Source organism: uncultured Holdemanella sp., from assembly GCF_934772795.1.
Taxonomy (GTDB): Bacteria; Bacillota_I; Bacilli_A; order Erysipelotrichales; family Erysipelotrichaceae; genus Holdemanella.
This window is the reverse complement of record NZ_CAKVMR010000001.1, coordinates 55,338-113,008: the sequence shown is the minus strand read 5'-3', so window position 1 is coordinate 113,008 and position 57,671 is coordinate 55,338. Positions and strand designations below refer to the sequence as shown.

The 57,671-nt window shown below is 35.5% G+C and carries 64 protein-coding genes and 3 other annotated features (2 of these 67 cut by a window edge); of the genes, 11 read left to right on the top strand and 53 right to left on the bottom strand.

Annotated features, from left to right (window positions below):
- Together scpB and Q0F04_RS00690 are read right to left on the bottom strand one after the other, a co-directional pair.
- On the bottom strand, window positions 1–258 hold the 5' portion of the coding sequence (gene scpB, locus Q0F04_RS00695; protein ID WP_117571819.1) for an SMC-Scp complex subunit ScpB. The gene continues 288 nt to the left of window position 1, outside the view; only the first 258 of its 546 coding nucleotides appear in the window; it begins with the start codon at window positions 256–258; its stop codon lies beyond the left edge, outside the window.
- 1 nt (window position 259) lies between these two features.
- The gene (locus tag Q0F04_RS00690; protein ID WP_295749088.1) at window positions 260–991 is read right to left on the bottom strand and encodes a segregation/condensation protein A; all 732 of its coding nucleotides are present in this window, start codon (window positions 989–991) and stop codon (window positions 260–262) included.
- Window positions 992–1,081: 90 nt separating this feature from the next.
- Here Q0F04_RS00690 and Q0F04_RS00685 point away from each other — a divergent pair, with 90 nt between their 5' ends.
- From Q0F04_RS00685 to Q0F04_RS00665, 5 genes are read left to right on the top strand one after another with little or no spacing between them, the layout of a single operon-like run.
- Entirely contained in the window at window positions 1,082–1,786 is a 705-nt protein-coding gene (locus tag Q0F04_RS00685; RefSeq protein WP_295748973.1) for an N-acetylmuramoyl-L-alanine amidase, read from the top strand.
- Between the two features lie 53 nt (window positions 1,787–1,839).
- Window positions 1,840–2,352, top strand: coding sequence for an NUDIX hydrolase (locus tag Q0F04_RS00680; protein ID WP_295565172.1), 513 nt, complete (start codon window positions 1,840–1,842; stop codon window positions 2,350–2,352).
- Between the two features lie 4 nt (window positions 2,353–2,356).
- Window positions 2,357–3,553 (top strand): ATP-grasp domain-containing protein, encoded by a 1,197-nt coding sequence (locus Q0F04_RS00675; protein WP_295748970.1) that lies wholly within the window; start codon window positions 2,357–2,359, stop codon window positions 3,551–3,553.
- Window positions 3,550–4,305, top strand: coding sequence for an alpha/beta hydrolase-fold protein (locus tag Q0F04_RS00670; RefSeq protein ID WP_295748967.1), 756 nt, complete (start codon window positions 3,550–3,552; stop codon window positions 4,303–4,305). The genes Q0F04_RS00675 and Q0F04_RS00670 overlap by 4 nt, the downstream gene beginning before the upstream one ends.
- Window positions 4,302–5,375: a metallophosphoesterase gene (locus Q0F04_RS00665; protein ID WP_295748966.1), complete on the top strand. Its 1,074-nt coding sequence runs from the start codon at window positions 4,302–4,304 to the stop codon at window positions 5,373–5,375. Before Q0F04_RS00670 ends, Q0F04_RS00665 begins: the two co-directional genes overlap by 4 nt.
- A gap of 2 nt (window positions 5,376–5,377) precedes the next feature.
- Here the strand turns inward: Q0F04_RS00665 and Q0F04_RS00660 are convergent, their stop codons facing one another.
- The 7 genes from Q0F04_RS00660 to Q0F04_RS00630 all read right to left on the bottom strand — a co-directional run bounded on the left by Q0F04_RS00660 (window position 5,378) and on the right by Q0F04_RS00630 (window position 12,749).
- Window positions 5,378–6,412, bottom strand: coding sequence for a beta-eliminating lyase-related protein (locus Q0F04_RS00660; protein ID WP_295748963.1), 1,035 nt, complete (start codon window positions 6,410–6,412; stop codon window positions 5,378–5,380).
- A 61-nt stretch (window positions 6,413–6,473) separates the two neighbouring features.
- A complete protein-coding gene (locus tag Q0F04_RS00655; RefSeq protein ID WP_295748960.1) occupies window positions 6,474–8,024 on the bottom strand; it encodes an acyl CoA:acetate/3-ketoacid CoA transferase in 1,551 nt (516 codons plus the stop codon).
- Between the two features lie 22 nt (window positions 8,025–8,046).
- Window positions 8,047–8,826: an enoyl-CoA hydratase-related protein gene (locus Q0F04_RS00650; protein WP_295748957.1), complete on the bottom strand. Its 780-nt coding sequence runs from the start codon at window positions 8,824–8,826 to the stop codon at window positions 8,047–8,049.
- A gap of 64 nt (window positions 8,827–8,890) precedes the next feature.
- Window positions 8,891–9,727: a 3-hydroxyacyl-CoA dehydrogenase NAD-binding domain-containing protein gene (locus tag Q0F04_RS00645; RefSeq protein ID WP_003865005.1), complete on the bottom strand. Its 837-nt coding sequence runs from the start codon at window positions 9,725–9,727 to the stop codon at window positions 8,891–8,893.
- A 20-nt stretch (window positions 9,728–9,747) separates the two neighbouring features.
- Window positions 9,748–10,779 carry an electron transfer flavoprotein subunit alpha/FixB family protein gene (locus tag Q0F04_RS00640; RefSeq protein ID WP_295565163.1) on the bottom strand — a complete coding sequence of 344 codons (1,032 nt, stop codon included), beginning with the start codon at window positions 10,777–10,779 and terminating at the stop codon, window positions 9,748–9,750.
- A gap of 15 nt (window positions 10,780–10,794) precedes the next feature.
- Window positions 10,795–11,589 carry an electron transfer flavoprotein subunit beta/FixA family protein gene (locus Q0F04_RS00635; protein ID WP_117571807.1) on the bottom strand — a complete coding sequence of 265 codons (795 nt, stop codon included), beginning with the start codon at window positions 11,587–11,589 and terminating at the stop codon, window positions 10,795–10,797.
- Between the two features lie 20 nt (window positions 11,590–11,609).
- The gene (locus tag Q0F04_RS00630) at window positions 11,610–12,749 is read right to left on the bottom strand and encodes an acyl-CoA dehydrogenase (protein ID WP_117571806.1); all 1,140 of its coding nucleotides are present in this window, start codon (window positions 12,747–12,749) and stop codon (window positions 11,610–11,612) included.
- Between the two features lie 288 nt (window positions 12,750–13,037).
- Between Q0F04_RS00630 and Q0F04_RS00625 the strand changes: the two genes are divergently transcribed.
- Window positions 13,038–14,243: an acetyl-CoA C-acetyltransferase gene (locus Q0F04_RS00625; protein ID WP_003865001.1), complete on the top strand. Its 1,206-nt coding sequence runs from the start codon at window positions 13,038–13,040 to the stop codon at window positions 14,241–14,243.
- Between the two features lie 135 nt (window positions 14,244–14,378).
- Complete coding sequence (locus tag Q0F04_RS00620) at window positions 14,379–15,563, top strand: acetyl-CoA C-acetyltransferase (protein ID WP_295748952.1); 1,185 nt, start codon at window positions 14,379–14,381, stop codon at window positions 15,561–15,563.
- A gap of 244 nt (window positions 15,564–15,807) precedes the next feature.
- On the opposite strand, the gene rbfA is transcribed toward Q0F04_RS00620, so the two are convergent.
- The 7 genes from rbfA to gmk form a co-directional block, all read right to left on the bottom strand.
- Entirely contained in the window at window positions 15,808–16,146 is a 339-nt protein-coding gene (rbfA, locus tag Q0F04_RS00615) for a 30S ribosome-binding factor RbfA (protein ID WP_295748949.1), read from the bottom strand.
- A 1-nt stretch (window position 16,147) separates the two neighbouring features.
- Complete coding sequence (gene infB, locus Q0F04_RS00610; RefSeq protein WP_295748947.1) at window positions 16,148–18,001, bottom strand: translation initiation factor IF-2; 1,854 nt, start codon at window positions 17,999–18,001, stop codon at window positions 16,148–16,150.
- An 8-nt stretch (window positions 18,002–18,009) separates the two neighbouring features.
- Complete coding sequence (locus Q0F04_RS00605; RefSeq protein WP_154555220.1) at window positions 18,010–18,300, bottom strand: ribosomal L7Ae/L30e/S12e/Gadd45 family protein; 291 nt, start codon at window positions 18,298–18,300, stop codon at window positions 18,010–18,012.
- Window positions 18,293–18,553 carry a YlxR family protein gene (locus tag Q0F04_RS00600; RefSeq protein WP_117571801.1) on the bottom strand — a complete coding sequence of 87 codons (261 nt, stop codon included), beginning with the start codon at window positions 18,551–18,553 and terminating at the stop codon, window positions 18,293–18,295. Before Q0F04_RS00600 ends, Q0F04_RS00605 begins: the two co-directional genes overlap by 8 nt.
- A gap of 11 nt (window positions 18,554–18,564) precedes the next feature.
- A complete protein-coding gene (gene nusA, locus Q0F04_RS00595) occupies window positions 18,565–20,178 on the bottom strand; it encodes a transcription termination factor NusA (protein WP_242995613.1) in 1,614 nt (537 codons plus the stop codon).
- Between the two features lie 10 nt (window positions 20,179–20,188).
- The gene (rimP, locus tag Q0F04_RS00590; protein WP_117571800.1) at window positions 20,189–20,647 is read right to left on the bottom strand and encodes a ribosome maturation factor RimP; all 459 of its coding nucleotides are present in this window, start codon (window positions 20,645–20,647) and stop codon (window positions 20,189–20,191) included.
- A gap of 95 nt (window positions 20,648–20,742) precedes the next feature.
- Window positions 20,743–21,321, bottom strand: a complete 579-nt coding sequence (gene gmk, locus Q0F04_RS00585; protein ID WP_117571828.1) for a guanylate kinase — start codon at window positions 21,319–21,321, stop codon at window positions 20,743–20,745.
- 105 nt (window positions 21,322–21,426) lie between these two features.
- On the opposite strand from gmk, the gene Q0F04_RS00580 reads away from it, so the two are divergent.
- Window positions 21,427–23,061, top strand: coding sequence for an NFACT RNA binding domain-containing protein (locus Q0F04_RS00580; protein ID WP_295748941.1), 1,635 nt, complete (start codon window positions 21,427–21,429; stop codon window positions 23,059–23,061).
- Window positions 23,062–23,093: 32 nt separating this feature from the next.
- On the opposite strand, the gene Q0F04_RS00575 is transcribed toward Q0F04_RS00580, so the two are convergent.
- Genes Q0F04_RS00575 through Q0F04_RS00545 form a run of 7 tightly spaced genes read right to left on the bottom strand, consistent with a single transcriptional unit; the run spans window position 23,094 to window position 27,789 of the window.
- Complete coding sequence (locus Q0F04_RS00575; RefSeq protein WP_117571600.1) at window positions 23,094–23,402, bottom strand: (Fe-S)-binding protein; 309 nt, start codon at window positions 23,400–23,402, stop codon at window positions 23,094–23,096.
- Between the two features lie 2 nt (window positions 23,403–23,404).
- Complete coding sequence (locus Q0F04_RS00570; protein WP_117571601.1) at window positions 23,405–23,587, bottom strand: hypothetical protein; 183 nt, start codon at window positions 23,585–23,587, stop codon at window positions 23,405–23,407.
- A complete protein-coding gene (locus Q0F04_RS00565) occupies window positions 23,587–24,162 on the bottom strand; it encodes an RnfABCDGE type electron transport complex subunit A (protein WP_117571602.1) in 576 nt (191 codons plus the stop codon). Before Q0F04_RS00565 ends, Q0F04_RS00570 begins: the two co-directional genes overlap by 1 nt.
- 1 nt (window position 24,163) lies before the next feature.
- A complete protein-coding gene (locus Q0F04_RS00560; protein ID WP_117571603.1) occupies window positions 24,164–24,823 on the bottom strand; it encodes an electron transport complex subunit E in 660 nt (219 codons plus the stop codon).
- A 13-nt stretch (window positions 24,824–24,836) separates the two neighbouring features.
- Window positions 24,837–25,346 (bottom strand): FMN-binding protein, encoded by a 510-nt coding sequence (locus Q0F04_RS00555; RefSeq protein ID WP_117571604.1) that lies wholly within the window; start codon window positions 25,344–25,346, stop codon window positions 24,837–24,839.
- Window positions 25,343–26,485 (bottom strand): RnfABCDGE type electron transport complex subunit D, encoded by a 1,143-nt coding sequence (locus Q0F04_RS00550; protein ID WP_295748938.1) that lies wholly within the window; start codon window positions 26,483–26,485, stop codon window positions 25,343–25,345. Before Q0F04_RS00550 ends, Q0F04_RS00555 begins: the two co-directional genes overlap by 4 nt.
- A gap of 11 nt (window positions 26,486–26,496) precedes the next feature.
- Window positions 26,497–27,789, bottom strand: a complete 1,293-nt coding sequence (locus Q0F04_RS00545) for an RnfABCDGE type electron transport complex subunit C (protein WP_295748936.1) — start codon at window positions 27,787–27,789, stop codon at window positions 26,497–26,499.
- Between the two features lie 136 nt (window positions 27,790–27,925).
- Here Q0F04_RS00545 and Q0F04_RS00540 point away from each other — a divergent pair, with 136 nt between their 5' ends.
- Window positions 27,926–29,008 (top strand): FAD:protein FMN transferase, encoded by a 1,083-nt coding sequence (locus Q0F04_RS00540; RefSeq protein ID WP_295748933.1) that lies wholly within the window; start codon window positions 27,926–27,928, stop codon window positions 29,006–29,008.
- A 22-nt stretch (window positions 29,009–29,030) separates the two neighbouring features.
- Here the strand turns inward: Q0F04_RS00540 and ileS are convergent, their stop codons facing one another.
- The 4 genes from ileS to raiA all read right to left on the bottom strand — a co-directional run bounded on the left by ileS (window position 29,031) and on the right by raiA (window position 33,835).
- Window positions 29,031–31,757 (bottom strand): isoleucine--tRNA ligase, encoded by a 2,727-nt coding sequence (gene ileS / locus Q0F04_RS00535; protein ID WP_295748930.1) that lies wholly within the window; start codon window positions 31,755–31,757, stop codon window positions 29,031–29,033.
- A 37-nt stretch (window positions 31,758–31,794) separates the two neighbouring features.
- Window positions 31,795–32,007, bottom strand: a binding site (T-box leader).
- Window positions 32,001–32,699, bottom strand: coding sequence for a YlmH/Sll1252 family protein (locus tag Q0F04_RS00530; protein WP_295748926.1), 699 nt, complete (start codon window positions 32,697–32,699; stop codon window positions 32,001–32,003). It overlaps the preceding feature by 7 nt.
- A gap of 54 nt (window positions 32,700–32,753) precedes the next feature.
- Complete coding sequence (gene sepF / locus Q0F04_RS00525) at window positions 32,754–33,185, bottom strand: cell division protein SepF (RefSeq protein WP_117571610.1); 432 nt, start codon at window positions 33,183–33,185, stop codon at window positions 32,754–32,756.
- 116 nt (window positions 33,186–33,301) lie between these two features.
- On the bottom strand, window positions 33,302–33,835 hold the full coding sequence (raiA, locus tag Q0F04_RS00520; protein WP_117571611.1) for a ribosome-associated translation inhibitor RaiA: 534 nt from the start codon (window positions 33,833–33,835) through the stop codon (window positions 33,302–33,304).
- A gap of 348 nt (window positions 33,836–34,183) precedes the next feature.
- On the opposite strand from raiA, the gene aroF reads away from it, so the two are divergent.
- Together aroF and Q0F04_RS00510 are read left to right on the top strand one after the other, a co-directional pair.
- Entirely contained in the window at window positions 34,184–35,197 is a 1,014-nt protein-coding gene (aroF, locus tag Q0F04_RS00515; RefSeq protein ID WP_295748923.1) for a 3-deoxy-7-phosphoheptulonate synthase, read from the top strand.
- 50 nt (window positions 35,198–35,247) lie between these two features.
- Window positions 35,248–36,177, top strand: a complete 930-nt coding sequence (locus Q0F04_RS00510; protein ID WP_295748920.1) for a TIGR01212 family radical SAM protein — start codon at window positions 35,248–35,250, stop codon at window positions 36,175–36,177.
- A 14-nt stretch (window positions 36,178–36,191) separates the two neighbouring features.
- Here Q0F04_RS00510 and Q0F04_RS00505 read toward each other — a convergent pair whose 3' ends face one another.
- The 26 genes from Q0F04_RS00505 to Q0F04_RS00380 form a co-directional block, all read right to left on the bottom strand.
- On the bottom strand, window positions 36,192–37,460 hold the full coding sequence (locus Q0F04_RS00505) for a hypothetical protein (protein ID WP_295748917.1): 1,269 nt from the start codon (window positions 37,458–37,460) through the stop codon (window positions 36,192–36,194).
- 109 nt (window positions 37,461–37,569) lie between these two features.
- Window positions 37,570–38,802, bottom strand: coding sequence for a tyrosine--tRNA ligase (tyrS, locus tag Q0F04_RS00500; protein WP_295748914.1), 1,233 nt, complete (start codon window positions 38,800–38,802; stop codon window positions 37,570–37,572).
- A gap of 32 nt (window positions 38,803–38,834) precedes the next feature.
- Window positions 38,835–39,029: a binding site (T-box leader), on the bottom strand.
- Window positions 39,030–39,054: 25 nt separating this feature from the next.
- A complete protein-coding gene (locus Q0F04_RS00495) occupies window positions 39,055–40,308 on the bottom strand; it encodes a peptidoglycan bridge formation glycyltransferase FemA/FemB family protein (protein WP_295748912.1) in 1,254 nt (417 codons plus the stop codon).
- Window positions 40,309–40,319: 11 nt separating this feature from the next.
- Window positions 40,320–42,734: a leucine--tRNA ligase gene (gene leuS / locus Q0F04_RS00490; protein ID WP_295748909.1), complete on the bottom strand. Its 2,415-nt coding sequence runs from the start codon at window positions 42,732–42,734 to the stop codon at window positions 40,320–40,322.
- 38 nt (window positions 42,735–42,772) lie between these two features.
- Window positions 42,773–42,970: a binding site (T-box leader), on the bottom strand.
- 18 nt (window positions 42,971–42,988) lie between these two features.
- Entirely contained in the window at window positions 42,989–43,387 is a 399-nt protein-coding gene (locus Q0F04_RS00485; RefSeq protein ID WP_295748906.1) for a hypothetical protein, read from the bottom strand.
- A complete protein-coding gene (locus tag Q0F04_RS00480) occupies window positions 43,338–43,730 on the bottom strand; it encodes a competence type IV pilus minor pilin ComGF (RefSeq protein ID WP_295748903.1) in 393 nt (130 codons plus the stop codon). The genes Q0F04_RS00485 and Q0F04_RS00480 overlap by 50 nt, the downstream gene beginning before the upstream one ends.
- Window positions 43,693–43,854, bottom strand: a complete 162-nt coding sequence (locus Q0F04_RS00475; protein ID WP_288522132.1) for a hypothetical protein — start codon at window positions 43,852–43,854, stop codon at window positions 43,693–43,695. The genes Q0F04_RS00480 and Q0F04_RS00475 overlap by 38 nt, the downstream gene beginning before the upstream one ends.
- Entirely contained in the window at window positions 43,841–44,233 is a 393-nt protein-coding gene (gene comGD / locus Q0F04_RS00470) for a competence type IV pilus minor pilin ComGD (RefSeq protein ID WP_295748899.1), read from the bottom strand. The genes Q0F04_RS00475 and comGD overlap by 14 nt, the downstream gene beginning before the upstream one ends.
- Entirely contained in the window at window positions 44,211–44,378 is a 168-nt protein-coding gene (locus Q0F04_RS00465) for a hypothetical protein (protein WP_295748896.1), read from the bottom strand. The genes comGD and Q0F04_RS00465 overlap by 23 nt, the downstream gene beginning before the upstream one ends.
- Window positions 44,379–45,441: 1,063 nt before the next feature.
- Entirely contained in the window at window positions 45,442–47,226 is a 1,785-nt protein-coding gene (locus Q0F04_RS00460) for a GH25 family lysozyme (RefSeq protein WP_295748893.1), read from the bottom strand.
- Between the two features lie 12 nt (window positions 47,227–47,238).
- Complete coding sequence (locus Q0F04_RS00455; RefSeq protein WP_295748890.1) at window positions 47,239–47,637, bottom strand: hypothetical protein; 399 nt, start codon at window positions 47,635–47,637, stop codon at window positions 47,239–47,241.
- Window positions 47,638–47,639: 2 nt separating this feature from the next.
- On the bottom strand, window positions 47,640–48,020 hold the full coding sequence (locus tag Q0F04_RS00450; protein WP_278462235.1) for a hypothetical protein: 381 nt from the start codon (window positions 48,018–48,020) through the stop codon (window positions 47,640–47,642).
- Between the two features lie 97 nt (window positions 48,021–48,117).
- Window positions 48,118–48,246 carry a hypothetical protein gene (locus Q0F04_RS00445; RefSeq protein WP_295748886.1) on the bottom strand — a complete coding sequence of 43 codons (129 nt, stop codon included), beginning with the start codon at window positions 48,244–48,246 and terminating at the stop codon, window positions 48,118–48,120.
- The gene (locus Q0F04_RS00440; RefSeq protein WP_295748883.1) at window positions 48,239–48,382 is read right to left on the bottom strand and encodes a hypothetical protein; all 144 of its coding nucleotides are present in this window, start codon (window positions 48,380–48,382) and stop codon (window positions 48,239–48,241) included. Before Q0F04_RS00440 ends, Q0F04_RS00445 begins: the two co-directional genes overlap by 8 nt.
- Window positions 48,363–48,560 (bottom strand): hypothetical protein, encoded by a 198-nt coding sequence (locus tag Q0F04_RS00435; RefSeq protein WP_295748880.1) that lies wholly within the window; start codon window positions 48,558–48,560, stop codon window positions 48,363–48,365. Before Q0F04_RS00435 ends, Q0F04_RS00440 begins: the two co-directional genes overlap by 20 nt.
- Window positions 48,557–49,600 carry a reverse transcriptase domain-containing protein gene (locus Q0F04_RS00430; RefSeq protein WP_295748878.1) on the bottom strand — a complete coding sequence of 348 codons (1,044 nt, stop codon included), beginning with the start codon at window positions 49,598–49,600 and terminating at the stop codon, window positions 48,557–48,559. The genes Q0F04_RS00435 and Q0F04_RS00430 overlap by 4 nt, the downstream gene beginning before the upstream one ends.
- Before the next feature lie 354 nt (window positions 49,601–49,954).
- The gene (locus tag Q0F04_RS00425) at window positions 49,955–50,398 is read right to left on the bottom strand and encodes a hypothetical protein (protein ID WP_295748875.1); all 444 of its coding nucleotides are present in this window, start codon (window positions 50,396–50,398) and stop codon (window positions 49,955–49,957) included.
- Between the two features lie 54 nt (window positions 50,399–50,452).
- Window positions 50,453–51,637 (bottom strand): DUF6273 domain-containing protein, encoded by a 1,185-nt coding sequence (locus tag Q0F04_RS00420; RefSeq protein WP_295748873.1) that lies wholly within the window; start codon window positions 51,635–51,637, stop codon window positions 50,453–50,455.
- On the bottom strand, window positions 51,637–51,843 hold the full coding sequence (locus tag Q0F04_RS00415) for a hypothetical protein (RefSeq protein ID WP_295748870.1): 207 nt from the start codon (window positions 51,841–51,843) through the stop codon (window positions 51,637–51,639). The genes Q0F04_RS00420 and Q0F04_RS00415 overlap by 1 nt, the downstream gene beginning before the upstream one ends.
- A 13-nt stretch (window positions 51,844–51,856) precedes the next feature.
- A complete protein-coding gene (locus Q0F04_RS00410; protein ID WP_295748867.1) occupies window positions 51,857–53,347 on the bottom strand; it encodes a fibronectin type III domain-containing protein in 1,491 nt (496 codons plus the stop codon).
- A 3-nt stretch (window positions 53,348–53,350) separates the two neighbouring features.
- Window positions 53,351–54,013, bottom strand: a complete 663-nt coding sequence (locus Q0F04_RS00405; RefSeq protein ID WP_295748864.1) for a hypothetical protein — start codon at window positions 54,011–54,013, stop codon at window positions 53,351–53,353.
- A gap of 1 nt (window position 54,014) precedes the next feature.
- Window positions 54,015–54,482: a hypothetical protein gene (locus Q0F04_RS00400; RefSeq protein WP_295748861.1), complete on the bottom strand. Its 468-nt coding sequence runs from the start codon at window positions 54,480–54,482 to the stop codon at window positions 54,015–54,017.
- Window positions 54,483–54,662, bottom strand: a complete 180-nt coding sequence (locus tag Q0F04_RS00395) for a hypothetical protein (protein WP_278462256.1) — start codon at window positions 54,660–54,662, stop codon at window positions 54,483–54,485. It abuts the gene before it with no gap.
- Window positions 54,663–54,671: 9 nt separating this feature from the next.
- Window positions 54,672–55,166 (bottom strand): hypothetical protein, encoded by a 495-nt coding sequence (locus Q0F04_RS00390; protein WP_295748851.1) that lies wholly within the window; start codon window positions 55,164–55,166, stop codon window positions 54,672–54,674.
- Window positions 55,167–55,168: 2 nt separating this feature from the next.
- Window positions 55,169–57,460: a phage tail tip lysozyme gene (locus Q0F04_RS00385; RefSeq protein ID WP_295748848.1), complete on the bottom strand. Its 2,292-nt coding sequence runs from the start codon at window positions 57,458–57,460 to the stop codon at window positions 55,169–55,171.
- An 8-nt stretch (window positions 57,461–57,468) separates the two neighbouring features.
- A protein-coding gene (locus tag Q0F04_RS00380) for a hypothetical protein (protein ID WP_295748845.1) crosses the window boundary here: on the bottom strand, window positions 57,469–57,671 show its 3' portion. Its footprint extends 514 nt past the window's final position; the window shows 203 of its 717 coding nt (coding positions 515–717); the start codon falls outside the window, past its right edge; its stop codon occupies window positions 57,469–57,471.

Below are 57,671 nucleotides of genomic sequence, written 5' to 3'. Positions count from 1 at the left end.
TGGCTGTTTATATTCTTCAAATAATTGCTTGCCATAAGGATATACAAATTCTTTTGTGACAAACTTAAAACGATTCGCATATTCTACAAGCTCAATTCCTTTTGAAGAACTCGAGTACTCGTCTTTTAACGCATCCAGCAAGACACGTATATCATCCATTTCTAAATTTTGTAGACCATGCATCATCTGATCCATAGTCAAGCCTTCTTCTCCACTTAAGAATAAAAGACCTTCTAATATCGCTTTCGCATTATCCATTCTACAAATCCTCTCTTGCGACCCAGATCATCTGCGTCTCATCAATGGAATACGTCATCCATTTTTCATGTATTAAATCTAATATCGATAAGAAAGTCACAATCACCATATGTAAGCTTGTACAATCTGCACAAAGATGTGGAAATGAAATAGATCCTTTTAGATGTTTCATTCTTTCTTTGATTTGTACAGCTCTTTCTTCAATCGATAACTCTTTGATTGTGATCTTCGTTTCATACGGTTGTAAAAGCTCCATACGCACAATACAATGGCGCATAGCCTTCATTAAATCATAAGGTGATTGCGTTTCTAAAGTATCACTTTCAACAGGTACTTTCCATTCTTCCACTAAACTTGAAACAGGACGCGAAAAATGCAGTTGCCTTTGTTCGTAATCTTCCTTTAAGGCTAGACTTACTTCTTTATATCTTTGATACTCTAACAATCTTGCGACCAATTGATCACGCTGATCTTCTTCATATTCTTCTTCAACTTCAACGGTTTCTCTAGGCAGAAGTTTCTTTGACTTATATGCGATAAGACTTGCCAGCTCCGACAAATATTCACTAGCCACTTCAAGATGCATATTTTGCATGGCATGAATATAATCAATATATTGTGTGGCCAAAACATTCATGTCTAAGTCAAACAGATCCAATTTATTTTCTTTGATCAAATGCAGCATCAGATCCAAAGGACCTTCAAACTGATCTAACGTTATTAAAAAATCCATACTATCACCCATACTACCCATTATAACAAATTTTAAAAAGCTTTTCATCTCTAACGAGTAATGTTAGAATAATTAGACAGGAGGTATGTCATGCGTAGAGCCATTCTCTTTTTAGTTTTTGCGTTATTTTTGGCAATGGTCATTCAGCCAAATCTAAATAAACAAATTAAAGAAAAATCAAAAATCGATGTTCCCGAACAAACCGATTCAACCATTATTACCAATGATACGGTTGCTAATTCGCGCTGCAAATCGAAAGCTGTCATCTGTATTGATGCAAGTCATGGAGGCAGTGATGCCGGATATACAAGTGATGGGCATACGAGTGAAAAAGATCTAAACTTGATCATTGCCAAGAAAATCGGGGATACCCTTTCAAGTGTAGGATACAATGTTGTTTATACAAGAAGTGATGATTCTTCTTTATCGACGGAAGATCGCATTACTTCAATCAACTCGCAAAAGGCAAAATATTTAATTTCCATTCAAATGAATTCAAGCTCGGATTCTTTATCCAAAGGCTATTCTATTTTTACGCAGCCTAACGATAAAATGATTCAACTTGCCAAAAAACTTGCTCAAACTATGAATTCCATCAACCTATCCCAATTTGAAGGGATTGATTCGGATCATTATGAAAACTTCCCTATTTTGTATGATAGCCAAATTCCTTCCATTCTATTAGAACTTGGATATTTAAGTAATAGTGAAGACTACACCAAATTAACGGATGAAACGTTCCAACAAAAGATTGCGGATGCGATCACTGAAAGCTTTTTAGCTCAAATCAACTAACACTCTTAGGAGTGTTTTTTTGTGCTATAATAAGAAGAAAAAAGAGGTATATTATGGAAGAGAAATTAATATATAAAGGCATTATTTTTGATTTAGTCCAAAAAGATGTCGAAATCAAAAATAAAACCTATAAAAGAGATATCATCCGTCATCCCGGTGGTGTCGGTGTGATTTGTATCGTCGATGGCAAGATCTTACTTGTAAGACAAGAGCGCCCAGCTATCGGTAAAGAAACATTAGAAATTCCAGCAGGTAAACTCGAATATGGTGAAAATCCAATGGAATGTGGTCTTCGTGAATTAAATGAAGAAACAGGTATGGCTTGTGACAAATTAGAACTTCTATTAAGTTTTGTATCTACGCCTGGTTTTTGTGATGAAAGAATCTGGATTTATAAAGCTATCAATCCAAGGTCGGCAGATATAAAGCTTAGTTTAGATGAAGATGAAGAAATTGATACTTTATGGCTGGATTTAGAAACGGCCTTTGAGTATACAAGAAATGGAAAGATTGATGATGGTAAGACTGTGATTGCGATCAGTCAAATGATGGCAGAAAGGAATTAAGATTATGAATTTTGTGGTGATTTCACCAAACTATCCAGAAAGTTACTGGATGTTTTGTAGGGGGTTAAAAGAAAATGGAGCTAAAGTTTTAGCCATTGTAGATACGCCCTACAATCAATTGAAACAAGAATTAAAAGAGTATTGCGATGAGATCTATGTTGTGAAAAGCTTCCATGATTATGATGAAATGGTCAAAGCTTGTGGTTATTTTACATTTAAGTATGGAAAGATTGACTGGATCGAATCCAATAATGAGGCTTGGTTGGATTTGGATGCACATCTTCGTAATGATTTCAATGTGAAAACAGGTTTTTCTCTAGAAAGAATTGAAGAACTTCAATCAAAGTCTCAAATGAAAAAATATTATAAAGAAGCTAACGTACCAGTTGCGGATTATAGAGTACTACATACATTAAAGGATGGCTTGGATTTTGCCGAAGAAGTAGGTTATCCATTAGTCATGAAACCGGATCATGGTGTAGGCGCAAGTATGACTTATAAGATCATGAATGCTGAACAATTAGAATCGGTATATATGCAGACAAAGGATCATGTGATGATTCTAGAACAATATATCGATGGGGATGTCTTTACCTTAGATGGTATATGCGATGAAAATGGGGATATTCGCTATTTAAACAGCTTGGAATACGTTGGCAATTGTATGGATTCTGTGCTTTACCAACAAAGCATTGGGTGCTATACAACATTTGAGATCAGCGATGAATGTCGTGACATTGTACAAAGAACGATCCATGCTTTTAAAATCAAGAATCGCTTCTTCCATTGCGAATTCTTTAGATTAAATCATGATGTACAAGGCTTAGGTGAAAAGGGTCGTATCTTTGGCTTAGAAGTCAACTTCAGACCTCCAGGAGGATTCTGTCCCGATTTAATGAATTATGCCGGAGAATTGGATGTCTATCGTTTATGGGCTGAAGTCATTTTGAAACAAAGTGCTTCTTATTCAAAGTTAAGAAGATATTCGGCTGGTTTTGTCGGAAGAAGAAATTCCATTAAATATCGTTTTACAGTAAAAGAAGTTGAAGAGATGTTTAAAGAAGATATGATTGAAGTCTTATATCTTCCTGAAGCTTTTGCGGCTGCCATGGGTGATGTCGCCATCGTTGCCAAATTTACAAGTCCTGCAAGACGAGATGAATTCTTTAAAACCGCATTAAGAAGGAAGGATCGAGTATGATCGTTGAAAAAGAGCTTTTCATGACAAAGCTTAAAGAAACAAGAAAAATCTTTATTTATCTACCCGATGATTATGAAACAAGTAATAAACAATACCCTGTTTTATATGCCTTTGATGGGCACAATATCTTTTTAGATGCGTATGCCACATATGGTAAAGCGATTCATATTCAAGAGCATATAGAAAAACTAGGTGTCGATATGATCGTAGTCGGACAAGAATGTAGTCATGTTGGAAACAATCGTTTAAAAGAATACGCCCCCTACTCTTTCTATGATCCTGAATATGGTTCTTTTGAAGGTCAAGGTGAAGACACAATGGATTTTTTCGTACATGAATTAAAGCCATATATCGATGAACACTATAGAACTAAGAAGACAAGAAAGAATACATTTATTGGTGGAAGCAGCTGTGGTGGTTTAATGGCTTTATATGCAGCCTATGCCTATTCCAATGTATACTCTAAGGCTATAGTGATTTCTCCTTATGTATTAGAAAGTATGGATGCAATTTTAAGTGATATTGATCAAAGAAACATTCAAAGGAATACTTCCATTTATCTATCTTGGGGTTCAAATGAAACAAGTTTGATGCATGAATTTGTTTGGCAAACGAAGGCTTGTACAGAAATTGGCAATGCCCTATCTAAAAAAGGAGTCAAAGTCTTATACAATGTCATTCCTGAAGGAAGACATTGTGAGGAAGACTGGGAAAAAGAATGTGATACATTCCTTCCTTTCTTGGTACAATGAATCGAAGTGTAGTGATTCAAAAGCTTGAAACAAAAGCTAAACGTAAGATCATCATTAGTGATATTCATGGAAATTTAGATCTATATCAAGCTTTATTAAAAAAAATCAGCTATAAACCGAATGTTGATTGTCTGATTCTTTTAGGGGATTTAGTTGAAAAAGGAAAACGAAATCTAGATACACTGCATTACATTATGCATCAAGTACAAAATGAAGATGTACATTGTATCATGGGAAATTGTGATTTTATTGCGAAAAATGTTCTATACTCCTATCGCTTGGATTTTTTAAAACATGTTCTTGGCTTTCGTAAAGCGAGCTTGATTCATGAAATGGCTAAAAGTTTAAATATCGAAATCAACCAAAATAGTAATATGGCTGATGTTTGTCAAACATTGCGAAAACACTATTTAAAAGAACTCAGTTTCTTAAATGATCTGCCTCATGTTTTAGAGGATGAAGATCATATTTATGTGCATGCGGGTATTGAATCAAATGAAAATTATGGAACGGACTTTAAACAAGTCATGACACACGCCTTCTTTTTAGAAACAAATGAAGTATTTAAAAAGAATGTCGTAGTAGGTCATATGCCTGTAACCGAATATTGTACGCATATTGCCTCTTTTGATCCTATTTATGATGCGAAACATAATATATATAGTATTGATGGTGGTAATATGGTTAAATATGGCGGTCAATTAAATGCCCTTATATTTGAAGATAATACCGTAAAGATGGATCGATGTGATTTTCTTCAAGAAAGAAAAGTGATTCATGATGTTAATTATCATACACAAATTCCCTTCTTTATTACGTTCAATCATGGTAATGTACAAGTGCTAGAACAATCAAATCTTCAATCCAAAGTCTATTGTCCCTACAATCATCGTACATTCTGGGTTGAAAATGAGTTTGTGACCAAAGATATGAAGGCGTATGATTATACAAATTATGAGATTCCATTAAAAAAAGGCGATACCGTCAAAGAGGTATTCGCCTATCAAGACAAAGTTCAAATCAAAAAGAATGGTATACTAGGCTGGACCTATCGTTCAAACCTAGAATGATACTATTCTTTTTTTTCGATAGCTTGTTCTAAATATGTGATCAATGCATGGACTTCATCTTCAGTAGTATGCCAACTTGTCACAAATCGAATGACATAGTGATCATCGCATTTTTCCCAGATTTCAAAATCAATGTTTTCACTTAAGAATTGGTATTGCTCCTTTGATACATTCACAAAAATCTGGTTGGTATCACTCTTCATAAATAAAGCATAGCCAAGTTCTTGTAGTTTTGATTGAATGGTCTGTGCTAAAAGCACCGATTGTTTGGCATATCTAAAGAAAGCATCGTGCTCAAATAAGCCTAAAAATTGAATGCCTAAAAGCCATCCTTTGGCAAGCATTGCCCCATTTTGTTTCATCACAAAACGGAAATATGGTTTTAATTCAGGATTTGAGATAACAACGGCTTCTCCTATTAAAGCACCATTTTTTGTACCACCAATATAGAATACATCACAAATATTGGCTAGATCATTTAAAGTATAATCCACAGTGGATAAGGCTACACCAAGTCTTGCTCCATCCATCATTAAATAGAGTCCTAGTTCATCGCAAACACGGCGAATATTCATCAATTCATCATATGTATAGACGGTTCCATATTCTGTGGCATTTGAAATATAAACCATTTTAGGATAAACCATGTGTTCATACGAAAGCATATGTGTATCAAATACTTTTCGAATATCACTCGAATTGATCTTTCCTGCATAGTTGTTTACCGGAATTACTTTATGCCCTACAGCCTCAATCGCACCGGTTTCATGTGTTGCGATATGTCCTGTATCACAGGCAATAACGGCTTCAAAAGGCTTTAAACAAGATTTGATGATAGTTTGATTGGTAATTGTTCCTCCAACTAAAAAGTGAATATCGACATCATAGTCTGGGATATGTTTTTTAATGGTTTCTTTTGCGCTTTGACAAATTTCATCCAGACCATATCCTGTAAAAGAATGGCCATTTGTGGTGTTCATATAATCCATGATTTCAGGAATACATCCTTGGCCATAATCATTTCTAAAAAATAACATTTTAATCAACTCCCAGAACTATTGTAACACAAAAACAGGTCTAATGACCTGTTTTAGCTTTTTATTCTTCTTTTAATCCCATGATTTCGTCTGTAAATAGACGAGCATCCATAAGTTTTAAATCTTCAGCGATGTATGGTTTGAATTCCATTTGATCTAATACATCTTTTTGTAAATCTACACCTGGAGCGATTTCGATCAATGTTAATTTACCATCAATCAACTTAAATACGGCACGCTCAGTGATATATAAGACTTTTTGACCTGTTTCATTCGCATAATCGGCTGAGAAAGTAACCTGTTCAATGTGGTTTTTGAATTTTTTGATTTGTCCTTCTTGATCAATTGTCAATTTACCATTACCAATTGTTTCTTTTAAACCTTTAGCTGTGAATGTTCCACAATAAACGACAACTGGTGAAGTTTGTGTAATATTGATAAATCCACCACATCCGGCAATTTTTGGTCCGAAACGAGAAACGTTGATGTCACCTTTTGAATCACATTCAGCAAGTCCTAAGAAGGCTTGATCTAATCCACCACCATCATAGAAGTCAAACTGATATGTCTGGTCAATGATAGCGTCTGGGTTTGTACATGCACCAAAGGCAGTTCCATTCATTGGAACTCCACCGATTCCTCCGGCTTCTACAGTCATCTTAAGTCCTGGTAAACCTTCTTCGTTGGCAACATTTGCGATACCTTCTGGCATACCAATTCCTAAGTTAATAACAGCCGATGGATCTAGTTCCATGGCAGCACGACGACAAACAACTTTACGTGCATTTAATGGCATTGGTTCAATTGAATCCACTGGTACACGAATTTCACCACAGAATGATGGGTTGTATGGATCTGAATATGTTTGCCAGTGGTTTTCAGGTTGTGCAACTACAATCGCATCCACATAAATACCTGGAATCTTAACGTCCATTGGTTTTAATGAACCACGTTCTACAATTTTTTCTACCTGTAGAATAACTTTACCACCACTGTTTTTAACAGCTTGGGCAATACTGATTGAATCTAAAGTCGCTGCTTCTTTACACATTGAGCAGTTTCCATCTTCATCTGCATATGTACCACGAATTAAGGCAATATCCAATGGGAATGATTTATAACGTAACCATTCTTCTCCATCCATATTGATCAATTCAACTAAGTCTTCTTTCGTGCGTTCATTCATCTTTGCACCTTCTAGACGTGGGTCAATAAATGTTTTCAAACCAATTTTAGTGATAACGCCTGGACGGTGTCCTGCGATTTCACGGAACATCAAACTGATGGTTCCAAGTGGTAAGTTGTATCCTTCTACTTTATTTTCAAAAACTAATTTTTGGAAAGTAGGAATCAATCCCCAGTGACCACCAATGATTCTTTTTAACAATCCTTCGTGACCCATGTGGTTCAAGCCAAGATCTGGTGTACCATCCCCTACACCGGCAGAGAACATAACTGTTAAATCTCTTGGGTGTCCAGTTTCTAAGAAACTCTTTTCAATGGCAACACTAAGTTCTTGAGGGTGACCCATTCCAATAAATCCACCAACACCAATTTTATCGCCATCTTTGATCATACTGATGGCTTCTTGGGCTGACATTACTTTTGACATTTAAATCATCCTTTCAAATAAATTATTTGTTTTTAAATTCTTTTTCTTTCACTTTGTTTACGAAGCATTCCATACCATAAGTCTGGTCTTCTGTAGCGAAGCAATCTGAGAAATCTTTTACTTCGATAGCGATAGCTGAATCCATATCTGTTTGAAGTCCAGCGTTGATTGCTTTTTTAGCTTGAGCAACAGCAATTGGAGCATTCTTACAGATTCCATTAGCCATCTTTAATGCAGTTGCCATTAATTCTTCTTGAGGAACAACAGCATTTACTAATCCGATAGCCAATGCCTTATCTGCTTTGATGTTACGAGCTGTAAAAATCATTTCTTTAGCAATTCCAGCAGGTACTAAACGAGCTAAACGTTGAGTTCCACCAAATCCTGGAGTGATTCCTAATCCTACTTCTGGTTGTCCAAAAATAGCATTTTCAGCGGCGATACGAATATCACAAGCCATGCTTAATTCGCATCCTCCACCTAATGCGAAACCATTTACGGCAGCGATAACTGGGCAGTGTAAAGTTTCAATTTGACGGAAGATCTTGTTTCCGTAAGCTCCATATTCAGCAGCTTCTTCAACTGTTTTGTCTTTCATTTCAGCAATATCTGCACCAGCAACAAATGATTTACTTCCTGCACCAGTGATAACTACGCAATAAGTATCTTTATCAGCTTCAACTGTGTTTACAGCTTCTTCTAAGTCATTTAATACAGCTGTTGATAATGCGTTTAATGCTTTTTCACGATTAATTGTGATAATTGAAACGTGACCTTGTTTTTCTAATAATACGTTTTCCATGATTTTTCTCCTCTAATATTTAAATAAAAAGTGAAACAACGAGTGTTTCACTTTAGTTATTTCACTAGTTGTAGCTGTAGAATCCTTGTTTAGTTTTTTGACCTAATTTTCCAGCACGAACCATTTTCTTTAATAATGTACATGGACGATATTTTGGATCTCCTGTTTCAGTATATAATACTTCCATTACATCTAAAACGATATCCAATCCAATTAAGTCACCCAAAGCCAATGGTCCCATTGGGTGGTTAGCTCCAAGTTTCATAGCTGTATCGATATCTTCAACACTTGCCAATCCTTCTTGGTAAATGAAGCAAGCTTCATTGATCATTGGAATTAAGATACGGTTAACTACGAATCCAGGTCCTTCAGCAACTTCTACTGGAGTTTTTCCTAATGATTTAGAGCATTCGATGATAGCTTCTTTAGTTTCAACTGGAGTATTTTCACCAGAGATAACTTCGACTAATTTCATACGATCAGCTGGGTTGAAGAAGTGCATACCGATAACGTTGTGTTTGATTCCGTTAGCAATTTCAGTAACACTTAAACTTGAAGTGTTTGTTCCAAAAATGCAGTCTTCTTTACAGATTTCATCTAAAGTCTTGAACAAGTCTTTTTTGATTTCCATTTTTTCAAGAACAGCTTCAACGATTAAATCGCAGTCAGCTAAGTCTTTGTATTCACCAGCAGTTAAGTTAGCTTTGATACCTTCTGCTTTTTCAGCAGTTATTTTTTCACGAGATACTAATTTATCTAATTTAGCACCAATTTTGTTGATACCATTTTGTGCCCATTCGATTTTAATATCACATACAGTTACATTGTATCCAGCTGTAGCAAATGCATTGGCAATACCTTGCCCCATTGTTCCAGCACCAATAACACCTACATTTTTCATTTTAAATATGCTCCTTTTTATTATTCAGCTTTTGCAGCTTTAATTGATTCAACTAATAAAGGTAATACAGTTGCGCAATCTCCAACGAATCCCATGTTAGAAATATTGAAGATTTCTGCTTGAGGGTCACGGTTGATAGAGATGATCAAGTCTGATTTATCCATACCAGCACAGTGTTGTACAGCTCCAGAAATACCGCAAGCGATATATAATGAAGGACGTACAGTCTTACCTGTTTGACCTACCTGACGATCTTTGTCTAAGAATCCATCTTCAACAACAGCACGTGTACAGCAAACTACACCACCTAATTCGTCAGCTACTTTTTGAAGTACATCTAAGCAGTTTTCAGCACCACGACCAGCACCTACTAAGATGTCAGCTTTTGTGATATCTACATCTGCTTTAACTTTTTCGATGACTTTTTCTACGAATACTTGAGGATCTGTTGTTCTCCAAGTTGGTGTAAATTCTTCAACTTCACCAGTACGGCTAGTATCTGTTGGAGCCAATTCGAATACTTTTGGTCTAATTGTAGCCATCTGTGGACGAGTGTCTTTACATACAATTGTACCGAATAAGTTACCACCGAATGTAGGACGAGTTACGTCTAATAATGATTCACCATTTTCTTTAGCATATTCTAAGTCAACTTCGATCTTAGTTGCATCAGCAGTTAGACCTACATTTAAACGAGCAGCTACACGTGGTGCTAAGTCACGTCCTAGAGGAGTGGCACCAGTTAACATTGAATCTGGTTTGTGAGCTAAAACAACTTGTGTTAAAGCATCAGCATAGAATTGAGTTGAATAGTCTTTTAATAAAGCATCATCAACAACGATTACTTTGTCAGCTCCATGACTAATAACTTCTTGAGCTTTTTCTTTTACATTTTCTCCAAGCAATACACCAACTACTTTGTATCCAAATTCAGGGATAGAAGCAACTAGTTTTCTTGCTTCTGAAATAAGTTCATAACTTACTTCTGCAATGTTTCCGTTTTCTTGTTCAACGAAAACGAAGATATCTTTATATTCTTCAAATCGAGCCATTCTACTTCATCCTCCCTACTTTGTAATGATTTGCTTTTCTTTCAAAGTCTTAGCAATCATATCTGCAGTTTCCTGCTCAGACAATGTGAATACTTCTGTTTTATCAGTAACGTCTTTTGTGAAAGTAGTCTTAACGGATGTAGGAGAACCCTTGAATCCAACTGTTTCAGGATCAATTCCTAATTCAGCATTTGTTAAAACTTCGATCTTGTCTTCTTTGCACAAGTCAACGATATTGTCACATTGCATGTAACGAGGTTTGTTCATTCCTGATAATGTTGTGATAACACATGGCAACTTAGCAGTCACGATTTGTTCAACATCTTCTAATGAACGTTTTACTGTGATTGAATCTTCTTTTACTTCTAAGATTTCATCTACGTAAGTAATTTGAGGAATATCCAAACGTTCAGCAGTTTGAGGTCCTACCTGAGCAGTATCACCATCGATAGCTTGACGACCAGCGATAACTAAGTCGAATCCTACTTTTTTCAAAGCAGCAGCTAAAGCGATACTTGTAGCACATGTATCAGATCCACCTAATACACGGTCTGTTAATAAAACACCTTTGTCAGCACCCATAGCAACGCCTTCTTTTAACATTTCAGCAGCTTTAGGTAATCCCATTGTCATTACAACAACTTCAGTGTCAGGGTTTTTGTCTTTTAATTCCAATGCAGCTTCCAAACCAGCTAAATCATCAGGGTTTGTGATTGCAGGAACACCGTCACGAATTAACGCACCAGTTTTTTTATCAACTGTGATTTCAGTTGAATCCGGAACTTGTTTTTCTAAAACAACGATTTTCATTTTCAACACCAATTCCTTTCTTACTTCAACATTGCGCCAGAGATGACCATACGTTGTACTTCTGAAGTACCTTCGTAGATTTCAGTGATCTTAGCATCTCTAAACATTCTTTCTACTGGTAAATCACGAGTATATCCGTATCCACCTAATAATTGGATAGCCTTAGTTGTAACTTCCATAGCAGTTTCAGCAGCAAATAATTTTGCTTCAGCAGCTAATTGAGTATAAGGACGACCTTCTTGTTTAGCAGTAGCTGCAGAGTATACTAACCAACGAGCTGCATCTGTTTTTGTTTGCATATCAGCTAATTGGAATTGAGTGTTTTGGAATTTAGCGATTGGACGACCAAATTGTTTACGTTGTTTTACATAAGCAACGGCTTCGTCGATAGCACCTTGAGCAATTCCTAATGCTTGAGCAGCGATACCAATACGTCCACCATCAAGTGTCTGCATGGCAATCTTGAATCCCATACCTTCTTTTCCTAATAAGTTTTCTTTTGGAATACGTACATTATTGAAAATTAATTCACATGTAGCAGATCCACGAATACCTAATTTCTTTTCGTGAAGACCGAATGTGAATCCTGGAGTTCCTTTTTCAAGAATGAAAGCAGAAATTCCACGAGTTCCCTTTGTTTTGTCTGTCATGGCAAAAATTACATATACATCAGCTTCTCCAGCATTTGTAATGAAGATTTTTGTACCATTGATAACATATTCGTCACCATCTAATACAGCTGTTGTTTGTTGTCCAGCAGCATCTGTACCGGCATTTGGTTCTGTTAAACCAAAGGCAGCTAATTTCTTACCTGTACATAGATCTGTTAAGAATCTTTGTTTTTGTTCTTCAGTACCAAATTGAGCAATTGGCCAAGTACCTAATGAAGTGTGAGCTGATAAAACTACACCACTTGTTGCACATGTTTTAGACAATTCTTCGATTGCTAAAATGTAGCATAAATAATCTGCGCCAGCTCCTCCATATTCGCGAGAATAAGGAATGCCAAGCATCTTAGCTTGACGCATCACTTCTACAGATTCCTTAGGGAATCTTTCGTTTTCGTCAACATCCGCTGCGTTTTCTTTTACTTCGTTTTGCGCAACTTCTCTGAACAACTTTTGCATCATTAATTGTTGTTCTGTTAAATTGAAATCCATAAATGAAGTTCTCCTTTCCAGTTTTCTTGAACTATTCGAATTAGGACATCGATAGCATGAGAAAGTATGTTAAACTTTTCACACAGTCATATTCTACATACTTTTTTGAGCGTCGTCAATGATTTTGTTAATATTTTAACAAATTGTTTCAAATACCCTATCTTATTAATATATATTAAGTATTTTTAACATGTGAAATTATAAACAAGTGGTTGACATCCCCTATTTTAAGGACTAGACTAAGCATGTAAAGTGAATCTCGATTCAGAGTAGAAAGTAGGTATACAAATGAGAAAAGCTTATATTGTTGCTGCGAAACGTAGTGCAATTGGTACTTTTTTGGGAAGTCTAACAGATGTGGATTTAGCAACTGTTGGAGCTACAGTTTTAAAGGAAACTATTAAACAAGCAAACATTGATCCAGCAAACTTGGACGAAGTTATTATCGGTAACGTAATCGCTGCCGGTTTAGGACAAAACATTGCTCGTCACGTTGCATTCGATGCAGGTATTCCTGTTGAAGTATGTGCACAATCAATCAATATGTTATGTGGTTCAGGTTTAAAAGCCGTTATGGAAGCTACACTTCGTATTCAAGCTAACTTTGGTGACTTATATGTTGCTGGTGGTGTTGAATCTATGACTCGTGCTCCATTCATGTTGAGCTACAAAAACCGTACAGGAACTAAGATGGGAGACCAAAAATTAGTCGATGCTATGTTACACGATGGTTTAACAGATGCAATGTATGGAATTCACATGGGATGTACTGCTGACAACATCGCTAAAAAATACAACATTTCTCGTGAAGCACAAGATGAATTCGCATTTGCTTCTCAAGAAAAAGCTTTAGCTGCTATTGCTGCAGGTAAATTCAAAGATGAAATCGTTCCTATTACTTATAAAACTCGTAAAGGTGAAGTTGTATTTGATACAGATGAACACCCTCGTAAGACAAGCTTAGAAAAATTAGCTAAATTACGTCCAGCATTCAATGCTGACGGAACTGTTACTGCAGGTAATGCTTCTGGTATCAATGATGGTGCATCATTTACTATCGTTGCCAGCGAAGATGCTGTTAAAAAATATAACTTAACACCAATCGCTGAAGTTATCGGATTTGGACAAGGTGGAGTTGATCCACGAGTTATGGGACTTGGTCCAACACCAGCTATTTTAAACGCATTAAAATATGCAGATCTAAAAATCGAAGATCTTGACTTAGTTGAATTGAACGAAGCATTTGCTGCTCAATCATTAGGTGTTATCCACGAATTAGAAGAAGCTACAGGTATGGATCGTGAAGCCTTCTTAGCTAAGACAAACGTAAATGGTGGAGCTATTGCTTTAGGTCACCCAGTTGGTGCGAGTGGAAACCGTATCTTAGTTTCATTGTTATATGAAATGCAAAAACGTAAATCAAAAATTGGTCTTGCTTCCCTATGTATTGGTGGAGGACAAGGTGCCGCTGTTATCGTAAAAATGTGCGATTAATCAATAAGGAGACGTGTTCTCCTTATTTCTTTAGATTCACTTGTGAATTTTTTAATTTGTGATTGATTTTCATCATTCACTATGTTAAAGTTTAAAAGGTAAATGACTTATAGTCTTACATGGAGGAATATTAATATGACAAAAAAAGTAGTTTTAGCAGGTGCATGTCGTACTGCTATTGGTAAAATGGGTGGAGCTTTAAGTAACACTCCAGCTGCTGATTTAGGTGCTATCGTTATTAAAGAAGCATTGAACCGTGCAGGTGTAAAACCTGAACAAGTTGACGAAGTATTAATGGGATGCGTTATCCAAGCTGCTCAAGGACAAAACGTGGCTCGTCAAGCTAGTATCAAAGCTGGTCTACCAATTGAAGTTCCTGCCGTAACATTAAATGTTGTTTGTGGATCTGGTTTAAACTGTGTTAACCAAGCTGCTGCAATGATTAAAGCTGGTCAAGCTGACATCGTTGTTGCGGGTGGTATGGAAAACATGTCAATGGCACCATATGCTATGACAAAAGCTCGTTTCGGTTACCGTATGAACAATGCTACTATCATCGATACAATGGTAAATGATGCATTAACAGATGCATTCAACCACTACCACATGATGATCACTGCAGAAAACATCTGTGATCGTTGGCACTTAACTCGTGAAGAATTAGATGAATTCTCAGCTAACTCTCAACAAAAAGCAGAAAAAGCTATGGCTGAACACAAATTCGATGATGAAATCGTACCAGTTCCAGTTAAAGTTAAAAAAGAAATCGTTGAATTCAAAGTAGATGAAGGACCTCGTCCAGGAACAACTGTTGAAACATTGGCAAAATTACGTTGCTGCTCTGGTAAAGAAGGCGGAATGGTAACTGCTGGTAATGCTTCAGGAATCAATGATGGTGCTGCTGCAATCGTTGTTATGAGCGAAGAAAAAGCTAAAGAATTAGGTGTTACACCAATGGCTACTTGGGTACAAGGTGCATTAGCTGGTGTTGAACCAGAAGTTATGGGTATCGGACCAGTTGCTGCTACTCGTAAAGTAATGGAAAGAACAGGATTAACAGTCGACGATATGGACTTAATCGAAGCTAACGAAGCATTCGCTGCACAATCTGTAGCTGTTGCTAAAGAATTAGGATTCGATATGAGCAAAGTTAACGTTAACGGTGGAGCCGTTGCATTAGGTCACCCAGTTGGAGCTAGTGGATGCCGTATTTTAGTTACATTACTACACGAAATGCAAAAACGTGATGCTAAGAAAGGTTTAGCTACACTTTGCATCGGTGGTGGTATGGGTTGTGCTACTATCGTAGAACGTGACTAATTTAAATCAATAATAACTAACTACTTCTAAAAAGAGATTCAGCTAATATACTGATTCTCTTTTTTGTAATAATCTATAAAAGGAGTACCATGAAACAGAATCTACATCAAATATTATATGTGATTGCCGGGATATTATTTATCATTACCTACCTGTTGTCAAAGAACATTACCTACATACTCTTAGGCGTTTGTTGCTTTATTCTATCTATACAAAACAAAAGAGAAGACCGTTAAAGTCTTCTCTATTTTTCAATTTCCTTTAAGATGTTTTCGATCTTATTTCCCTGTTCAAGACTTGTATCTTGAATAAATATCAATTCTGGCATCTTACGAATCTTAATTTTTTTTGCAACTTGAGAACGAATGAAACCCTTTGATTGATTTAAAACACGCATACCCGCATCATTACGACCTTGTTTTCCAAGGAATGTAACATAGACTTTGGCTTGTGATAAATCATTTGTACATTGTACATCCGTTACCGTGCAAAAACCTAAGTTCGGATTTTTCAATTCAAATTGAAGAATACGTGAAATCTCTCTTTGAATTGTCATTTCCATACGTTCTGTTTTTAATGACATACTATTCTTCCACTTCCTGATCTTCGAAGCCTTCTATAATATCTCCTACTTTAATATCGTTAAAGTTTTCGATTGTCATACCACATTCGTAACCATTTATAACTTCCTTAACATCATTTTCAAAACGACGTAATGATCCAAGTTTACCGGTATAAACAACAATACCTTCACGGATCAAACGAACTTTACAATCACGCTTCATCTTACCATCCGTAACCATACATCCGGCAATTGTACCAATCTTACTTACCTTATAGATTTGACGAACATCCGCCTGACCAATCACAACTTCTTCATATACTGGTGCAAGCATACCCTTCATAGCTGCTTGTAATTCTTCTAAAGCCTTATAGATGATGTTGTGTAAACGGATTTCCACTCCTTCTTCTTCGGCTTTTTTACGAATGGCTGCACTAGGACGAATGTTGAAACCATAAATGATCGCATTCGATGCACTTGCTAGTAAGATATCAGATTCTGTAATTGTACCTACTGTTGAACGAATGACATTGATACGAACATTTCCATCGACTTCTAGTTTTTCCATACTTGCCTTTAAAGCTTCGGCAGAACCCTGAACATCGGCTTTGATCAAGACATTGATTTCTTGAACATCACCCTCATCAATTTTCTTAGCCAAATCTTCCAAAGACATTGCACTTGTTGAATTACGTTCTTTTTCAATTTGTTTATCCAAACGATGACCAGCAATTTCAGCTGCTTTCTTATAGCTATCATAAGACATGAAGACATCACCAGCTCTAGGCACTTCATTTAAACCAATGATTTCAACTGGACAACTTGGTTCTGCATGTTTGATTTCCATACCACGATCGTTTGTCATCTTACGAACACGACCATAAGAAGTACCAACCACAAGACTATCTCCCGTATGTAATGTACCACGTTGTACTAACACTGTCGCAACTGGTCCACGACCCTTATCTAACTTCGCTTCAATAACAGTACCAGAAGCATTTGTATCTGGATTTGCCTTTAATTCTTGCATATCTGCAACTAATAACATCGTTTCCAACAATTCTGGAACACCTGTTCCCTTTTTCGCAGATACTTGAGTAAAGATTGTATCTCCACCCCATTCTTCAGGCATAATTCCTAGTTCACTCATTTCGGACATGATACGATCTGGATTTGCGCCTGGCTTATCAATTTTATTAACGGCAACTACAATTGGAACACCTGCAGCTTTGGCATGGTCTACCGCTTCTTTTGTCTGAGGCATTACACCATCATCGGCCGCAACAACGATAATTACGATATCCGTTACTTCCGCACCACGAGCACGCATTGCAGTAAAGGCTTCGTGACCTGGTGTATCTAAGAATGTTACTTTTCTTCCCTTTAAGGATACCTGGTACGCACCAATGTGCTGTGTAATACCACCAAATTCACCTTCTGTAACATTCGCTTTACGAATTGTATCCAACAATGTTGTTTTACCATGGTCAACGTGACCCATGATTGTGACAACTGGAGGACGAGGTACTAATTTAGATTCGTCTTCTTCTACATTTTGAAGTTGTTCTTCAATATCATCTTCGTCAACAACAACTTCTTTATGTACTTCTACATTGAAGTTCATACAGATCAATTCAATATCCTCATCTGATAATACAGTATTGATTGTTGACATATTTCCCATCATAAATAAGAATTTAATGATTTCAGAACTATTTTTGTGAAGCAATTGTGCTAACTGACCTACAGTAATCGCATCACTATATGTGATTTCCTTTACAGCTTCTTCCTTTTTAGGTGCATTAGACTGATACGAACTCTTATGCCCTTTTCGATTTGGTTTCTTTTTGTTTTTATTGTTGTTGTTATAAGCCATCGAATCACCTAACCTTTCATCTTTTCGATAATCGCTTTGGCAAAGCCACTATCTACAATCGCAATAGCACTCATCTTTTTATAAGAAACATCATCTAATACAGATGGTTCTACCACTATATACGGCACATTGTAATATGTGCATTTATCCTGAATCTTCTTCATACGGTTTTGTCCGCATAAAGAAGATACAAGTACAAGTTTTGCTTGAGATTTTTGAATACTAACAAGTAAAGAATCACCCTTTGCTACTTTACCAGCACGATATGCTAGCTGTATCAAATTCGTAACTTTATTCATTGGTAATGATTGCTTCTAATTCCTGATATACTTCATCGGGAATTTCAGTTTCTAAAGCCCTTTGTAAAGCCTTATTCTTTTTGGCAAGAGCTAACGTTTCTAAGCTTTTAGAAATATAAGCCCCATGCCCATTCTTTTTACCTGTTAAATCGATCTCAATTGTTTGTTCAGGTGTACGTACCACACGAATCAAATCCTTTTTAGGGAAACGCTCTTGCGTTACGACACATTTTCGCATTGGAATCTTACGCATGAAACCAACTCCTAGTCATCATAATATTCATCATATTCTTCGTAGTCAACATCATCGTCCCAGGCATTTTCATCTTCATATTCCTGTTCTTCGATTTCAGCCAACTCTTCATCCGAATAGATTGGTTTCATATCTTCATAGTTAAATTTCTTAACTTCAACTGGTTTCTTTTCTTCTTCAACCTTTTCTTTTTTAGGTTTAGAAACTTGAGGCTCTTCTTGTTTATTGGAAGCATCCGCCATAGATTCAAACTTAGAAGTATATTCCTTTACATCAGCAGCTGTCTTTTCTTTACGATTTTGTTTCGCAATACGAGCCAATTCTTCCATTTCATCGACTTCTTTTTCTTCAACCACATTCTCTTTTTCAAATAAAGTATCTTGGGCATGTTCTTCAACTGCATCCACTTCTTCATCTTCATATGTGAAATCAGCTACATCGATGTTTTCAATATCGGCTTCATTTGATTTTAATTCATCAATCTTCTGTTGTTGTTTATAAGCACGTTCTTTAGCTTTCTTTTCTTCATATTCTTCTTGCATTTTTGCACTTATAGCCATGTAATCAATACCCAATTCCTGCATTTCGCTTTCCGATTTGATATCAATCTTGTGGTTTGTTAATTTAACAGCCAAACGCGCATTTTTACCACGCTTACCAATTGCTAGTGATAATTGGTTATCTGGAACAACAACGATCAATCCATCTTTTACATTTTCATTTGGAATCACCGCAACACCAACACTTGGACTTAATGCGTTCGCGATCAATTCACTGATATTGTCAGACCATTCGAAGATATCGATTTTTTCACCATTCAATTCTTCAATGATTGTTTGTACACGACTTCCACGAGGACCAATACATGCTCCAATTGGGTCGATGTTTTCATTGTGTGAATAAACCGCAATCTTACATCTTTCACCTGGATCTCTGGCAATCGCTTTGATTTCAATGATTCCATTGTAGATTTCTGGAACTTCACGTTCAAATAAACGACGAACAAATACTGGAGTTGCACGAGATACTAAAACTTGAGCACCCTTTGTTTCTTTGTTGACTTCAGTAATCACAACTAAGATGTTGTCGCCTTCTTTATAATGTTCTGTTGGAATCTGAGCTGATTTTTTCATCATCGCAAATGTTTTACCAATATTTACGATCACAAATTTTTCTTCAACTGTTTCAATTGTTCCTAGAACCATTTCATCAACTTTATCGCAATATTCTTCGTAAACCAAGGCTTTTTCAGCTTCACGAATCTTTTGTTTCATCACGTTTTTGGCAAGTACAACAGCCGCACGATCAAAATCTGTGAAATCCACTTCTTCACCAACCATATCACCTAATTGAATGTTTGGATTTTCTTTTTGAGCTTCTTCCAATTCGATTTCTAATTCATCATCTTCAACTTCTTCAACAACCATACGCTCATGGTAAATGTGAATTGTTCCATCTACAATGTCTACACGAACATACGCATCTGGAATTTCGATGTGTTTGCGGTAAGCCTTTGTCAAAGCTTCTTTTAAAGCATCTTCAACAATTTCCTTTGTTAATTGACGATCTGTTTCAATGCCCTGTAGAGCTTTTGCTAAATCTGCAACTTTAATTTTTGGTTTCATCTTTTTTCTCCTATACCTTTACAGCCGTCATAATCAGCTGAATGTTACTCTTTTCAATAGTGATCTTCTTTGTTCTTGTCTTATCACGATATGAAATCGTTACATCATTTTCTGTCGCTTCAACAAGATCACCAATGACTTGATCTAAACCTTGTTTTGGATCCTTCATTTTGACAAATACATATTTGCCAACGGCTCTTTGAATTTCTTCATCCGTACGAAGCTCTCTTTCCGCTCCTGGCGAACAAACTTCAAGCATGTATTCTTTGGCATACCAGTCTTTTTCATCGAGCATTGTACCAATCGCATCTGAGCATGATGCACAAGTATCCAAATCCATTGTACCGTCTTCTTTTTCAACCGAAACTCTTAATAATGGTGTACCCTGATTTGTAATCCATTCTAATTCATACAAATGGCATCCATTGTCCTTAAGAACTTCTTCAATCCATTCTTTAAGATTGTCCATACATTTCTCCTTAGTGCAAAATATAAGGAGTGGTACGACCCACTCCTTGAATTTCTATACAATGTATTTATAGCACAAAAAAGCTTTATTTGCAACTATTTGTTTTCTTCAAGCTCAACATGACGAAGAATAATCGTCTTAATTAGCTCAGCTGCAAGCTTTGGATCATCATTACAAACAATATATTTATATTGAGATACCATCTTCATTTCGTTGCTAGCCTTGGCAAGTCGTTGCTGAATGATTTCTTCAGGCTCTGTGCTACGACCACGAATACGTCTTTCCAATTCCTCCATTGAAGGTGGAATAATAAAGATCGAAATCGCATCCGGACACTTTTCCTGTACTTGAATAGCTCCCTGCACTTCAATTTCCAATAAGACATTCTTTCCTTCATCGCGTAAACGATTGACTTCCTTTAAAGGTGTTCCATAATAGTTTCCGACAAACTCGGCCCACTCTAAAAGCTCACCTTCCTGAATGGCTTTTTCAAAATCTTCACGTGTTGAGAAGAAATAATCTCTTCCATCCACTTCTCCAGCACGTGGCTTACGTGTTGTCATCGATGTAGAATACGCTAAATTTAGGCGTTCATCTGTTTCAAAATATTTTCGAATTGTCCCTTTTCCAACACCACTAGGACCGCTCAAAATGATTAATAGACCTCTTTGCATGACAATCTTGCTCTCCCTCTTTTCATCCATTTTACAAGTCCAAACCATGTGTGTCAAATTTAATTTAACTATGTTATAATCTTTATCAGACTAAGGAGGTCCACTATGGCTATTGACGGATTATTTTTATACAATATTCAAGAAAAATTAAACGCATATACCCCATGTAAAATTGGTAAAATACAAAATATCAGCGATGAAGAAATATTGATTCATCTACACACACGTAATGAAGGAAACCAAAAGCTTGTCATCAATGTACACTCCAACACAAACCGTGTATATATCGCAAACTTTATTCCCGGCATTCAACCCGAACCTTCCAACTTTGTGATGGTCTTAAGAAAACTATGCTCGCAAGCCATTGTTGAATCCTTTGAACAAGTTGGCTATGACCGCATTTTATGTTTACACCTATCTTGTCGCAACGAATTTCAAGATCTTGTAAAATACGATCTAAACATCGAACTCATGGGAAAATACGCCAATATGATCTTAGTTAAAGATGGCGTCATTGTAGATGCATTAAAACGTATTCCAGTATATGAAAATGCCAAAAGATTCATTCATCCAGGCGCAAAATATGTAGCTCCTGCTCAACCAGAGAAGAAAAATCCATTTGAGATCAAAGATATCGATTTAGATCAAAGTCTTGTCAAACAGATCTATGGCTTTTCACCATTACTTTCAAATGAATTTTTATATCGTATAAACAATAACGAAAAATATATTGATATTTTGAATGAGCTTATTTCTTCAAATACTTTATATATTTATAAAAAGGATTTTCATTGTATTGAACTCAAACATTTAAATGAACAGCCAAAAACCTACACGATCATGGAAGGTTTAAATCATTTATATGAAGAAGACGAACAAAAGAAACGTATCAAAGAACAATATGGCGATATCATTCGTACTGTCGAAAAGGAAAAACAGAAACAAACAAAAAAGCTTCCAAAGCTAGAACAAGCCTTAGAAGATGGTAAAGACTATCATAAATATCAAGAATATGGAGATTTGATCTTTGCGTATATGTACCAGATTCAAAAAGAAAAGACAATCGTATTGCCTTCTTTTGAAACAAACGAAGATGTAATGATTCCAATCGATATGCGCTTTGATTTAAAAACCAATGCCAATAAGTACTATCAAAAATATCACAAGATGAAACGTAGTTTAGTGATCTTAGAAGAACAAATTGAACAATGCAAAGAAGATATTGAATACTATACACAGCTCGAAGAACAGCTTCAACACTGCAGCGTCTTTGATGCTGGAGAAATACGTGAAGAACTTGTTAAGCAACGTGTATTGATGCCTAAAAAGGACAATAAGCGCAAAAAGAAGAATAATAAGCCAAATGTTCTTCATTTAGTATTTGATGATTGTGAAATCTATGTAGGTAAAAATAACATTCAAAATAACTATGTGACACACCAAGTCTCACGCAAGAATGACTTATGGTTCCATGTGAAAGACTATCATGGATCTCATGTTCTATTAAAAAGTAATGACTTTACAGAAACACAAATTAGACTTTGTGCTCAACTAGCGGCCTATTATTCTAAAGGTAAAGATTCAAGTTCAGTACCTGTAGATTATTGTTTAATTTCCCAAATTAAAAAGGTCCCAGGATCTAAGATTGGTTTTGTGACCATGAAATCCAATAAAACAATCTATATTGATCCAGATGAAAACTATTTATTAGATATCATTAAAGAACATCAAGTAAAGTAAAAGACGGAATTTCAATTTCCGTCTTTTTCATTTTATCCTTTTACTTCGATAGTAGAACCATCAGGTCCTGGTGTATTTTTCAAGTAATCAATGATTTCTTGACGCTTATCAGCTTTACAAGGTTTACATGCGATATGATCCATATCTTTTGAAACCAAAGCTTCAGCCATACCACTACATCCAGGGAATCCACAACCACCACAGTTATATCCAGGTAGTAATGATGTTACTTTCTCTACACGTACATCTGCTTCTACTTTTAAATATTTATCGGCAACACCTAGACCTAAGCCAAGTACTGCACCAAGTACAAGCATCATAATTACGGCTACGATTACCATATTTATTCTCCCTTCACTTGATTGTGAGCCGGATTGTTTGTGCAGGCATAATCCTTACATCCGTCACAATCCGCTTTTAAATCTTCACACCCTTCTGGTTTGGGTGTTTTTTTATTCATTAAATACAAAACAATATAGATAGCGACTAAAGCGCCAAAAAACAATATTGCGTATAAATACTTCATTATACAATTCCTGTAAAACAAGAGAAGGCCATGGCCATGATGGCAGCTACGATCAAAGCGATTGGATTACCAACGAACGCATTTGGAACTTCACTTTGTTCAAGTCTTTCACGAATTGTAGAGAAAATGAATAATACAAGGGCAAATCCTAATGGAGTACCGATTGAGTATACTAACATTTGTGCAAAGTTATAACTATTAGAGATATTTACTAAACATACATTCAATACAACACAGTTTGTAGTGATCAAAGGTAAGTAAACACCTAATGATTTATAAAGTGCTGGACTTGTCTTTTTAATGAACATTTCAGTTAACTGAACTAAAGAAGCGATTACCAAGATAAATGTAATCAAATCCATAAATTCAAGTTGTAAAGGTACAAGTACTAAATAATAAAGTGCATATGTAACTAATGCGGCTACAACGATAACGAAGACAACGGCAACACCCATACCGATTGCTGAGCTTTTCTTTTTAGAAACACCCATGAATGGGCACATACCTAAGAATTGAGTTAAGATAACGTTGTTAACTAAAACACTCGTTACTAAAAGTGCCATTAATTCACCCATCTTACTTTTCCTCCTTTGCTGCAGCTTCTTCTTTCGCTGTTACATGTTGTTTATAAGCACCAACAGCAGCAGCTAAAACCGCAAATGTAATGAAGGCTCCAACACTTGATCCAAAGATACTTACTGTGAAGTCTTCTGGAATGATGTGTAAGTTTAACCAAACTTGAGCTTCGTTAAATGGGTTTACCACTTTAATTCCACCTGTTGAAATCAATTCACGAATAAATGACATCGCTAGTACTGCTAGAGTATATCCTAGACCCATTCCTAAACCATCTAGAGCTGAATCTAAAACACCATTTTTACTAGCGAAAGCTTCCGCACGACCCAAGATGATACAGTTAACTACGATCAATGGAATAAATACACCTAAGCTTGTATTTAAACTTGGCGCATAAGCTTGGATCAACATTTGAATGATCTTAACCAATGTGGCAATAATAACGATATATACGGGAATACGAATTTCATCTGGCGTAATTTTACGAACACATGAAATGATCACGTTTGACATGATCAATACGATAATAACACTAACACCCATACCAATCGCATTGTTTACCGTTGTAGTAATGGCTAGTGTTGAACAAATTCCTAAGAATAATGAGAATACTGGGTTATCTTTAATTAAACCCGCTTTAAAGTTTTCAAAACGATTCATCTAGATAACCTCCTTACTTTAATTTATCGACAAGTTTTGCCGCTTCATGAATACCATTGACAACAGGTCCAGAAGAAACAGTGGCACCAGAAATTGTATCCAATTCCCCAGTCGCATCTTTTCCTTCCAAAGATTTCTTAAATGGAGCTTCTGTTACTTTAGAACCTAAGCCCTTTGTATCACCATTGCTGATGGCATTGTATTTATCGATTTTCTTTGAGTCTTTGTCAATAGAAACTAAGAATACAGTTCCTTCTTTATATCCACTTACACTCATGTTGAAGATATACACATTTTTGTATTCATAAACCTTTTGTACAGTTTTAGAATCCAATGTTGCATCCACCAATTTAAAATCATCAGCACTAGCATCTGGATACATAGCCATCAAAGATTCTTTTTCTTGTCTTTCGTTATTTTCTGCAATAACGGGAGCCGTCATTTGGTTCGCAAATGCCAAAGCACCACCGGCAACAGCACTAACGATGGCCAAGAATAAACCTAAATGTACGATCTTGTTCATAGCGTTACCTCCACTGTTTCAACAACAGCTGCAGTTTCAGGAACAGTATCTACCTTTTGAATGGAGCTAGCTGCATAGAAGCTGATAGCCAAACCAATCAAGGCTAAACATGCACATACGATTCTTGATTTTTTAACCAATTCCAATTGTTTTCCATCGAAACAAGATTCAATCCAAGGAGTAAACATATTCATCAATAAGATAGAATATAAACATCCTTCTGGAAGGTTCGCTTTTAAACGAACTAATGTCGTTAAAATTGCAGCTCCCATCGCAAATACAACACGACCACTTGCACTTGTTGGACTTGTGACTGGGTCTGTCAACATAAATACAGCACCAAAAATAACACCACCTGTTAACAAGTGTAATAATGGATACCAAATAACAGCTGGAATTCCGTGGTATGAATCAATGCCTGTAATCGCAGCTACAACCGCAGTTAATACAAAGATTGTTCCTAAATATACAACTGGTACTCTCCAGTCAATAATTTGACGAATGGCAAGTACAACACCAATGATCAAAATCAAGATTGAGAATGTTTCACCAATAGATCCAGGATATGTTCCTAGTGCAAGGCCTGCAAATCCTCCATATTGAGATAAGAATGAATCCAATACAGCTGCATTGCTAGGTAACCAATGGTAAGTGCTCGCAATCACTGTAGTTGGTGTTGCTTGTGTGATTAGACCAACACTAACGCCTGTAAAAGCTTGTAAAATCACAGCACGACCTACAGCTGCAGGGTTGAAGATATTTTGTCCAAAACCACCAAATAATAATTTTGCAAGTACGATTGCGAATACTGTCGCAATAATAATTGCATAACAAGACATATTAACAGGTACCATCAAAGTTAAAATGATAGCTGTTACCCATCCAAATGAGCTCTTTAAGAAAGTTTTAACATCTTTCTTCATAATCTTTGCGAAGATGGATTCGCAAACGAATGTAGTAATTAAAGAACAAGCTAATAAAAGAACACAATGTAAAGCAGCACTAGCACCCCATGCAGATGCATAGTAAATTACGGCTGCTACAAACACAACAAGTAAACTTAAAGATAATTCTTTCATGATACGTTGTGTTGACAAGTTATTCTTAATGCTTGGACTTACATGAAAAGTAAATTTCATTTGAATCCTCCCTACTTTTTCTTAAGCATAACAATACGTTTTGCCTTACGAACATTTTCAGTTACATCGATATGAGATGGACAAATATAAGTACACATTCCACATTCGATACAACTCATAACGCCACGTTTTGACATTTCATCAACGTCATTGGCTTTCAATGCAGCTGTAATTCTTACTGGCTGTAAACCACTTGGACAATGATCACTACATTTACCACAACGTAAACATGCGATCGCATCATCGTTTGCAGCTGGTAATACAGTTAATGCATTCATAGCACGATCAACGACAAACATATCATTGACAATAGTTTTACCCATCATAGGTCCACCAGAAATCAAGCGGACAGTATCTTGTGTATATCCTCCACAAGCTTCGATGATTTCACTAACAGGCATACCGACAGGTACACATACGTTGTGAGGATCTTTTACACATTCACCACTCACTGTTAGATTTTTTTGTGTGATGGCTTCACCTTTTTCAAAAGCTTTCGCAATAGCGATGGCACTTGAAGCATTTCCAATGATAGCTCCAGCTTCAGCAGGAAGTCCTCCATATTCTTTATGTAATACTTCACGTACTAAAACACGTTCCCATCCCATTGGGTACACATCAGGGACTGGACGAACCTCAACACCTGCTGCATCATTTAATGCAGACTTCACTTTTTCAATTAAATCTGGGTGAGATTCTTTAATACAAATGTAAACCGTTTTGGCTTCAGCCATCTTTTTCATGATTTTTGCACCTGTAACTAAATCTTGCGCATCATCCATGACAGATCGGTAATCGGCTGTGATGTATGGTTCACACTCTACGGCGTTGATCAAAACATAATCAACTCCATCTGGTTTCATATATTTTACATAGGTTGGGAAACCAGCTCCACCTAAACCAACAATACCTGCATTCTTTACAAAATCAACACACTCTTGGCGAGTAGCACTTTGCCAGTCTAATGGTGTAAAAGATTGAACTTTCGTTTGTTTAAAATCGCATTCAATCACCATGTGATTTTGTGGACGCAAAGAATTGTGCATACGCTTAACAATTCCTTTGTAAGTTCCAGAAACACTTGAATAAATTGGCACATAAAAACCTGACTTTGTTTCAGCCAGTTTTGTTCCAACTGATACAGTATCTCCCTCTTCAACAAGAATATCAAAGTCCAAAGTACGTCCTGCAACTAAAGGAATATAGACTTCCTTTTTTGGCATAAGATGTAATAATTCAGACTTTTCTGTCAATTCTTTTTTACCAGGGATATGCTGTCTCATTGGTCCTAAAAATAGTGACATATAAATCCTACCTCCCATTTATACTTTTTAATCATAGGCCTTTTTTTTCACAAGTTCAAGAATTTTTTGACAATTTCCCACAATTTAGGTAAGTACTTACATTTACATTAAATTAAAATCATCATATAATACTTTTATGCAAAAAAATAAATCCATTTTATCATGGCTGGTTATATCCATATGCTTTCTAATCTTTATAAGTTCCGTTGTATTCTTTGTTCAAAATAAAGACAATGAAACAACAGAAAACCTAAATGTTACCCTTACCGATGTCGGGTTTGATACACCAATCACCCTGAATTGTTCGTGTTCTCAAACGGATTTTGCCAAGTATACAAAGATTGTAAGAAAGACATTTAAAGAAAACAATAAAAGATTCGACCAATACCATGCCTATAAAAATATGAATAACCTATATACACTCAATCATGAAGCCTATGACCATCCGATTCAAATGGATGCAACTTTTATTGATTGTTTAAAGCTAGCTATGCAGATGCAGTCTGAAAACTCACAATTTGACATCAGTCAAGGTGCCCTATTAAATCTATGGCATGATGCTAGAGAAAATACGCAGGTACCACCAAGTGATGACAAGATTCAAGAAGCTTTAAAACATATTGATCTAGACAATATTCAAATATCTGGTAATGAAGTATCCTATTTAGACCCAGAATTATCTATTGATCTAGGTGCCATTGCGAAAGGATACACAGCGCAAATTGCCAAAGAGAAACTAAATAAAGCCGGATTAAAAAACGGCTATATCAATGCCGGAGGTAATGTTGTCTTACTGGGTGAAAAAGAAGATGGCTCAAACTGGAAGATTGGTATTCAATCGCCAGATTCAAGTGATGCCCTAGTTCAATATGAAACAAGAAAAGCCACTTGTTTAGTCACAAGTGGAGATTACCAAAGATATTTTACATATAAAAATAAAAAATATTCCCATATTATTGATCCACAAACGGGTTATCCGGCAAACTACGTTCGAAGCGTGACCGTCATCACAAAAGATTCAGGCAAGGCCGATGCCTTAAGTACAACACTATTCTGTATGAGTGTAGAAGATGGAAAGAAATATCTATCCACCCTTGATTATGATGTACAAGCGATATGGATCGTAGATAAAGATACAGATATTAAATCCGATCTTGAAACAAAAGATTATAAAATAATCACAACAGACAAAATAAAAAGAGTAACTCTTGTGGATTAGAGTTACTCTTTTTATTTACTTATTAGTCATGTAATACGTGGTTACAACGATCACACAATCCATCTTCGTTTTCAGATTCTGTGTAGTTCCAGCAACGAGGACATACGTGGCCTGTAGCCTTTTCTACTTTGACCTGACAAACTTCGAATTGTTCTAATTCATCAGTTGTGAATGTTACTTTAGATACGATGAACCATTGTGCAGCGTTACTTAATACACGATCCATGATTTCTTTTTGTGCATCACTTACATGTAATACAACATGTGCTTCTAATGATTTACCAATCAAACCTTGAGCACGAGCATTTTCTAGTGCTTTGAAGACATCCTTACGAACTTTGAATAATTCTTCCATGTCCGCTTTGATTTTTTCTGCATCAAAATCTAATTCTAAATCTTTGAATGTAGTTAAGTGGATACTTTCTGCATCAAAGTGCATGTAGTCATTGACTTCTTCACAAGTGTGAGCCAAGATTGGAGCCCATAATTTAGTCATCACTTCTACGGCATTATAAAGAACAGTTTGAACTTGACGACGAACTGGTGCATCTTCTTTTTCAATATAAAGAATATCTTTTGTGTAATCTAAGTAGTAAGCGGATAATTCGTTTGTCATTAAGTTAGTCAAATATGTAACAACATCTGAGAAACGATATTCATTATAAGCTTTTCTACAGAAATCTACGGCATCTTTTAATTCGGTTAAGATATATTGATCCAATTCACTCAATTCATTGAAGCTTACACAATCTTTAGCAGTGAATTTTTGATCATCTAAGTTAGCCATTAAGAAACGCAATGTGTTACGTACCTTACGATAGTTTTCACTGACTTGTTTCAAGATCTTTTGACCCATTGAAACATCGGCCTGATAGTCTACACTACATGCCCATAAACGTAAGATATCAGCACCATACTTCTTAGTGATTTCACTAGGAGCTACGGCATTCCATTGGGATTTAGACATCTTAACGCCCTTTTCATCCATTACGAAACCATGTGATAATACTTGTTTGTATGGAGCTTTACCATGAACAGCTGTACCAACAATTAAACTTGAGTTGAACCATCCACGATATTGGTCACTACCTTCAAAATATAAGTCAGCAGGATAACCTAAGCCACGATCCATCATTGCACCAGTATGACTTGATCCAGAGTCAAACCAAACATCCATAGTATCTGTTTCTTTACGGAAGATACCATTTGGTGAATGTTCATTTGTGTATCCTTCTGGTAATAAATCTTTCACATCTCTTTCAAACCAAACGTTTGATCCATATTCACCAACCAATTCGGCTACATGATCAAAGATAGCTTGATCCATAATTGGCGTATCGTCTTCACCATAAATAATAGGAATTGGAACACCCCAAGCACGCTGACGAGAAATACACCAGTCATTACGATCGGCAATCATATTGTGCATACGTTGTTCACCCCAAGCAGGTACCCAAGATACAGAGTGAATTTGTTCTAGTAATTCGTCACGAATTTGATCAATGGATGCGAACCATTGTGTTGTTGCACGGAAAATAATAGGTTTTTTCGTACGCCAGTCATGTGGGTATGAGTGAGTAATAAATTGAAGTTTTAATAATACACCCAATTCATCTAACTTTTGAGTGACTGTCTTGTTGGCATCTTCTACATATTGACCGGCAAGCCATTCACCAACATCATCCATCATGCATCCTTGTGCATCTACGTTACAATACACTGGTAAACCATATTTCATACCAATGTTAAAGTCATCCACACCAAATCCAGGCGCTGTATGAACACATCCAGTACCAGCATCCGCTGTTACGTGATCTCCACACATCAATAAACTTTCTCTTTCTGGATATAATGGGTGAGTACATGTAATGTATTCAAATTCTTTACCTTTGAAAGTTTTTAAAACATCACGTTTTTCAACTTCAAACTTATCGCATAATTCTTCAACCATGCTTGACAACATGATTAATTTTCCCTTTTCTGTATCCACTAATGAATAGTCAAAATCAGGGTTTACACTAATTCCTAAGTTTGCAGGAATTGTCCAAGGTGTTGTTGTCCAAATCACAAAGTTGCAGTCTGTATCCAATACGCCTTTTCCATCTTTAACAGCAAATTTAACATAAATAGTTGGACTCTTTACATCTTTATATTCAACTTCAGCTTCAGCTAGAGCCGATTCACTACTTGGTGACCAATATACTGGTTTTAATCCTTTGTAGATCAAACCTTTCATAGCCATCTTTCCAAAGATTTCGATTTGGTGTTTTTCAAAACCCTTTTGAAGTGTGATATAAGGATGATCATAATCTCCAATTGATCCTAAGCTTAAGAATCCAGCTTTTTGATTTGCGACTTGTTTTAAAGCATAGTCGTAACAGATTTTTCTAAATTCTGCAATTCCCATTTTTTTACGGTCATATCCTAATTTAGTAACAGCTGTTTCAATTGGTAAACCATGTGTATCCCATCCTGGAATATATGGTGTGTTGTATCCTTCCATAAAGTGAGATTTCACAATAACATCTTTTAACACCTTATTTAAGGCATGTCCTAAGTGGATGTCACCATTTGCGTAAGGAGGACCATCATGTAGTACAAATGATTCAGCTCCTTTTCTTCTTTCTAACATCTTTTCATACAATTTTTCATCTTGCCAGCGCTTCTGGAAACCAGGCTCTTTTTTAGTCAAATTTCCACGCATTTCAAATGCCGTTTTAGGCATATGAAGAGTTTCTTTGTAGTCCATACTTTATCTCCTTTTCTAAATAAAAAAAACGCCCTTATAAAAGGACGTAATAAACACGCGGTACCACCTTAATTCATAGTTTTCACTATGCACTTTCATGAGATAACGGCTCAACCGGATCAAACTACTATTATTTCGTAAGATCAGCTCAAAAGGGATACCTTAATTCTTATTCATACAATGTTTCACCAAAACTCATTGCTCTCTTAAATCCTAACGAATAAAGGCGTGTCTTTATCTTAGCTAAATATATTGATCAAAGTTCAAAACAAGTCTTCCCTTTTTTGTGGTAGAAACCACTTCTTTAAACTGGAATCGACCCGTTTTTCTAATTGACACGAAATCATTATTGCACAATTGTAAATTTTGTTCAAGTACCACATCATTAACTTTCACAAATCCAGCATGAATCTTTTTTAATGCTTCACTTCTTGAACAATGCGACAATTGAGCAACGATACTATCAAGTCGTAAACTGCTGCACATAATATGTATTTCTTTTGTGTTGTTTTTCGTAATGATATAGTCTAAACACTCTTCAAAATGCACGGTACACTTACCAATCTGCGTACAATTGTCGATGATATATTTTGAAATCTTTTCCTTACAAAAGATATATAGATCATCTTCCTGCACGATCAAATCGCCAATCACACTTCTTTCAATTCCTGAATGCATCAAACATCCTAAAAGATCAGAGTGTGTGAGTGTCTTAAATTTTGAATTGTATGTGGCATGAAGACAAACACAATCACTAAAACCTTCATAGCCTTCAGGAATAAAACAAGCTATCTTTCTTTCCGCTTGATCATAGCCACCATCAAATACCAATTGAATATTTTTTGGCACCATACTTTGAAGAATGCTCTGTTCAGAAATCGATAAAAAATAGGTCATGATCAGCCTATTTTGTTTTTGAAAGATACGAATTTGATCTTTCATCTGCGAAATAAACACCTCATGACCTACCATAAATGAGCTCATTAAAAGTAATTATTAGTCTTCATCTTCGAAGTCGTCTGGACTTCCTAATGAAATAGTTCCTTGTACACCAATTTCAGCTGGAGAACATAAAATTACGTTCTGACCGATTTTCTGAATTTTTCCATCAAGCGCATATACAACACCTGTTAAGAAATCAATTGTACGTTGTGCATAATCACGATCTAGCTTGTGTAAGTTAACTACTACAGCACGACCTTCTTTTAAGCGTTGTCCTACTTCTTCAGCTTCTCCAAAGCTTCTTGGTTCAAACAATACCATTTTTGTATTTGAATTCAAAGAAGTTGCGTTAGTACGAGTTTTTGGTCTCTCATAACGGCTTTGAGGTTCTACTTCTTCTACCTTTTCAGCTTGTGGTGCTTCTTGATAATCATCATCTTCTTCGATTGGAGCAACGAAGTCTTTTACTTTATCCATAAATCCCATGGGAAAAACCTCCTTAACGAACATAATTATAGCACAAAGAATAACTTATTCAAACTTATATTCTTTTTTTTCTTTCCGAACAAAAGACATGCCATTTTGACATGTCTTTCACGCGTTTATTCTGTTTCAATCAAGCCATAGCCACCATCATGACGTTTGTAGCAAACGGCAATCTTATTTGTTTCATCATCTGTATAAATGAAGAAATCGTGTCCTAATAATTCCATTTTCATAATAGCTTCATCTAAGCTCATTTCTTTTGGAACGATAGATTTTGTACGAACAACTTCGTCGTCATCTACTTCTTCATCATTGAATAGTTCATGATCCAAGAAAGCTTCGGCAAGTGATTCTTTATTTTTACGTGTTAAACGTGTTTTTGTTCTACGAATTTGATCTTCCAATTTATCTACAGCACGATCAATAGCTGCATATAAATCGTCATCTACAACCTCGGCACGTAGAATCGCATAACGTGTTGGGATTGTAACTTCAATTTTTTGTTTTGTCGGATATGTACGAACTAAGACATTCGCTACATCATCCTCTCCGATAATGAAGTACTTTGTTAAAACATCCAATTTTTTATGGATCTTATCTGAGATTCCCTGAGTTACTGTGATGTTTTTTCCTACAATATTGACTTTCATATTATGTACCTCCTATATGATTTGTATTGCTACTTAGATTATAGCACGTTTATTTTGTTTTACACTTTTCGACAAGAAATGACAAAAATATAACCAGTTTTGCCAAGGAGGTTGACAAAACAAAATGTAACTATTTTCAGAAAATAACTTGCATATTTTCATTGAATGAGCTATAGTATAGCCAGGTGATTAACATGAACATTCAATCTACATATTTTTACTTTTACTTTAGATAGCCCTAATTAAGCCAATCACAACTGAATGGTATTTTAATTAGGGCTTTTAAGCATTAACAATTTTACTGTTAATGCTTTTTTGTTACTCACAAATGGAAAGAAGGATATTATTATGATTATTACTTTAAAGAAAAATGCACAAAAAAACGATGTCGACAAATTAATTAAGAAATTCGAAAAGATGAATCTTCAAGTCACAATGATTCAAGGAGATAACTATAACGTCTTTGGTTTAGTTGGAGATACGAGTATCGTAGATGAAAAAAGCGTTATGGCTAACCCTATCGTCTATAACGTACAGCGTGTTGCGCAACCTTACAAATTGGCCAACCGTATGTTCCATCCAGAAGATACCATTGTGGATGTGAATGGAATTCAAATTGGAGGTAAAAAGATTGTGATGATTGCTGGCCCTTGTTCTGTGGAAGGTGAAGATCAAATCTGTCGTATTGCCAAAGAAGTAAAAGCTGCCGGAGCGGATATGCTACGTGGTGGAGCCTATAAGCCTAGAACAAGTCCATACGCATTCCAAGGTATGGGTACGGCAGGAATCATGGCGATGGTAAAAGCTAGAGAAGAAACAGGACTACCTATTGTATCTGAACTAATGAGTGCAGAACACTTAGATGAATTCGTAGAAAACGTAGATATCATTCAGATTGGTGCGCGTAATATGCAAAATTTTGATTTATTAAAAGCAGTTGGAAAGACAAAGAAACCTATCCTTTTAAAACGAGGCATGTCCGCAACCATTCAAGAATGGATCATGGCGGCTGAATACATTATGTCGGAAGGAAATCCAAATGTCATTTTCTGTGAACGTGGTATTCGTACATTTGAAACCTATACACGTAATACATTGGATTTAAGTGTTGTACCTATCATTAAAGAAAGAACCCACTTACCTATCATCATTGATCCAAGTCATGCAGCAGGTGATTATAAATTAATTGAATCCCTATCCCTTGCCGCTATTGCCGCAGGTGCTGATGGATTGATTATTGAAGTGCATGATGATCCAGAAAATGCATGGAGTGATGGTGCTCAAAGCTTAAAACCAAAGCGCTATGCCGATCTAGTTGAAAAAGGAAAAGCTATCGCAAAAGTTATTGGAAGAGAGTTATAAGAAACTGCACACGCAGTTTCTTTTTATGTTACAATGCTTTGGGTGATACAATGAACAATCCTTATCCTTATTCAAATGACAATAAAAGATATCAAACAATCAATTACTATTTTCGCAACAAATATCATCAAAAAGTAGCTAAGATTCCATTAAATGCAGGTTTTACCTGTCCAAATCGCGATGGTTCAAAAGGTATCAATGGATGTACATTTTGTTCAAGCATGGGTTCTGGTGACAGTATTCTGTGTTTTGATGATTCATTACAGAAACAATATAAAGAAGGCTTAAAGCGCATGCAAAATAAGTGGCCAGATTGTCTTGGGTTTGCGTACTTCCAAAGCTATTCCAATACATATGCTCCACTTGAAGTCTTAAAGAAAATATATGATCCATTCTTTAAAGACCCAGACATTCCTGGTGTAGCCATTGCGACACGTGCCGATTGTTTAAGTGATGAAGTCATTGAATATTTAAACAAACAAGATAAAGAAGTCTGGCTAGAGTTAGGACTACAAAGTGTACACGAAAGTACCATGGAACGATGTAATCGTAAACATAGTACACAGATCGTATTTGATTGGTTGGATAAACTTAAATCCACAAACATCAAATCTTGTGTGCATATCATTAATGGTCTTCCAAATGAATCCAAATCGGATATGTTAGAAACCGTAAAACAAATTTCTAAGCACAAACCAGATGCGATCAAGATCCATATGCTGCATTTAATTGAAGGCACACAAATGGCTAAAGAGTACGAAAAAGAACCATTTCATATTTTAACTTTAGAAGAATATGTTGATATTGTAGTCGATCAATTGGAACTCTTACCACAAGATGTTATTATTGAACGATTAACGGGTGATGGAATTGCGAAAGATTTAATTGAACCAAAATGGACAATCAAAAAAACAATCGTGACAAATGAAATTGATAAGTTAATGGTAAAAAAAAATACGTGGCAAGGCAAAAATGTCTAACCACGTGTTTTTCTTTACAACATATTTTCAGGTTTAACGATACGACCTGTCCAACCTAGATATCTTGCCCATTGTCGACTTTCTACCGGATCATCATAAGGCCCATTTTGTGCTTCACCATGAATTCCTTTTAAGAATTCGCAAAAGCCACCAACACCACCGACATCATCTAAAACGTTTAAACCATCGGCTGCAATACAATGTACTTTCTTTACAGATTCCACTTCATCTATTTTAGTAATATGAATTGTCCATCCATCTCCATAATCGTATTTGTAGATTAAACCCGATTCACCAGCTATATCCATAATTAGGCCAACACCAAGTCTTTCCATGATTTCGTTACAACCATATGTACAGCTTCTACTAAATTCTTCCATTGTTGCATCCAGTGTCTTAATTTCCCTAAGCGTATGTATCCCCTTTCGATATTCTTCAAAGCTAGGACCAACCATAATTTCATCATCCATACTTTGCACTTGTTCTTGTGCATACTCATACGTTTCTTGATATCCACGATATACATATGGACGAGTGTATTTTTTTCTTAACCAACTTTTAAAACTCTGTCCCTCATCATAATTATCATCCCAATACCAATCATCAAAATCTTCACTTGGAAAGCGAAAATAAACACCGCACAAATGACTCCAAACACTATATTTATTTCTAGTAATCTCATTAAAGACTTCATTCGTAAATTGATAATGATGTAGATGACTGTTTTGCCAGCCAAAAGCTCTTTGAATCGCATAATGTAAATTATGAAGTGGCATATCCACAGGAACTACAAAAGTCCTAGAAATACCATCCTTTACATTTCCATATTTTCTTAATACATACATATCTGCATATTTTGTATCTAATTCTAATTTTAATACTAAACCTTTTGTTTCTTTCATAATATAATCATCTCCTTCTTCTTTTAAAGAAACATTGTGTGCAACCTGATTTTTTTTAGCTATCTCTTGCCTAGCTCTATAATTTTCACATCGTAACGCATTTAGGCTTCGATTTTCTTTATAGAAAATGCGGTTTGAATACGGTAGATATGTAGATAAAGTCGCATTTGAAATATTCAATATTTCAGCCACTTCTTCTTGTGTCTTCCCCTCCTTCAGCAAAGGCAAAGCGGATTCTGTAATCGGTGAAGTTATTTCTTGCATGGTGATCAAAATTTTGCGAACTTTCGATCTAGAAAGCTCAAACCGTTTTGCGGTATCTTGAATAGAGCATGATTCTCGATATGCATTCACAATTTCTTCAAATAATTTTATATCCATCTCATCCATACTCATATACTATCATAAACAAAAACGAAATAAATAATATCATGTCATTTCGACATGTACATAATTACAAAAGACCAGTATTTTAAACTGGCCTATTGCTTTATTTTAAATTTAAGCAGTAATATCTTTTCTTACCACGACGAATGATCACATAGTTTGATACATAAGCCTGTGATGAATCTATAACCAATGTTTCATCATTGACTTTTACACCGTTTAAACTAATTGAGTTTCCTTTGATCCATTCTCTAGCTTCACGACGACTTGAAGCAATTTTAGCCTCCACTAAAACATCAATTAAAGTCTTACCAGCTTCCTGGTCTACTTTATCCATGTTTTTAACAGCATCTAGACGTTGTTGTTCATCTAAATCATTTAATTGACCTCTAAATAAGGCATTTGTGATCTTTAATGCAGATTCTAAACCTTCTTCACCATGTAAATCACGTACAACTTCTTCAGCCAATTTCTTTTGTGCTTCACGTCTTCCAGCATCTTCTTTTAAAGATACTTCTAAAGCATCGATTTCTTCTTTTGTTAGGAACGTTAATTTCTTTAAGTATTCAATAACCTTTGAATCATCTGTATTAAACAAGAATTGGTATAGTTCATATGGTGAAGTCTTTTTAGGATCCAACCAAACAGTTCCCGTTTCACTCTTACCAAATTTAGTTCCATCTGCCTTCGTGATCAATGGCATAGTCAATCCGTAACATTTCACATCAGCACCACATTTTTTACGAATCAACTCTAGACCTGAAGTGATATTTCCCCATTGGTCCTGTCCACCAATCTGCATCGTACATCCTTTTGTCTGATATAGATTTAAGAAGTCTAAAGATTGAAGGATCATATAAGAAAATTCTGTATAACTAATTCCTGAATCCAAACGTTTCTTTACAGTTTCCTTATTCAACATGTAGTTTACGTTGAACAATTTTCCATAGTCACGCAAGAAATCAATAATTGTGATATCTTTTGTCCAGTCTAAGTTATTGACCATGTCAAAGCCCCATAATTTAGAGATTTGTGCATGTAATGCATCATAGTTAGACTTTAATACTTCTGGAGCCAACATACTTCTTTCGCCAGTTGCCTTTGGATCTCCAATAAATCCAGTAGCTCCACCTACCAACATAATTGGATGATGTCCATGTTTTTCTAAACGTTTTGCCATCAACAAAGATGAATAGTGTCCAATGTGCAAGCTATCTGCCGTTGGATCTGTCCCAATATAAAATGTGACTTCCCCATTATTGATGACATCTTCTACTTCTTCACTTGTAACGTTGTCAACTAAACCACGCCATTTCAATTCTTCAAATAATTCCATTTTGTCCTCCCTGATAATAAAAAAAATCGCCCGATAAGGACGATTGAATCGCGGTACCACCTTACTTCATACAAAAATTCTTTGTATGCACTTAAACCTTTAACGCAGGTATACGTCAAAATTGAAGCTCCAAGGTGTATTCCACAGGTCTATTTGAAACTTTACACCAGCCAGTTTCTCTCTAAGAAATAGATAATCTGTGTACTCTTTCTTATCATAGCGAACTTATTATATCGAATCTAGAATCTAAACTCAACAAATATGTTTTAAATTGTTGTAAATTTTAAAAATAAACGGTTTACAAGGAAGAATGAAGTTACCAATATATTCACGCACTACAGCATTAAAACCTCTTTTAAAATCAAATACTCCATACCCCTCTTGTTCAGGTTTGAATAAACCACTAATACCATAGAAGTTATAGTACTCATACCCTTCTTCTATAGCTTCTTGAATCATATTCCAATGAATCGCATATGGTCCTCTAAAGACTCTTTGTTCATAATTACTTGATCCAACCAAATAAATAATTTGATTTGAATACTTCAAGAACAAACAACAAGCCAAAGGTACAATATCCCCGTATTCATTTTTTAAATCTGAAATTTGGTTTAATTTTTTCTTTAAAGAATTATAGTATTCTTCATCAGTCTTTAAACGCTTTTCCTTTTTGACATTGCCAGGATTCGCTTCTAAGAATGCCTTTGTTTTTTCAATGTCTTTTAAAGTCTTATCATATTCTTTCTGTATTTTAGAAGAATATTGATCTAAATCTAAATAAGACAACCACGTTTCTACATGATCATCACCATAGAACTCATAAAGTTCTTTATAATAGTTTAAATCAAAAGCATGGAAGTTATGACGTTTACTCGTCTCTTGTTCCATAGAATCTAAAATATCTAATTCATTAACATTTAATTTTCTAACATTTACACAATATTTTTGTGCACTACGAACGTCCTGTCTTGTTGTGTAAGAAAACTCTTTAAAAATATCATCGGCCGTTTTATTACGTAGATCTAAACTTGAACACCAACGACACTCTTTATTTAAATCATAGCCTTGAGTCAATGGAAGTTGTACAAAGCCTGATGACTTCAAATTTTCTACTACATCAAAATTATTGAATCCACCTTCAACAACATTTCCATCTTTATCTCTTTCTTGTAAATCAATTTCTGGATCCGTTTCTAGATACACAACATTCTTCTTTTTAAGGTATTTTTTCAACTCGGATACAAAACTATTAAGTTTATCCTTTTGTTTATAATCAGCAATAAATCCTCTTGAAATATAACAATATTTAAAGACTTTCATCAAAGGAATATATGCAAGCATACACGTTGCATATACTTTATCTAGTTCAATAGCTTGAATAAATTCAACTTGCCAACCATCATGCATAAACTTTTGTGCCTGAAAATCCGATTGTTGAAAGATAACAGCATCAAGAGTATCTAAATAATCTCGATACTCTTGAATACTTATGGTTTTGATTTGCATAACACACCTTCTTAGTTGGCAACAATGTTTACAACTTTACCCTTAACAACGATAACTTTACGAATTGTCTTTCCTTCAAGCTGACGCTGAACTGTTTCTAGTTCCATAGCTTGTTTTTCAAGTTCTTCATTGCTAGAACCAACAGCCGCTTCAAATTTACCACGCACTTTACCATTGACCTGAACAACACAAGTGATTGTATCTTCAATCAATTTTGCTTCATCATACGTTGGCCAAGGCTCATACGCAATTGTATCTTCGTGACCTAGTAATTGCCACATTTCTTCACCAATATGAGGTGTAATACATGAAAGCATCTTCACAATTCCTTCGGCATATGGTTTATAAACGGTTTCTGCTTTATAAGCTTCATTCACAAAAATCATCATCTGTGAAATCGCTGTATTGAAGCCTAATGCTTCATAATCTTCAGTAACCTTTTTAACAGTCTGGTTGTAAACTTTATCCAACTTACCATCATTTGTATCTGTGACTTTACCAGATTCAATGAATAAACGATAAACACGATCGATCCATCTTCTAGCTCCATCACAACCAGCCATTGACCATGGTTTACTTTGTTCTAATGGTCCCATGAACATTTCATATAGACGTAGTGTATCAGCACCATATTTTTTAACGATATCTGAAGGATTGACTACATATTCTGGGAATCGTTTACCCATTTTAATTCCGTTTTCACCTAAGATCATACCTTGGTGCACTAATTTCTTGAATGGTTCTTTACATGCCACAACACCCTTGTCGTATAGATAATTATTCCAAATACGAGAATACATCAAGTGTCCTACCGCATGTTCGGGTCCACCCACGTATAGATCAACTGGCATCCAGTGCTTTAATAATTCTGGATCGGCCAATTGTTTATCATTGTGTGGATCAATATAACGTAAATAATACCATGAAGATCCGGCAGATCCTGGCATTGTACTTGTTTCACGAACACCCTTTACACCATTTTGGTTGTATTGTTTCCATTCTGTCGCATTTTCTAGTGGAGCCTTACCATTGTGTCCCTTGTAGTCTTCAAGTTCAGGTAAGATCAATGGCAACTCTTCATCTGGAAGAACATAGTCTGTTCCATCTTCTAAGTGTACGATTGGAACTGGTTCTCCCCAATAACGCTGACGTGCAAAGATCCATTCACGGAAACGATAATTCACTGTTTCTTTCGCAATACCCATATCCACTAATTTTTTAGTGATAGCTACTTTTGCCTCTTCTACAGTCAAACCTGTAAATTCTTCAGAGTTAATTAGCTTGCAGCCTTTTCCTAAATAGTCCTGTTTTTCAAAGGCATGTTCACTTACATCTTGTCCTTCAATAACTTGAATCCTGTCAATATTATGGGCAATCGCATATTCAAAGTCACGTTGATCATGACTTGGTACAGCCATAACAGCACCTGTCCCATAGTTTGCTAAAACGAAATCTCCAATAAAGACTTCAACTTCTCTACCATTGACTGGATTGATGGCTTTAATACCTTCTAGACGACATCCTGTTTTTCCTTTATTCAATTCTGTACGGTCCATTTCCGATTTTGAAACCGTTTCTTGAATATAAGCTTTTACTTCATCCTGATTTTTAATTCTTGGCATTAATTCCTGCACTAAATCTCCATCTGGTGCAAGTACCATGAATGTAATACCATAGATTGTTTCGATACATGTTGTAAAGATAGAGAATTTTCCTCCACCTACGATTTCAAATTGAACTTCAACACCGGTTGAACGTCCAATCCAGTTTCTTTGCATTTCCTTTGTAGATTCTGGCCAGTCAATTTCATTCAAACCTTCTAGTAATCGTTCCGCAAAAGCAGCCTGGTCGATACAAAGTTGTTTCATGTTTTTACGAATCACTGGATATCCACCACGTTCACTCTTACCATCGATAACTTCATCGTTCGATAATACTGTACCTAATTCTTCACACCAGTTTACTGGCATATCTACATACTTGGCATAGCCATCGTTATACAATTGTTTAAAGATCCATTGTGTCCAGTGATAGAATTCTGGATCTGATGTGGCAATCATTTTTGACCAGTCATAATCAAATCCCAATTCCTGTAACTGTTTTGTGAAAGTCTTGATGTTTTTTTGTGTGAATCCATTTGGATTGTTTCCTGTTTGAACAGCATATTGTTCAGCTGGAAGTCCAAATGAGTCATATCCCATTGGGTGAAGAACGTTATATCCTTGCATACGTTTCATACGCGAAACGATATCTGTAGCTGTATATCCTTCTGGATGTCCGGCATGTAATCCTACACCACTAGGATATGGGAACATGTCTAGTGCATAAAATTTAGGTTTTGAAAAATCCCAAACATCTGTTTTAAATGTTTCATGATCTGCCCAATATTTGTGCCATTTCTTTTCTACTTCTAAATGATCGTACATATTAGCCTCCTATTAAAAAATAAAAAACGCCCTTGAAATCTAAGGACGTTTGTACGCGGTACCACCTTAGTTCACAATTCTCATTGTGCCCCTCAAACTCTTTATCGCAGAGCATACGGATAACATTACTCATCAGCTCCTTAGCAAGTTCAAAGGCTGTACAATGCTAAATTCCACCAACTTTAGCTCTCTAAAAATTGCCATTTCCTTCTACTACTCTAATTCATCGCTATGCATCAATTTTATCTTTTTTTTCATTGTTCGTCAATATCAACCGAAACGATTGCCTTATCGTCATAATAGATTTTCATTGAAACATGTAAGTATGTACATTCAATAAAAGTCTCATGATCTTCAAAATGCACATTACAATTCTGTATAAATTCATCTTTTTGTTTGATTGGTTCTTCACTTGTATGACACAACTTAATACGATTATTATGATGAATCATATGTTTGGCATGATCCACGATGGATAGTTCTAGAATATTTTGTTGATTGGCCTTTAATAGATATACATTTTGCATCGTACTCAAAGATAAAAAAGAGACAATTTGAAGCACTAGAAATAAACACACTAAACTTACTTCACTGGCATATCCATTAATAGAGTTCAAAGTCATAGGTTTTATTCTTCTTTTTAAACCAAACATAATATCCATCTTCTTTCTTATAAAATATAGCCTCATCAATTTGTTCCATATAGATTTCATAGCCAGGACTTTTCACAATGCGATGCTTATCAAAATACAAGACTTTCTTTTCATGATTTAAAATGTAGCTTAAACCATCCGATTCAATTTTCAAATCATTTGACTGTGCCAATTCTCTTCTTAATTGTAAAATCGCAAATTGATTCTGTGTATCTACATCCATATGCGCAAATTGTAAAGCACAACGCATCAGCATGCACCCTAATAAACTGACTAGGCTTGTGATAAACAAGGCCAATAAGGCTTCAATCAGAGTAAAACCATTTCTTTTCAATTTTCTCATCGATTTTAAGATTCCTTTGAAAATATAAAGTATATACACCATTCAATAATAAACTTACACAAATCAAGATCACAAAAAACGCAAATAAGGCATCTTCTAATAAAAAACCATTACTCTTTTTCAAGACGAACCCTCCCAGCACCAACCTGAAACACTAGTTTCATTTGACTGGATGCATTTTGACAATGTAGAGATAGAGCCTTCGACATATTGCCCTTGGCATTGTAGTAAAAGGATACCGAATCACATACAATATCATTTGGTATCAAATATTCCTCTTCATCTACATAAATCTTATCATTTAGCTTCACATACACTTTTTTATGTTCGACATATGCTTTTTCCTGGGCTGTAATACATAGAGTCTGCAGATTCTTCATAAACACATATAAAGAAGAGTGCATACGAAAGGATATTCCAAATCCAAGCATAGAAACAATGAAGAGCACGATCAACATTTCAACTAAGGTAAAGCCATTCTTATTGGGATACGGCTTGTCCATCCACAATCACCACTTTACTATGATCCGGACAAGTATCCTGTCCCTTTTTTAAATACCCAAAATCAATAAGCTCTTGCACACTGGTTGGTGTTTCTAATTGATCAATTTCATACAACATGATTTGTGAGTTGACAATTTCAAGCAAAGCTTCACAGCCCTTATTGCGAATGATCTTTTCTTTTTGTTGAATGATATTTGCAAGTTTCTAGCTCTTTATTTTTCTTTATTTTTTATTCATCTAGTTTACTTTATGTTCTCATACTTTCTCATTTTTGGCTACTTTTTATTCCATTGATTCCAAAAAAATATTCCATCTGTTATGCCACGTGCTTTATGCCATTATGCCAAAAACATATTATTGTTTCTTTTCCTTATAATATAAAAACAAAAAAGCCTCCCGCTTGGTAAGGAGACTCTTTTGCATAAGTTTTAGTTATCTTTGAAAGGGTTGTGTCCATCCATGAAGAACACATCAATAATATAGCATATAAATTTTGAGATTTGTTAAAAAACAAAAAAACCATACCTGGATGTGATAGGTATGGGAGAGTTTTGGTGACAATTTTTAAAAGAGGGAGCTTTTAGCAATTGTCACATTCTTTGTTTTTGCTAGTTGCCTACAAGAGAAAAGTGAAGATACTATTACACGTCTGCAATCATTTCTACACAAAAGAGAGCTTCGGCCTTTATCACTCTGCTTTTCCTAGCAACATGATTATATCATAGCAACATGAATTTTATATAAAAAGACCACCTTTCAAGTACTACTAGTCTGTACTCTATTCAGTGGTAAGAAAATAATTTTTCTTTGTAGTCGACTTTGCATAAAAATAATATCAATCAGTCACGCTTGGAATAACTATAGATCAATACTAATAAATCCATATGCCTAACTTGGATTTGTACATCAAGCTAACATGGTTCACTTAGAATTCATCATGTGTTGGCCTTTGTCATTATAACATAGCAAAAACTGCCACACAACTAAATGCGTAGCAGTTTCGTTTCTCCTTGTTCCTATAATTGGTACATGAGATAAATGAATACAATTGTATTCCCCTAAGCATAGATATTATACCACGTTATGGTATTGGTCGCATTGTGCACTCTGCTAATCTATGTGCATATATTTTAACATATAAACCTATTTTTTGCAGATTTTGTCCAAATTCGAGTATTTAATGTCGTATTTTGTACATTATGTACGATTATTTGAACAATTTAGCTATTTTTTCAGCAATCTTTAGCAACAGTTCAATTAATTTATTGATTCCTGTCACATTGATTTTGTTTTCGCTATCGTCTTTAGAATCTGTATTTGGTTCATCTTTTTTGTTTTCTGAACCATTTTCATCCTTTTTATCGTCTGTTGATTCATCTTTCTTTGGATTTGATTTATAAAAATCAATATCATGGAAGATTATATCTTTGTCGATTGGGTTAGCTGCGTACTGATGGATAACACCGACACTTGATTGGTCTGATTGAATATTTCCATCATTTGTTCCCCAATTTGCAATCCAAATAGGATAAGTTGTTTCTACAAATGTTCCTAACCAACTAGTGCTAGTATAAACACCTGTATAATATCCCTTAGCACTCATATAGTCGCAGAACACCTTGCAAGAGAATGAACATCTTTCTTTTGTAAGAACACCAGCTTTCTTCTTGTAATTATCTGCATCCTCCATATCGAACCATACACCTAATTGAACATTTCTATCTTTGATTAGATTGTATACATATTCCGCTTCGGCACGTGCTTGACTATCATCTAACGCATAATCATATACATAAACGCCATAAGGAATTTTTAATTGTTCACACTTGTTTGCGAAGTATTCAAATTTCTTATCGGTATATTCTCCGTAAGATGCACGCAAGATTACGAAATCATATTTAGATAAATCTATATCTGAACTGTTATGTTCTGAAATATCAATTCCATATCCCTTAACATTCTTAGTGTAGTCTGTTGTAGTTGGTTTTGAAGGCTCTGTAGAAGGCTTAGAGTCCTCTTTCGTATCTTCCTTAGTATTTGTATCAGGTGCACTAAATTTCGCCCACATTTGCGTTCTATCCTCTGTGGCGGACACTGCAACAAAGAACTTTCTATCTCCTTCTTTTCCTACAACATATCTATGTCCATTTGTAACGCACTTCCAATAATAACGAATCTTATCTCCTGCGTTGCATTGGCCAAAGATTTCACCACTTGGATTATCATAGTGCTTATGAACACCATCAACAGTGAATTCTGCAATTCCATCTTCTTGTGTTAATTCAATATCTTTTGTTTCAGGAGCGCCGATTGTGGCCCATGGCTCAACACCATATGATTCACTACCGCTTACTGCTGCAAAGCATCTAACACCGTTAGTGTGAATCCATGATATATATCTATGTCCATTTCCAATCCACTTTTCTGTATAGACTTGCTTTTCACCTTTTACAAATGTTCCGTATGAAGCACCTGTTGGTGTATCTCTATGAATAATGATAGCAGTGTCATTTTTGAAAGTTGCCATTCCATTCTCTTTAATCAATTGAGAAGCATCATATGTAGAAGCATTTGTATAGAATTTAGGTCTTAAATATCCCCAAATAGCTCCTTGATAATTCAGTGGCCATAACATGGCTTTAGGGTTGCCTAGAACATTCTGAGAGAGTGCTCTGCCTTCCCAATAGATAAATATATGTCCGTATCTTGCATCCCCGCCTACAGACACTCCCACGTCACCATTTTGGGGAGCACCCGTAACAACATCAAAATAACTTAAAACACCATTATTTGCTCGATTGAACCACCAATCTTTGGCATGGCCACGTGCAATACATGGTTTCCCTCCCCATGCCATCAATCCTTGAATCAACGAAACGCACTGTCCACCATATGGTTCTTCGCCTTGAACATAATTAATGTTCATTATTTGCCCTTTATTGTTAAAAACCTTATTGATAGCATAGTTATAAAACTCTTGTGGAGTTCCCATTTTTCATCCTCCTTAGTTTTTATCTAGCAGAAAGTCTTGGATTTCGTCTCTAGTCTCTTGGAGTTTGTCTTTGTCGTTTTCAGAAAGCATATTGTTGATGATCGCAATGTTTGCTTTTAATGTCAAATTACCACGTTGCTTATCTTCTTCTAATCTTTCTTCATGTTCTCCTAATCTTCGAGAGTGTTCATTCAATTCTTTCTTAATCCCTTCTTGTGTGATAACTAAACTTTCAATTGATTTTATTCTCTCATTGTCTCTTGCTAACCATTCTTCGTGTTTTCTAACAGTTTCTTTTAAATCGTCATTAGGTTTCTTTACCTCTTTAATGATTTTTACAACTCCCCAAACGGAAGCAATTAAACCGCAAAGCCATAAAACATATTCTAAATCAATAGTGATTACTTTCACTATTAGTCACCTTTGACGTTGATTTTATCAATTCCGTTATCTAATTGAATCTTAACGTATTCTTCAATTTCATCAAAAGTACTTTGAACGATTTCACTAATCATTTCTTTTGTAATGATGCCATGTAAAGCATCAGGCACTAGATCATAAAGCTTACCAACAACTTCTTCAAATTTTTTACCACCAGCATTAGTTGTATCTTTGTAGTTATCCTCTGCTTCTTTAATGTAAACTACCGCTTGTGCAGTGATTTTAGCAATCACTTCTTGAACTTCTTTTGCTTTAGTTTTAGCTTTTGTACTGAATTTAAAATATAAAGCCAATCCTCCACAAACCAAAGTAGCAGCAGTCTGTAATAAAGTTAAAAAATCTTGTACATTCATAAATTTACACCTCCAAAAACATTTCATCTCTCTCATATTTTCTGAGGTACTGTTTTATGGCATCTCAATTATATAATGAAAAGAAAAGGACGTACATTCAACGCCCTTGTTCTTTACTTAAAACATCAATTCCATACATATATAGAATCTCATTTTGTTCTTTGATGATTTTATTTTGCTTATCAATAATATCTAATAAATATTGAATATACTCGAAATTACTCAAAATCAATCAACTCTTGATATTCTGCTTTGGTGATTTTCTTTTTCTTATAAGCTTGTTCTACTAAGAAAATATAATTATCTTTGCTATACTTTCCGTCAATCACCCTGATTTTTTGATTACTCAAAATCTTGTACATGAGCCATTCCCTCCGTTTCTTCTTCCTCAACAGGCAATTCAATGCCTGCCATACAAGCAACGTATTCTGTTAGAAACTTTTGATTTGCCAATTCATCTTTAGTAGATTGAACTTGAGAAGCTTGATATTCTTCTTCTGCTTGTTTGTCGATAGAAACATCTAATTGTTTGATAATCATACTTTTATCTCCTTCCATAGATTAGCGTAATACGCATCTATTCTTTGCAACAACTTGTACGTATTTCCTAATTCTGCGTGTGATTTCCAACTATGAAGGCTTGCATCAATTTCTTCTTTTGTCATTTCACATTTCTTGGATTTAATGACTTGTTTCTTTAATTTTCGCCTTTCATGTTTTATATTTTCTGAACTTAGGTTGTAATATACCTTACCCGTTTTTGATAATGTAGCTTTAAATCCAAGAAACATAAATCCTTTATCTATTCTTAGAACTTTGGCTTTCTTTGGGTTAGGTTCAAACCCTAATTCGATTAACTTATCACAAACTATTTTCTTCCATTGCTTCGCTTTTTCTTTGTCATTTGTAATCAAATAGGAATCATCCATATATCTTATGAAGCTTTTACAATGCAGTTTTTCTTTGATGAAATGGTCTAATTCATTTAATAAGCTTATGCCAGCAATCTGAACCATTTGAGAACCTGGATTATACCCTACGTCTCCCGTATACTGTGTATCTAACACATCTTGTGACATACTAGCAGTATCTGAATCGCACATCTTATAAAAACATTCATTGACATCTTTATGTCTCATATTTTGATAATATCCATGTATATCTATCCATACAACATACCCTACATTTGTTTTGTTGTTGATGTAATATCTATGAAGATATTGTCTCATTACATCCATAGCTTTCTTTGTTCCTTTAAATTTTTGACAAGCTATATTTGTATAAACAAAGTGTTTTGTCGTTTGAGGATATAATGAATTATCGTTAATACTACGTTGATAAACTCTATCCCTGAAAGGAATACTTAAACACTCCCTTCTTTTTGGATATGTAACAATAATTGGTTTAGGTTTTCTGTTTATCCATGTATCATTCTGTAATTGTTCTTCCATCTTCAAACAATTTTCTACACCATTTAATACAAATGATTTAACACTTGGTTTCCAAGATACATTTTTCTTACATTTCAACATTGAATCAAACAATTGATCGTAGTTTGTAATATATTCTTTTATTTTCAAAATAATAGTTTCCTTCCGTCATAGTTAGCTACCATCTTTTTTTAAGAGGCTCTAACATCGGTGGCAAAATACACTGATTTATGTATATTCTGCGGTATTGTTCGCTCTAATGAGCAGGGATGAGGTTCCTTGTTTACACATATCAAATCGTATCAACATCTAAGGTTGACCATATAGTTTAAGTTGATAAACAATCGGGGCGAACGTATTCGCATTGGAAGCGTTGTTGTTGTTGACATTGCCACTAGTGTTCACATTCCACGTATTACAAGCATTGCCTTGGTTGGCTGAACGCAAACGGACGTTCTGAGAATCAACCTACATCCCGTATGTATTAGTATTTATTAATAATTACTAATTGATATATTTTGCATATCGCTCTTTATCTGCATTATGCCATGCGATATACATTCTCTTTACTGTTACTACTTGATTAGTCCAATATTTAACTCGTTTTCCACGAATGTTAAATAATGTCTTTGCTACATCTATGTCAGACAATAAATCTATACAAAGGAAAATGGCTTCACGTTGGTATCTACTGCGTTCTTCCCATCTTTCATGTCCTGTCTTACCTTGAACATAGATTGCATTTGCTCTTTTTCCTAGCCTGTATATATCTTTTGCCTTCTTAATCATGTCACCCGTCATTGTCTGATAATACTCAGGCGGAAAATTGTTTGTGTTTGAACAAATCTTTACAGTATACAAAGACAAGTTTCTTGCTTCCCATAAACAATCCAACATTTTATTTGTCGGTGTATCAGGTACATTTCTTTCATTTACATTAGTTGCCATTCAATAATTCCTTTCCTTGTATGGGGCAGTACGTTGTCTGCCCCGATTTTAGATTTATGCGATGCAAACAAGCGGGGCGAACGTATGCGCACTGGAAGCGCTGTTGCTGTAGACACCGCCACTAGCGTTCACATACCACGCATAACAAGCATAGCCTAGGTCGGCTGAACGCAAACGGACGTACTGAGGTGATGTTTTATTTGCAACGGAATACTCAACCATATTTGGATAATCTGTCCACCATTCGCAAGGTGTTGTACGTCCGCTTCTTCTTTTCCAATAGGTGTGAACATCACCTTCACCACTAGTTTGTGGTTTAATGAACATCTGAGATAGTGAAGGTAACGTAACATAATCATATGTAATATCCTCTGCACCTTCATCATTTACAGTGTTAGCGTAAGTAACCACCTTTACTTTTTTTAAACAATTTAGCATTTCCTCAGGCATACCACAAAGGAATCCGTCTTTAGAAGCTAATTGGTCAGGACAAATATCCCATTGATCCTGAGGTGTCCACCACTGTCCTTTTGGCTTACTTGAGTTTAGCCATTGTCGTAACGCAGATGTTTTCCAACGATTCCATCCATATGCCAATTCTTGTACTGAGTTTAAATTTCCACTTCTACTGTCATATGGGATTGTTCCTAGATTTGTTCCACCACTACCAACAGTAACATTTACCGTCTCATTTAATGTAATTCCATCTTTACCATATGAATAGACTTTCCAATTAGATGGTGCTTGGTCGGGTGCTCCATAGCATCCAGCTAATCTACCGCCTTTTTCTACAGGCTTTGTCAATGTAAATTGGTAATTGATTCCTGGCTTAACATTGTTCCCCCATGCCTTAGCAAAATCGAAATTGTAAGTGCCAGCACTAAGTCCATCAGGACACGCTAGAAACGCTCTCTGATGCGAAAATTGAATACCAAAAGGCAAGGTATAGTGCGTTTGTAACCACATTCCAGGGACTACTTCTCCGTCCTCTAAAGTCATATCTTCAAAGTGGTTTACTTGCCATGGCATATCGTATTCTTTTGAATCAGCGGTATCTGTCCATTTTTCAATTAACTGCGTACCAATAGCAAACGCACTTTCACCGACTCCGTTAGCAATTAATGTTCTTACTTTCTGCCAATCCATTGATTGATGTGAAATTCCGTTTTGAGCAATAATATTTAATGCTTTTACAATTTTTTCTCCTGTTTCATCTGTTAAAATTCTGTGTTTTGCCATTATTCTTGTACCTCCTGAACAATATATCCTTCTTCGTCTACAGATAATCCCAACGCATCAAATTCTTGTTTAAGTCTACTTACACCTAAAGAATCGTCTAATTGTTGGATTGTACCTTGTTTGGTAGCTTCATTATCTTGGACGATAATCAAATCTGTTTTGGAAATGCCTTTACTAGAAGGCAGTTCTGCAATTCTAACACCCATTTATATGTACCTCCTAACTACCATAGTTTGTATGACGTAGAATCTTACCTTTCTTGTTGAAATAAACTGCTTTTACTTTTTTTATAACTCCATTGTCATTATAGAAAACTCTAGCAGTTCTTAATCGTTCTTTACCGAGAACATCAACAATCAAGTTATCTCCATTCTTGGCTAGAATATCTACACCATCTTTTGTAAGAATATTTTCTTCATACGTATTTGAGTTATAAGCAATCTTCAATTGGTCAATTAAAGTTTTAAAAACAAATGTAGCACTATCAGATTTAGAACCAAAGTTATCTACAATACGAACATATAGTGTATAACTTGTTTCAGGGTTTAAATCATTTAGAATAACTCCAATATCAGTTCCTACGTTAATCCAATTTGAATCATCTAAGGAATATTCGTAATGATCTATTGTAGCTCCTTCATTTACGGAGAATCCATACCAAGAAAAACTACCTCCATGAGGTGTGATTCCCATACAACCGATACCACCTACATTTGGTTTTGCAGTGTTCAACGTTGTAAATGATGTACTAGCTGCCAACGAAGGTTGACCGTAGTTATCGACCATTCTTACATAGAATGTATACTTTGTATTAGCTTTTAAGCCACTAAGAGTTAAACTAGTTTCTTTATCTTGTCCTGTCCAAATTTTTCCGTCATTAGATGTTTGGTAAGAATAATCTGTAGCCATATCACCTAACGAGAATCCACTCCAACTAACTTTTGCAGAGTTAGATGTTATTGAACCCGAAGAAACAGTTCCTCTTGAAGGTGAGTTAGGATATTTAGTTATCGTAGTAAAATCTACTGCTTTACTCCAAACTCCATTGTATTTTCTTTTAAAACGATAATATCCTGTATATTTAGTGTTTGGTTTTAGCCCTGTCCACGTGTCAACGAAAGGAGTATCGGCTTTAATAGCTTTATTCCACGTTTCCCATTTTTTTCCGTCTCTACTCCATTGGTTTTCTTCGGAAGCAAACGGAACGGATATAGTACAGTACATTGTTTTATATGTACTTCCAACATTACTGATTGTTGCCTTGTCTGCGGTTCTATCAATTTTAGGAAGTGAGATGTCTACTACATTTGTGTTATAAGGGCTTCCTATAGCCCCTGTATATGTTCCATTAAACCAATAATGCACTTTGCTTGATGCATTACCATTAGAATCGTGGTCAACAGTAAATGAACCGTTTTGTAGAATATATTCCTTGTTAGTGCCAGCCCCACCATCGCTTAGAGTAGCGTGCGAACTGTAATTTGGTGCTCCTGTAACTCCAGCAGACCAATCTTGTTCTACACGATAGCCTGAATAGCTTGGGTTTTTATTTTCAACTAAAACCCTTGTTCTTGTATGGACTGTAGACCTATTGTTTACGACATCTTGTTCACTCCATGCGTAAACTTGGAAATACATATTACATCTGCCACTGTATGACCAAATTTGATGATTTCCAAGTAATGCCCATCCTCCACCTACATAAGCCATGGATTAGTCTCCTATCTGAAAGTAGAAATATCCGTTAGGGCAATTTGTCGTGTTTGGGTCGGCAGTTCCAACTTTATAACGAATTGATTCGATATTTACTGCATGATTTTCGTCAGGTGGTATCGTTACGTTATTAACTTTGATTGTTTTGATAGGCACTAATTGATCTACAACTTCTTGTTTAATATATCCAGCATCATTTTGAAGCTCAGACACATTTTTGGGTATTTCAGTTTTCTTTGCATATACACTAGCTATATCTAGATTGACAATATAATCAACAGGACTAATTGTGTTTCCATCTAATTTAATAGTTGTGATAGGCACTTTGATAGCAATATTTTTGTTGTTATCTTTGGCAATGTTTGTTCCGTTTACAGAGATTGTTTTAACGAATTGATTTAGAATTTCCATTAAATCTAATTGGTTAGAAATATCACCAATCATATTTCCCCATTTGATTTTCAAATTTGCATGGTCATTGATTACTTGAATTTCTTTCCCGTTGTAGATATAGAATAATCCTTTTGAATCAACGTATGCATGGTCTCTACTTGGATTAGTAATATCATTTACAGAATCAACGATTTCTAGCCAAAATTCGCAATCACCATCTCTTACAGGAAACGCTACCGCCATATCTTTATTACATACTACAGGTTGCATATTATTTTCCTCCAGCTTTCATAATGTCTGCGAAACAAGATGCACAAGATGTAATTTCTACACCTAAGAACTTAGTACAAGCTTCAATAAACTTCTTGTTAATCTCCAAAGCAATATTCAATAGTTCAGGGTCTCTATCCGAAGCTTGATACGCTTCAAACGCAGTGTACATAGCCATACTTAAATGTTTAACTAAACACCACTGTTCTCTATCCCCTTCACCACCGAAAGAATTGTATAGATAAAGCATTTGAGAACGTCTGATATTGGCATAATCATCAATTTCATTCTTTAGTGCTTCAATCTTTTCTAAATTATCAGGAATTTCTTCTTCACTAATTAATCCATTCTCAACCTCTGAAATACGTTTTTCTAATAAGGTTTTAGCGTGTAGTTCTGCACTTGCAATTTGTGTAAAACTACGGATAATATCTTCTCCAATTCCCGAAGTGCTATATTTGTTTTCCATCTACACAACCTCCTTTTTGTATGCTTTGATAGACAATCTAGCAGACTGTTGTTTTTGTTTTCTTTTAAAGTCAATTTGTTGACTGTTCAATTTCAATAACGATATGGCAGACTGCCAATCTCTAGGATTTTGTTTTACATGATTTGATAGGTTTTCAATTCTTTGCTCATATCTGTTCATAGATGCCTCTTATCTGTTTACATGACTATATTTAAGATAATTTACTAACGTACAATCAAAATTACCATTTCCTGTTACTTTGATTGTTTTATATCCTGGGTCTAGTATTCTGTTTCTATCAGCTTCTGAAAGATACCCACAAGCTTTAAGAACATCGAAGTTAGAATATTGCCCAGGCCATAATCCATTGCCTGTAATCCAAGCTCCATTGAATTGTTGCTTGAAATATGGTGTCATGTCTATTCCTTCAATCTCGATATTAAAGTTTGTAGCAGTAGAATTATCTATTACTAGTTTAAACTCAAAACGCTCATAATAAATCAAATCCTGAGAAATTGACATTCCTATTACCGCTGGTTTAGAACTCGAACATCCCCATCTAGGGAACTCGTACCCATAAAAATCAACTGTGTGGTTTCTACGTTGAATGGAATTGTATCTTCCTTTTTCTTTCAAATCATAGACACTATCGGCTAATATATTTATTGCCTTACTAATATCCATAACTAATCACTCTTTCCGTCTCTATCCGTTCTTAGGAATTTCTCTAGTGTCAATGTATCTATTTCAATTCCTGTTTTATCTATTTCTCTTTGTAGACTTGTGATATAGAACCAATCGTCTTGTTTTAGAATACGTTTCATGTATCTATTGCAACTTCCTAATTGCAATAAATTGAGATCATAAATAAATCTGATTCTATCGCCTACGTTTACTTCTTTAGGTAATGCTTCACAAGAAACGTTGATAGCAAACTTTCTTCTTGCATTAATTAGTTTTCTACAGGCGCAATCATATACAACCTTGGCCGCATAAATTCTATCGTTATCAGTAATGATAGTTGTTCCGTTTGTAGACTCGGGGTCAATGCTCTGTTGTACATAAACGCTCTTTACTCTGAAAATACCAATGATATTTGATGTACTGATTGTTGTTGTATTGCAATATGGATAAGGTTGGTTTTGGCCAAAGAAATTTGCTCTACCATTACCAGCATCAGAAACGTACATTGCAACGTGTGATGCAGGTGTGTCACCACCTCTTCCAAATATGCACCAATCACCAAATTGAGGTGTATCAACATAATCAAAGTATTGAGAATAGCCTAATTCATCTCTGTTATACCAAATGTAATCTGCATATCCATCGCCGCCTATAGCTCTCGTAGGGTCGGGATAATTTAATGTCTGCAATGCTTTTTTCCATGCATCTACACATTGATATGGTTGTTCAACTGGCACACCATCCATGTCGATAGATTGACCATTCCATGTGTTGATATAGTTCTGAGCGTTCCAAGGCCTAGCTTGTGTCTTATCTTTATCCGTTGTAGTGCCGTTATCGTCTTGTTCCCACTCAGGAATCAAGCCATAGACACGTTGAGCAAATTCAATACGTTTTTGATACTGCAAATCAATAGATGTATCTCCACGCTCATAATCTGCCATAAAAGCCATTACCATGTAATTCATATCTGCTTCCATGTGTGACCATTGTTGAAATGTGATGTTATAAGAAGAAGTAGGAATCCAAGGCCCATTTGTAGCGTTTGTTGACCATTCTTCAACCAACTTAGCTACTTCTCCTTTTCCATACATTGTGTAGCTTGAATATCCATGAGAACCGAGCCAATTGGTGATTCGTGTGTATGGAGTCCACTGAACTAATCCAAATCCTTTTTGAGAATCAGGAACATCACCCATTTGATACAAGTTAGGGTTTAATGTTGATTCCACATGACACGAACCACATAAAGCAGCAATAGCAGATTTACTCCAAATATCTTTTAAAGAGTGCCATAAAGCTTTAGCGTTGTTTATTTCCTCTGTATCAGTTAAAAATCTTTGTTCTTTAGGAATTACCCATTTGTAATCCTTAGAGTCTTTTGTCATATCCTCTAAGCTAAATGGTGATAAATCATCAAATGCAAATGTTCCTTCAATAAATACACCACTTTCATATCCAACTGATTCCGTATCAATAATTGAGTATTCCAATTGATTGTTAGGAGCTAATTTAGGAAAGTCTACATATTCATAATCACGCTCGTTATTAATGTTTGATCTCAAAATAACTACAGGGAATTTTGGATTCTGTAAGCTTTTATCGTTGTACACTTCTCTCAGTGATAAAGACGACATACCGCTATCAGATTTATTAGCATAAACTGTAGCTAGGTTAATAACATCTGAGAAATCAGTTTCCATTGTTGGTTCGCCAATGATTCTGTAGTTTCTTCCTAACGTTGGTTTATTAGAAAGCATAACAGGTTGTTTCTTCCCAAAATATCCAATTTCAACTTGCTTATCATTTGTAAATGGCACTCTCCAATAAACAGATGGTGTCAATTCACAAGTTTTAGTAAGTGCATCCAATTTAGATTGTCTAGAATAAACGTAGTCAATCTTTTCATTATCAATTTCAGTTTCAAAATTCATCTTCCACTGAGTCGAATAATACATATCTTCGCTTTCGTATACGTTCTTTATAAGAGCGTTTTTAACCGCATAATTTGTTGGGACTTGTCTGTATGTCCATTCATTGATTACGTGCGTTAGAGATATGTTTAAACCACTTACAGATGGTTTATAGTCAGTAATCATTCCGTAGAAAACTCCACAATCCATGATTACTCGCATTTCTTTTCTTCCTGAGATTAAATCGTAGTATTCGTTAGGAATTGTGATTTGCATTTCAGGTACTGTCATCAACTCATTTGAAAAACTGATTGTGCTTAAAGCCTCTCTGAATCTTTTCTTAACTTTTCCAAATTCTAATATTTCAAAGTAAGGAATCATGTTTACTCCTAACTACCAATTTTGCCTTGTCCTACCCATTTACCATTTTTTCTAATTCTACTTGACCCTTGGTTTTCTTTATTTGCTTTATCGGCACTGTACTTGCCAATAGTGGCCCAAGAACCTTTAGCTCTCTTTTTAAACCATCCTGTAGCTCTATCCAAAGAATAGAATATACCGCCTTTTCTTACTGCCCATGGTCTAAAATCAG

Excerpts from the sequence above, each read along its gene's own strand:
- Q0F04_RS00690 (WP_295749088.1), bottom strand. The coding sequence starts at position 991 with ATGGATTTTTTAATAACGTTAGATCAGTTTGAAGGTCCTTTGGATCTG.
- Q0F04_RS00685 (WP_295748973.1), top strand. The coding sequence starts at position 1,082 with ATGCGTAGAGCCATTCTCTTTTTAGTTTTTGCGTTATTTTTGGCAATG.
- Q0F04_RS00680 (WP_295565172.1), top strand. The coding sequence starts at position 1,840 with ATGGAAGAGAAATTAATATATAAAGGCATTATTTTTGATTTAGTCCAA.
- Q0F04_RS00675 (WP_295748970.1), top strand. The coding sequence starts at position 2,357 with ATGAATTTTGTGGTGATTTCACCAAACTATCCAGAAAGTTACTGGATG.
- Q0F04_RS00670 (WP_295748967.1), top strand. The coding sequence starts at position 3,550 with ATGATCGTTGAAAAAGAGCTTTTCATGACAAAGCTTAAAGAAACAAGA.
- Q0F04_RS00665 (WP_295748966.1), top strand. The coding sequence starts at position 4,302 with ATGAATCGAAGTGTAGTGATTCAAAAGCTTGAAACAAAAGCTAAACGT.
- Q0F04_RS00660 (WP_295748963.1), bottom strand. The coding sequence starts at position 6,412 with ATGTTATTTTTTAGAAATGATTATGGCCAAGGATGTATTCCTGAAATC.
- Q0F04_RS00655 (WP_295748960.1), bottom strand. The coding sequence starts at position 8,024 with ATGTCAAAAGTAATGTCAGCCCAAGAAGCCATCAGTATGATCAAAGAT.
- Q0F04_RS00650 (WP_295748957.1), bottom strand. The coding sequence starts at position 8,826 with ATGGAAAACGTATTATTAGAAAAACAAGGTCACGTTTCAATTATCACA.
- Q0F04_RS00645 (WP_003865005.1), bottom strand. The coding sequence starts at position 9,727 with ATGAAAAATGTAGGTGTTATTGGTGCTGGAACAATGGGGCAAGGTATT.
- Q0F04_RS00640 (WP_295565163.1), bottom strand. The coding sequence starts at position 10,779 with ATGGCTCGATTTGAAGAATATAAAGATATCTTCGTTTTCGTTGAACAA.
- Q0F04_RS00635 (WP_117571807.1), bottom strand. The coding sequence starts at position 11,589 with ATGAAAATCGTTGTTTTAGAAAAACAAGTTCCGGATTCAACTGAAATC.
- Q0F04_RS00630 (WP_117571806.1), bottom strand. The coding sequence starts at position 12,749 with ATGGATTTCAATTTAACAGAACAACAATTAATGATGCAAAAGTTGTTC.
- Q0F04_RS00625 (WP_003865001.1), top strand. The coding sequence starts at position 13,038 with ATGAGAAAAGCTTATATTGTTGCTGCGAAACGTAGTGCAATTGGTACT.
- Q0F04_RS00620 (WP_295748952.1), top strand. The coding sequence starts at position 14,379 with ATGACAAAAAAAGTAGTTTTAGCAGGTGCATGTCGTACTGCTATTGGT.
- rbfA (WP_295748949.1), bottom strand. The coding sequence starts at position 16,146 with ATGTCATTAAAAACAGAACGTATGGAAATGACAATTCAAAGAGAGATT.
- infB (WP_295748947.1), bottom strand. The coding sequence starts at position 18,001 with ATGGCTTATAACAACAACAATAAAAACAAAAAGAAACCAAATCGAAAA.
- Q0F04_RS00605 (WP_154555220.1), bottom strand. The coding sequence starts at position 18,300 with ATGAATAAAGTTACGAATTTGATACAGCTAGCATATCGTGCTGGTAAA.
- Q0F04_RS00600 (WP_117571801.1), bottom strand. The coding sequence starts at position 18,553 with ATGCGTAAGATTCCAATGCGAAAATGTGTCGTAACGCAAGAGCGTTTC.
- nusA (WP_242995613.1), bottom strand. The coding sequence starts at position 20,178 with ATGAAACCAAAAATTAAAGTTGCAGATTTAGCAAAAGCTCTACAGGGC.
- rimP (WP_117571800.1), bottom strand. The coding sequence starts at position 20,647 with ATGGACAATCTTAAAGAATGGATTGAAGAAGTTCTTAAGGACAATGGA.
- gmk (WP_117571828.1), bottom strand. The coding sequence starts at position 21,321 with ATGCAAAGAGGTCTATTAATCATTTTGAGCGGTCCTAGTGGTGTTGGA.
- Q0F04_RS00580 (WP_295748941.1), top strand. The coding sequence starts at position 21,427 with ATGGCTATTGACGGATTATTTTTATACAATATTCAAGAAAAATTAAAC.
- Q0F04_RS00575 (WP_117571600.1), bottom strand. The coding sequence starts at position 23,402 with ATGGTAATCGTAGCCGTAATTATGATGCTTGTACTTGGTGCAGTACTT.
- Q0F04_RS00570 (WP_117571601.1), bottom strand. The coding sequence starts at position 23,587 with ATGAAGTATTTATACGCAATATTGTTTTTTGGCGCTTTAGTCGCTATC.
- Q0F04_RS00565 (WP_117571602.1), bottom strand. The coding sequence starts at position 24,162 with ATGGGTGAATTAATGGCACTTTTAGTAACGAGTGTTTTAGTTAACAAC.
- Q0F04_RS00560 (WP_117571603.1), bottom strand. The coding sequence starts at position 24,823 with ATGAATCGTTTTGAAAACTTTAAAGCGGGTTTAATTAAAGATAACCCA.
- Q0F04_RS00555 (WP_117571604.1), bottom strand. The coding sequence starts at position 25,346 with ATGAACAAGATCGTACATTTAGGTTTATTCTTGGCCATCGTTAGTGCT.
- Q0F04_RS00550 (WP_295748938.1), bottom strand. The coding sequence starts at position 26,485 with ATGAAATTTACTTTTCATGTAAGTCCAAGCATTAAGAATAACTTGTCA.
- Q0F04_RS00545 (WP_295748936.1), bottom strand. The coding sequence starts at position 27,789 with ATGTCACTATTTTTAGGACCAATGAGACAGCATATCCCTGGTAAAAAA.
- Q0F04_RS00540 (WP_295748933.1), top strand. The coding sequence starts at position 27,926 with ATGCAAAAAAATAAATCCATTTTATCATGGCTGGTTATATCCATATGC.
- ileS (WP_295748930.1), bottom strand. The coding sequence starts at position 31,757 with ATGGACTACAAAGAAACTCTTCATATGCCTAAAACGGCATTTGAAATG.
- Q0F04_RS00530 (WP_295748926.1), bottom strand. The coding sequence starts at position 32,699 with ATGAAAGATCAAATTCGTATCTTTCAAAAACAAAATAGGCTGATCATG.
- sepF (WP_117571610.1), bottom strand. The coding sequence starts at position 33,185 with ATGGGATTTATGGATAAAGTAAAAGACTTCGTTGCTCCAATCGAAGAA.
- raiA (WP_117571611.1), bottom strand. The coding sequence starts at position 33,835 with ATGAAAGTCAATATTGTAGGAAAAAACATCACAGTAACTCAGGGAATC.
- aroF (WP_295748923.1), top strand. The coding sequence starts at position 34,184 with ATGATTATTACTTTAAAGAAAAATGCACAAAAAAACGATGTCGACAAA.
- Q0F04_RS00510 (WP_295748920.1), top strand. The coding sequence starts at position 35,248 with ATGAACAATCCTTATCCTTATTCAAATGACAATAAAAGATATCAAACA.
- Q0F04_RS00505 (WP_295748917.1), bottom strand. The coding sequence starts at position 37,460 with ATGGATATAAAATTATTTGAAGAAATTGTGAATGCATATCGAGAATCA.
- tyrS (WP_295748914.1), bottom strand. The coding sequence starts at position 38,802 with ATGGAATTATTTGAAGAATTGAAATGGCGTGGTTTAGTTGACAACGTT.
- Q0F04_RS00495 (WP_295748912.1), bottom strand. The coding sequence starts at position 40,308 with ATGCAAATCAAAACCATAAGTATTCAAGAGTATCGAGATTATTTAGAT.
- leuS (WP_295748909.1), bottom strand. The coding sequence starts at position 42,734 with ATGTACGATCATTTAGAAGTAGAAAAGAAATGGCACAAATATTGGGCA.
- Q0F04_RS00485 (WP_295748906.1), bottom strand. The coding sequence starts at position 43,387 with ATGTTTGGTTTAAAAAGAAGAATAAAACCTATGACTTTGAACTCTATT.
- Q0F04_RS00480 (WP_295748903.1), bottom strand. The coding sequence starts at position 43,730 with ATGAGAAAATTGAAAAGAAATGGTTTTACTCTGATTGAAGCCTTATTG.
- comGD (WP_295748899.1), bottom strand. The coding sequence starts at position 44,233 with ATGGACAAGCCGTATCCCAATAAGAATGGCTTTACCTTAGTTGAAATG.
- Q0F04_RS00460 (WP_295748893.1), bottom strand. The coding sequence starts at position 47,226 with ATGGGAACTCCACAAGAGTTTTATAACTATGCTATCAATAAGGTTTTT.
- Q0F04_RS00450 (WP_278462235.1), bottom strand. The coding sequence starts at position 48,020 with ATGAATGTACAAGATTTTTTAACTTTATTACAGACTGCTGCTACTTTG.
- Q0F04_RS00440 (WP_295748883.1), bottom strand. The coding sequence starts at position 48,382 with ATGTACAAGATTTTGAGTAATCAAAAAATCAGGGTGATTGACGGAAAG.
- Q0F04_RS00435 (WP_295748880.1), bottom strand. The coding sequence starts at position 48,560 with ATGATTATCAAACAATTAGATGTTTCTATCGACAAACAAGCAGAAGAA.
- Q0F04_RS00425 (WP_295748875.1), bottom strand. The coding sequence starts at position 50,398 with ATGGCAACTAATGTAAATGAAAGAAATGTACCTGATACACCGACAAAT.
- Q0F04_RS00420 (WP_295748873.1), bottom strand. The coding sequence starts at position 51,637 with ATGGCAAAACACAGAATTTTAACAGATGAAACAGGAGAAAAAATTGTA.
- Q0F04_RS00415 (WP_295748870.1), bottom strand. The coding sequence starts at position 51,843 with ATGGGTGTTAGAATTGCAGAACTGCCTTCTAGTAAAGGCATTTCCAAA.
- Q0F04_RS00410 (WP_295748867.1), bottom strand. The coding sequence starts at position 53,347 with ATGGCTTATGTAGGTGGAGGATGGGCATTACTTGGAAATCATCAAATT.
- Q0F04_RS00405 (WP_295748864.1), bottom strand. The coding sequence starts at position 54,013 with ATGCAACCTGTAGTATGTAATAAAGATATGGCGGTAGCGTTTCCTGTA.
- Q0F04_RS00400 (WP_295748861.1), bottom strand. The coding sequence starts at position 54,482 with ATGGAAAACAAATATAGCACTTCGGGAATTGGAGAAGATATTATCCGT.
- Q0F04_RS00395 (WP_278462256.1), bottom strand. The coding sequence starts at position 54,662 with ATGAACAGATATGAGCAAAGAATTGAAAACCTATCAAATCATGTAAAA.
- Q0F04_RS00390 (WP_295748851.1), bottom strand. The coding sequence starts at position 55,166 with ATGGATATTAGTAAGGCAATAAATATATTAGCCGATAGTGTCTATGAT.
- Q0F04_RS00385 (WP_295748848.1), bottom strand. The coding sequence starts at position 57,460 with ATGATTCCTTACTTTGAAATATTAGAATTTGGAAAAGTTAAGAAAAGA.